Origin of the sequence: Lutibacter oceani (genome assembly GCF_003384935.1) — a bacterium.
Lineage (GTDB): Bacteria > Bacteroidota > Bacteroidia > Flavobacteriales > Flavobacteriaceae > Lutibacter > Lutibacter oceani.
Map to the genome: position 1 here is coordinate 115,344 of NZ_QTTQ01000012.1, position 57,671 is coordinate 173,014.

56 protein-coding genes and 1 pseudogene (2 of these 57 cut by a window edge) are annotated in these 57,671 nt (G+C 28.5%); 26 read left to right on the top strand and 31 right to left on the bottom strand.

Annotated features, from left to right (window positions below; translation table 11 throughout):
* The 6 genes from rpsA to BX611_RS13420 all read right to left on the bottom strand — a co-directional run.
* Positions 1-1,693, bottom strand: partial view of a 30S ribosomal protein S1 gene (gene rpsA / locus BX611_RS13395; protein ID WP_115882171.1) — the 5' portion only. It extends 227 nt beyond the left edge of the window; 1,693 of the gene's 1,920 nt are visible here — the first part of the coding sequence; it begins with the start codon at positions 1,691-1,693; its stop codon lies off the left edge, out of view.
* A 185-nt stretch (positions 1,694-1,878) separates the two neighbouring features.
* On the bottom strand, positions 1,879-2,631 hold the full coding sequence (locus BX611_RS13400) for a LytR/AlgR family response regulator transcription factor (protein WP_115882173.1): 753 nt from the start codon (positions 2,629-2,631) through the stop codon (positions 1,879-1,881).
* 68 nt (positions 2,632-2,699) lie between these two features.
* Positions 2,700-3,014 (bottom strand): 2TM domain-containing protein, encoded by a 315-nt coding sequence (locus tag BX611_RS13405; protein WP_240324990.1) that lies wholly within the window; start codon positions 3,012-3,014, stop codon positions 2,700-2,702.
* A 1-nt stretch (position 3,015) separates the two neighbouring features.
* Positions 3,016-3,315, bottom strand: a complete 300-nt coding sequence (locus tag BX611_RS13410; RefSeq protein WP_115882177.1) for a 2TM domain-containing protein — start codon at positions 3,313-3,315, stop codon at positions 3,016-3,018.
* A gap of 86 nt (positions 3,316-3,401) precedes the next feature.
* Positions 3,402-4,748, bottom strand: coding sequence for a 2TM domain-containing protein (locus BX611_RS13415; protein WP_115882179.1), 1,347 nt, complete (start codon positions 4,746-4,748; stop codon positions 3,402-3,404).
* A 30-nt stretch (positions 4,749-4,778) separates the two neighbouring features.
* Entirely contained in the window at positions 4,779-5,210 is a 432-nt protein-coding gene (locus tag BX611_RS13420; RefSeq protein WP_115882181.1) for a DUF2141 domain-containing protein, read from the bottom strand.
* A gap of 249 nt (positions 5,211-5,459) precedes the next feature.
* Between BX611_RS13420 and BX611_RS13425 the strand changes: the two genes are divergently transcribed.
* From BX611_RS13425 to lipA, 6 genes are all read left to right on the top strand, one after another.
* A complete protein-coding gene (locus tag BX611_RS13425; protein ID WP_115882183.1) occupies positions 5,460-7,568 on the top strand; it encodes an elongation factor G in 2,109 nt (702 codons plus the stop codon).
* Between the two features lie 432 nt (positions 7,569-8,000).
* Complete coding sequence (locus BX611_RS13430; RefSeq protein ID WP_115882185.1) at positions 8,001-8,186, top strand: membrane or secreted protein; 186 nt, start codon at positions 8,001-8,003, stop codon at positions 8,184-8,186.
* Between the two features lie 3 nt (positions 8,187-8,189).
* Positions 8,190-9,302 (top strand): glycosyltransferase, encoded by a 1,113-nt coding sequence (locus BX611_RS13435; RefSeq protein ID WP_115882187.1) that lies wholly within the window; start codon positions 8,190-8,192, stop codon positions 9,300-9,302.
* Positions 9,296-9,862: an RNA polymerase sigma factor gene (locus tag BX611_RS13440; protein ID WP_115882189.1), complete on the top strand. Its 567-nt coding sequence runs from the start codon at positions 9,296-9,298 to the stop codon at positions 9,860-9,862. Before BX611_RS13435 ends, BX611_RS13440 begins: the two co-directional genes overlap by 7 nt.
* On the top strand, positions 9,859-11,088 hold the full coding sequence (locus BX611_RS13445) for an NRAMP family divalent metal transporter (RefSeq protein ID WP_240324989.1): 1,230 nt from the start codon (positions 9,859-9,861) through the stop codon (positions 11,086-11,088). Before BX611_RS13440 ends, BX611_RS13445 begins: the two co-directional genes overlap by 4 nt.
* A gap of 34 nt (positions 11,089-11,122) precedes the next feature.
* A complete protein-coding gene (lipA, locus tag BX611_RS13450) occupies positions 11,123-11,995 on the top strand; it encodes a lipoyl synthase (protein ID WP_115882191.1) in 873 nt (290 codons plus the stop codon).
* A gap of 147 nt (positions 11,996-12,142) precedes the next feature.
* On the opposite strand, the gene BX611_RS13455 is transcribed toward lipA, so the two are convergent.
* Together BX611_RS13455 and BX611_RS13460 are read right to left on the bottom strand one after the other, a co-directional pair.
* Entirely contained in the window at positions 12,143-12,865 is a 723-nt protein-coding gene (locus tag BX611_RS13455) for a GW dipeptide domain-containing protein (RefSeq protein WP_115882193.1), read from the bottom strand.
* A gap of 61 nt (positions 12,866-12,926) precedes the next feature.
* A complete protein-coding gene (locus BX611_RS13460; protein WP_115882659.1) occupies positions 12,927-13,592 on the bottom strand; it encodes a uracil-DNA glycosylase in 666 nt (221 codons plus the stop codon).
* 57 nt (positions 13,593-13,649) lie between these two features.
* On the opposite strand from BX611_RS13460, the gene BX611_RS13465 reads away from it, so the two are divergent.
* The 3 genes from BX611_RS13465 (at position 13,650) to BX611_RS13475 (ending at position 17,305) form a co-directional block, all read left to right on the top strand.
* Positions 13,650-15,854, top strand: a complete 2,205-nt coding sequence (locus tag BX611_RS13465; RefSeq protein WP_115882195.1) for an endonuclease MutS2 — start codon at positions 13,650-13,652, stop codon at positions 15,852-15,854.
* 91 nt (positions 15,855-15,945) lie between these two features.
* Entirely contained in the window at positions 15,946-16,827 is an 882-nt protein-coding gene (locus tag BX611_RS13470; protein WP_115882197.1) for an OmpA family protein, read from the top strand.
* A gap of 10 nt (positions 16,828-16,837) precedes the next feature.
* Entirely contained in the window at positions 16,838-17,305 is a 468-nt protein-coding gene (locus tag BX611_RS13475; RefSeq protein WP_115882199.1) for a hypothetical protein, read from the top strand.
* Here the strand turns inward: BX611_RS13475 and BX611_RS13480 are convergent, their stop codons facing one another.
* Both BX611_RS13480 and BX611_RS13485 read right to left on the bottom strand, forming a co-directional pair.
* Positions 17,306-17,536: a hypothetical protein gene (locus tag BX611_RS13480; protein WP_115882201.1), complete on the bottom strand. Its 231-nt coding sequence runs from the start codon at positions 17,534-17,536 to the stop codon at positions 17,306-17,308.
* Entirely contained in the window at positions 17,523-18,881 is a 1,359-nt protein-coding gene (locus BX611_RS13485; RefSeq protein ID WP_115882203.1) for an MATE family efflux transporter, read from the bottom strand. The genes BX611_RS13480 and BX611_RS13485 overlap by 14 nt, the downstream gene beginning before the upstream one ends.
* 156 nt (positions 18,882-19,037) lie before the next feature.
* Here BX611_RS13485 and tpx point away from each other — a divergent pair, with 156 nt between their 5' ends.
* Genes tpx through BX611_RS13520 form a run of 7 tightly spaced genes read left to right on the top strand, consistent with a single transcriptional unit; the run spans position 19,038 to position 26,331 of the window.
* Positions 19,038-19,535 (top strand): thiol peroxidase, encoded by a 498-nt coding sequence (tpx, locus tag BX611_RS13490; RefSeq protein ID WP_115882205.1) that lies wholly within the window; start codon positions 19,038-19,040, stop codon positions 19,533-19,535.
* Positions 19,536-19,538: 3 nt separating this feature from the next.
* Positions 19,539-19,907, top strand: a complete 369-nt coding sequence (locus BX611_RS13495) for a diacylglycerol kinase (protein ID WP_115882207.1) — start codon at positions 19,539-19,541, stop codon at positions 19,905-19,907.
* Between the two features lie 52 nt (positions 19,908-19,959).
* Positions 19,960-22,338, top strand: a complete 2,379-nt coding sequence (locus BX611_RS13500; RefSeq protein WP_115882209.1) for an FtsK/SpoIIIE family DNA translocase — start codon at positions 19,960-19,962, stop codon at positions 22,336-22,338.
* A 16-nt stretch (positions 22,339-22,354) separates the two neighbouring features.
* Positions 22,355-23,008 (top strand): LolA family protein, encoded by a 654-nt coding sequence (locus BX611_RS13505; protein WP_115882661.1) that lies wholly within the window; start codon positions 22,355-22,357, stop codon positions 23,006-23,008.
* Positions 23,009-23,013: 5 nt separating this feature from the next.
* Positions 23,014-24,459 carry an LptF/LptG family permease gene (locus BX611_RS13510; RefSeq protein WP_115882212.1) on the top strand — a complete coding sequence of 482 codons (1,446 nt, stop codon included), beginning with the start codon at positions 23,014-23,016 and terminating at the stop codon, positions 24,457-24,459.
* A 2-nt stretch (positions 24,460-24,461) separates the two neighbouring features.
* Positions 24,462-25,604 carry a 3,4-dihydroxy-2-butanone-4-phosphate synthase gene (gene ribB, locus BX611_RS13515; RefSeq protein WP_115882214.1) on the top strand — a complete coding sequence of 381 codons (1,143 nt, stop codon included), beginning with the start codon at positions 24,462-24,464 and terminating at the stop codon, positions 25,602-25,604.
* A gap of 16 nt (positions 25,605-25,620) precedes the next feature.
* A complete protein-coding gene (locus BX611_RS13520; protein ID WP_115882216.1) occupies positions 25,621-26,331 on the top strand; it encodes a DUF4369 domain-containing protein in 711 nt (236 codons plus the stop codon).
* On the opposite strand, the gene pepE is transcribed toward BX611_RS13520, so the two are convergent.
* The gene (gene pepE / locus BX611_RS13525; protein ID WP_115882218.1) at positions 26,323-27,030 is read right to left on the bottom strand and encodes a dipeptidase PepE; all 708 of its coding nucleotides are present in this window, start codon (positions 27,028-27,030) and stop codon (positions 26,323-26,325) included. The two genes, BX611_RS13520 and pepE, sit on opposite strands and share 9 nt — an antisense overlap.
* Before the next feature lie 102 nt (positions 27,031-27,132).
* On the opposite strand from pepE, the gene BX611_RS13530 reads away from it, so the two are divergent.
* The 5 genes from BX611_RS13530 (at position 27,133) to BX611_RS13550 (ending at position 33,895) form a co-directional block, all read left to right on the top strand.
* On the top strand, positions 27,133-27,915 hold the full coding sequence (locus tag BX611_RS13530) for a peptidase associated/transthyretin-like domain-containing protein (protein WP_115882220.1): 783 nt from the start codon (positions 27,133-27,135) through the stop codon (positions 27,913-27,915).
* Positions 27,905-28,672: a peptidase associated/transthyretin-like domain-containing protein gene (locus tag BX611_RS13535; RefSeq protein ID WP_115882222.1), complete on the top strand. Its 768-nt coding sequence runs from the start codon at positions 27,905-27,907 to the stop codon at positions 28,670-28,672. Before BX611_RS13530 ends, BX611_RS13535 begins: the two co-directional genes overlap by 11 nt.
* A gap of 69 nt (positions 28,673-28,741) precedes the next feature.
* On the top strand, positions 28,742-29,239 hold the full coding sequence (locus BX611_RS13540; RefSeq protein WP_115882224.1) for a DUF6702 family protein: 498 nt from the start codon (positions 28,742-28,744) through the stop codon (positions 29,237-29,239).
* Between the two features lie 63 nt (positions 29,240-29,302).
* Positions 29,303-31,570: a M1 family metallopeptidase gene (locus tag BX611_RS13545; protein ID WP_115882226.1), complete on the top strand. Its 2,268-nt coding sequence runs from the start codon at positions 29,303-29,305 to the stop codon at positions 31,568-31,570.
* 54 nt (positions 31,571-31,624) lie between these two features.
* Positions 31,625-33,895 carry a M1 family metallopeptidase gene (locus BX611_RS13550; RefSeq protein ID WP_115882228.1) on the top strand — a complete coding sequence of 757 codons (2,271 nt, stop codon included), beginning with the start codon at positions 31,625-31,627 and terminating at the stop codon, positions 33,893-33,895.
* A 36-nt stretch (positions 33,896-33,931) separates the two neighbouring features.
* Here the strand turns inward: BX611_RS13550 and BX611_RS13555 are convergent, their stop codons facing one another.
* The 11 genes and pseudogenes from BX611_RS13555 to BX611_RS13605 form a co-directional block, all read right to left on the bottom strand.
* A complete protein-coding gene (locus BX611_RS13555) occupies positions 33,932-35,107 on the bottom strand; it encodes a GlmU family protein (RefSeq protein WP_115882230.1) in 1,176 nt (391 codons plus the stop codon).
* 63 nt (positions 35,108-35,170) lie between these two features.
* A complete protein-coding gene (locus BX611_RS13560) occupies positions 35,171-35,545 on the bottom strand; it encodes a HEPN domain-containing protein (RefSeq protein ID WP_115882232.1) in 375 nt (124 codons plus the stop codon).
* 75 nt (positions 35,546-35,620) lie between these two features.
* Positions 35,621-39,151: a pyruvate:ferredoxin (flavodoxin) oxidoreductase gene (gene nifJ / locus BX611_RS13565; protein ID WP_115882234.1), complete on the bottom strand. Its 3,531-nt coding sequence runs from the start codon at positions 39,149-39,151 to the stop codon at positions 35,621-35,623.
* A 361-nt stretch (positions 39,152-39,512) separates the two neighbouring features.
* Positions 39,513-40,004: a CIA30 family protein gene (locus BX611_RS13570; RefSeq protein ID WP_115882236.1), complete on the bottom strand. Its 492-nt coding sequence runs from the start codon at positions 40,002-40,004 to the stop codon at positions 39,513-39,515.
* Between the two features lie 38 nt (positions 40,005-40,042).
* Entirely contained in the window at positions 40,043-40,525 is a 483-nt protein-coding gene (locus BX611_RS13575; RefSeq protein ID WP_115882238.1) for an SRPBCC family protein, read from the bottom strand.
* A 3-nt stretch (positions 40,526-40,528) separates the two neighbouring features.
* A complete protein-coding gene (locus tag BX611_RS13580) occupies positions 40,529-40,993 on the bottom strand; it encodes a TspO/MBR family protein (RefSeq protein WP_115882240.1) in 465 nt (154 codons plus the stop codon).
* A 1-nt stretch (position 40,994) separates the two neighbouring features.
* Complete coding sequence (locus BX611_RS13585) at positions 40,995-41,483, bottom strand: glutathione peroxidase (RefSeq protein ID WP_181897254.1); 489 nt, start codon at positions 41,481-41,483, stop codon at positions 40,995-40,997.
* 89 nt (positions 41,484-41,572) lie between these two features.
* Positions 41,573-42,256, bottom strand: a complete 684-nt coding sequence (locus tag BX611_RS13590) for an SDR family NAD(P)-dependent oxidoreductase (protein WP_115882244.1) — start codon at positions 42,254-42,256, stop codon at positions 41,573-41,575.
* A 9-nt stretch (positions 42,257-42,265) separates the two neighbouring features.
* A pseudogene (locus BX611_RS15220) lies at positions 42,266-42,476 on the bottom strand (hypothetical protein).
* A gap of 2 nt (positions 42,477-42,478) precedes the next feature.
* Positions 42,479-43,180 carry a GTP cyclohydrolase I FolE gene (gene folE, locus BX611_RS13600; RefSeq protein WP_115882246.1) on the bottom strand — a complete coding sequence of 234 codons (702 nt, stop codon included), beginning with the start codon at positions 43,178-43,180 and terminating at the stop codon, positions 42,479-42,481.
* The gene (locus BX611_RS13605) at positions 43,143-43,556 is read right to left on the bottom strand and encodes a 6-pyruvoyl trahydropterin synthase family protein (protein ID WP_115882249.1); all 414 of its coding nucleotides are present in this window, start codon (positions 43,554-43,556) and stop codon (positions 43,143-43,145) included. Before BX611_RS13605 ends, folE begins: the two co-directional genes overlap by 38 nt.
* 172 nt (positions 43,557-43,728) lie before the next feature.
* Between BX611_RS13605 and BX611_RS13610 the strand changes: the two genes are divergently transcribed.
* The 4 genes from BX611_RS13610 (at position 43,729) to BX611_RS13625 (ending at position 47,901) form a co-directional block, all read left to right on the top strand.
* The gene (locus tag BX611_RS13610) at positions 43,729-44,385 is read left to right on the top strand and encodes a TetR family transcriptional regulator C-terminal domain-containing protein (protein ID WP_115882251.1); all 657 of its coding nucleotides are present in this window, start codon (positions 43,729-43,731) and stop codon (positions 44,383-44,385) included.
* A gap of 7 nt (positions 44,386-44,392) precedes the next feature.
* A complete protein-coding gene (locus tag BX611_RS13615; RefSeq protein ID WP_115882253.1) occupies positions 44,393-45,706 on the top strand; it encodes an ABC1 kinase family protein in 1,314 nt (437 codons plus the stop codon).
* Positions 45,706-46,323: a flavin reductase family protein gene (locus tag BX611_RS13620; protein WP_115882255.1), complete on the top strand. Its 618-nt coding sequence runs from the start codon at positions 45,706-45,708 to the stop codon at positions 46,321-46,323. The genes BX611_RS13615 and BX611_RS13620 overlap by 1 nt, the downstream gene beginning before the upstream one ends.
* Positions 46,324-46,476: 153 nt before the next feature.
* Positions 46,477-47,901, top strand: coding sequence for an SDR family oxidoreductase (locus BX611_RS13625; protein WP_115882257.1), 1,425 nt, complete (start codon positions 46,477-46,479; stop codon positions 47,899-47,901).
* A 2-nt stretch (positions 47,902-47,903) separates the two neighbouring features.
* On the opposite strand, the gene BX611_RS13630 is transcribed toward BX611_RS13625, so the two are convergent.
* The 9 genes from BX611_RS13630 to rpmH all read right to left on the bottom strand — a co-directional run bounded on the left by BX611_RS13630 (position 47,904) and on the right by rpmH (position 57,368).
* Positions 47,904-49,190 (bottom strand): cryptochrome/photolyase family protein, encoded by a 1,287-nt coding sequence (locus BX611_RS13630; RefSeq protein ID WP_115882259.1) that lies wholly within the window; start codon positions 49,188-49,190, stop codon positions 47,904-47,906.
* Entirely contained in the window at positions 49,180-49,878 is a 699-nt protein-coding gene (locus BX611_RS13635) for a lycopene cyclase domain-containing protein (RefSeq protein WP_115882314.1), read from the bottom strand. Before BX611_RS13635 ends, BX611_RS13630 begins: the two co-directional genes overlap by 11 nt.
* Positions 49,878-50,318, bottom strand: coding sequence for a sterol desaturase family protein (locus BX611_RS13640; RefSeq protein WP_115882318.1), 441 nt, complete (start codon positions 50,316-50,318; stop codon positions 49,878-49,880). The genes BX611_RS13635 and BX611_RS13640 overlap by 1 nt, the downstream gene beginning before the upstream one ends.
* A complete protein-coding gene (locus tag BX611_RS13645; protein ID WP_115882320.1) occupies positions 50,315-50,812 on the bottom strand; it encodes a hypothetical protein in 498 nt (165 codons plus the stop codon). The genes BX611_RS13640 and BX611_RS13645 overlap by 4 nt, the downstream gene beginning before the upstream one ends.
* Positions 50,813-50,821: 9 nt before the next feature.
* The gene (locus tag BX611_RS13650) at positions 50,822-51,661 is read right to left on the bottom strand and encodes a phytoene/squalene synthase family protein (RefSeq protein ID WP_115882322.1); all 840 of its coding nucleotides are present in this window, start codon (positions 51,659-51,661) and stop codon (positions 50,822-50,824) included.
* 35 nt (positions 51,662-51,696) lie between these two features.
* A complete protein-coding gene (locus BX611_RS13655; RefSeq protein WP_115882324.1) occupies positions 51,697-53,160 on the bottom strand; it encodes a phytoene desaturase family protein in 1,464 nt (487 codons plus the stop codon).
* A gap of 55 nt (positions 53,161-53,215) precedes the next feature.
* A complete protein-coding gene (locus tag BX611_RS13660; RefSeq protein ID WP_115882326.1) occupies positions 53,216-54,115 on the bottom strand; it encodes a MerR family transcriptional regulator in 900 nt (299 codons plus the stop codon).
* Positions 54,116-54,211: 96 nt separating this feature from the next.
* On the bottom strand, positions 54,212-57,064 hold the full coding sequence (gene carB / locus BX611_RS13665; protein ID WP_115882328.1) for a carbamoyl-phosphate synthase large subunit: 2,853 nt from the start codon (positions 57,062-57,064) through the stop codon (positions 54,212-54,214).
* A gap of 142 nt (positions 57,065-57,206) precedes the next feature.
* Complete coding sequence (rpmH, locus tag BX611_RS13670; RefSeq protein ID WP_115882330.1) at positions 57,207-57,368, bottom strand: 50S ribosomal protein L34; 162 nt, start codon at positions 57,366-57,368, stop codon at positions 57,207-57,209.
* 191 nt (positions 57,369-57,559) lie between these two features.
* Here rpmH and BX611_RS13675 point away from each other — a divergent pair, with 191 nt between their 5' ends.
* Positions 57,560-57,671, top strand: the 5' end (the start) of a protein-coding gene (locus tag BX611_RS13675; RefSeq protein WP_115882332.1) for an SDR family oxidoreductase. It continues 767 nt past the right edge of the window; the window shows 112 of its 879 coding nt (coding positions 1-112); its start codon is at positions 57,560-57,562; its stop codon lies off the right edge, out of view.

Consider the following 57,671-nt stretch of genomic DNA (forward strand, 5'->3'; position numbering starts at 1 on the left):
TAGTTGTAAAACGGCTAGGTACAAATGCCTCAACACCATCTTCTAAAGTAACAATTAAACCTTTATCACTTTTGTCTTTTACAGTTCCTTCGTGAATAGAATCTATAGCAAAAGTAGCTTCGTGTGCATCCCAAGGATTTTCTGTAGTTTGTTTATGACCTAAATTTAATTTACGTCCTTCAACATCTAATTCTAAAACTTGAACTTCTAATTTATCCCCTACAGATACAAAATCTGATGGATGTTTAATTTTCTTAGTCCAAGAAAGATCAGAAATATATACTAAACCATCAATTCCTTCTTCTAACTCAACAAAAACACCAAAATTAGTATAGTTACGTACAGTTCCTGTATGTGTTGAACCAACTGGGTATTTTTCAGCAATATTATTCCAAGGATCTGGATGTAATTGCTTAATACCTAAAGACATTTTTCTTTCTTCTCTATCTAAAGTTAAAACCTGAGCTTCAACCTCATCACCTACAGATACGAAATCCTGAGCAGAACGTAAATGTGTTGACCAAGACATTTCAGAAACGTGAATTAATCCTTCAACTCCTTGAGCTACTTCAATAAATGCACCATAATCAGCAAGTACTACTACTTTACCTTTTACTGTATCACCTACTTTAATATTCTCATCTAATGCTTCCCAAGGGTGTGCATTTAATTGTTTTAAACCTAATTGAATTCTTGTTTTCTCATCATCAAAATCAAGAATTACTACGTTTAATGTTTGATCTAATTCAACTACCTCACTTGGGTGGTTAATTCTAGACCAAGATAAATCTGTAATGTGAACTAAACCGTCAACACCACCTAAATCAACAAATACACCGTAAGAAGTAATGTTTTTAACAACACCTTCTAATACTTGTCCTTTTTCTAATTTACCTATAATTTCTTTTTTCTGAATTTCAATATCAGCTTCAATAAGTGCTTTGTGAGATACAACAACATTTTTAAATTCTTGGTTGATTTTTACAACTTTGAATTCCATTGTTTTCTCTACGTATTGATCGTAGTCTCTAATTGGTTTTACATCAATTTGAGAACCTGGTAAGAATGCTTCAATTCCGAAAACATCTACAATCATACCTCCACGAGTTCTGCACTTAACAAAACCGTTAACTACTTCACCTGTTTCGTGTGCATTATTTACACGATCCCAAGCTTTAATAACTCTTGCTTTTTTGTGTGATAATACTAATTGACCAGTACTATCTTCTCTTTTATCAACTAAAACCTCAACAATATCACCTACAGCTAGGTTAGGATTGTAACGGAATTCGTTTAAAGAAATAACTCCTTCTGATTTAGAGTTAATATCAATAATTGCCTCACGGTCAGTTTTTCTTACAACTGTACCATCAATTACTTCTCTTTCATTTACTAAACCTAAAGTTCCATCTAAAGCTGATTCAAAAGCTTTAATGTTTTCTTCATCAACTGCTTCAATACCTTCTTCGTATTTGTGCCAGTCAAAGTTTTCTAAGAATTCTTCAGGACTTACTTTTTCTACAACCTCTTTTACTTCTTCTACTGCTTCTGGAGTTTCCACTTCTTTTACAGTTTCTTCAATTTTTTCGATTGCTTTTTCAGCTTTTGCGTTTGTAGTTTCTGCTGCAGCTGTTGTTTTTTGTACTTCAGTAGCTTCAACTTGCTCTTCAGTTTTTTTTGTTTCTTCAGACATATTTGCTGATGATTATTATTTGTATCTTATTGTTATTCAGATTTTTAAACGATAATAATTCTAAGAGATTATTTATATTATTTTTTAATAAATTCCTTTTTAAATCTGTTCTCGTAAAAAGGAGTGCAAATTTAATGAATTTATTTTATTATAACAAAAAGAAAATGAAGCAATTATCTATAAAATTAATCTATCCAATTTTTAAATTCTTTAACACGTTCGCGACTTACAATAATTTCAGCTTCATTATACGATTGAAGAATTAATTTTAAACGACTATTGGTATATGAAATAATGTCTTTAATTGAATTTATATTTACAAAATATTTACGGCTTACTCTAAAAAATGTTTCTGGCTGTAATTTTTCTTCAAGCTGTTCTAAAGATTCTTCAAGTAAATAACTTCTATTATCCGTAGTATGTATATGTGTTGATTTATTTTCACTATAAAAACACTCTATTGATTCTATTGAAATCATTTTTAAATGCTGCCCTATTTTTACGGTAAATCGTTTTTTATAGCTTTTTTCTGAAGGTGCAATTAAATCTTTAATTTGTTCTAAATTTAAACGAGTATTTGAATTAGAATTTACTAAATTTTTATATTGATTTATTGCATTTTCAAGTTCATCAGAATCAATTGGTTTTAATAAATAATCTATACTATTTAACTTAAATGCTTTTAATGCATATTCGTCATAGGCAGTTGTAAAAATAATCGCACTTTTAATTTCAACTTCTTCAAAAATTTCAAAAGATAAACCATCTGAAAGCTGAATATCTAAAAATAATAAATCTGGATGTTCGTTATTATGAAACCAATTTACAGATTCTTCAACAGAATGTAACATTGTTAAAGGTTCAATGTCAAACTCATTTAACATTCTGTTTAACCTTCTGGCAGCAGGTTTTTCATCTTCAATTATTACTACTTTCATTTTTTTATTTAATTGTTTAATTAAGTATTAATTTTTAGTAATACAATTCTTCACTTTTAACTTAAAACTTACTCCCACAAATCCTTTTTATCCTTATCCATCATTTCTTTTATTTTTCGATCTTCCCAATTAGAACCTAATAAAAAGTTCATTCCGAAAACATTAAAAGCGTGAAAAGCAATTCCTATTCCCCAAAATATAGCTGTATTATAGGTTTGCCATTGCCACAACTCTTCGTATCCATTATTTGAAAATACTCTTATAATTATTAAAAATAAATTTACTAAAATATAAACCGCTAGGTGTACATAAAATCCTTTTATTGCTTTAACTTTCTTTTTTGCTCTAATATATTTTTGCTCTTCTAAATTTGAATTTTCCATCTTATTCATATTTTTGATTATTATCTTTATCCATAATTTCCTTAATCTTTCTTTCCTCCCAGTCTTTCCCTAAAATAATGCTATGTCCAAAAACTCCAAAGGCGTGCAAAACAATACCTATTCCCCAACCCATCATTGGCCACCAAAACCAGTAATACCCTGGAGATGTTAGATAATTTATAAAAAATAGAAAAGGAATTACTAAACAATACGCTAATAAATTTGCATAAAAACCTTTAATATTATCTACTTTTTTCTTAGCTCGTATATATTTGTCTTCTTCTGTATAATATTTTTTCATGTTGTTGTTTTTTAAATTTTAAAGGTTATTTAACCAATACTTATTTCAATTTTTGATTTTGACTTATAACTTTTAAACTATTTAGTTTATTCCCAATATTGTTTGTTATCCTCATTCATATATTCCTTAATTTTTCGCTCTTCCCAATCTCTTCCTAAAAACGGATTGTAAGCAAAAGCTTTAAATCCCTGAAAAATTAACCCTAGTCCCCAACCCAACATTGGAAACCAAAACCACTGTATTGTGTATGGTGTATATTTAAAATAAATAAAAATTAAAAAAGGAATTACAATACAATATGCAATTAGGTTTGAATAAAATCCTTTTATTTCTTCAACGCGCTCAACTGCACGTAAATATTTGCTGCTTTCTATATTTTCTGATGTTTTCATAATTGTAGTTTTTTGCGTTAATAACGGTAATTTTACCGTGAATTTTTCGACTTGTTTTTCAACATATACTTTTTTTAAGGTAATTAAGTTATACCTGTCAATAATATTTTTTAATCCAACTCTTGTTCCTTGTTCAATGGTTGTTTTTGGGTTGTAATTATTTGTAATTATTAAATACCCATTTTCTTCTTTAATTGTAACTTTTAAAGGATTACCCTCTGAAACCACGTTGTGTTTAATTGTGTTTTCCAACAATAATTGTAAAGACAACGGAATAATTTTAAATTCTGGATTGCTCGCTTTCTCTGGAATTTCAAATGTTACTGCATCTTCAAAACGCATTTTTAATAATTCCATATATGCTTTTGCAAATTGTAATTCTTCATCTAAATCAATTAAATCTTTACTTTTTTGTTCTAAAACATACCTATAAACCTTTGATAATTTTGTTGTAAACTTTTCGGCTTGCTTTGGATTTTCACTAATAAGAGAAGTTAAAACGTTTAAACTATTAAACAAAAAATGTGGATCTATTTGACTTTTTAAAGATTCGTATTTAGCTGTTTCAGTTTTTGCAACTATCTGCTGTTCTTTTACTTTTTTTTCGGTTAATGCTTTATAAAAAAATATTGCATGAAAAATAAGACTTACAAACAATGTTACTATTAATCCAAAGAGGTAATAATTCTTAGCATATTCATCATTTAAAAATGCCTCAATAGGTTTTCCTAAAATTACTATTAGCGTTATAAATCTTAAAAGGCTTAACCCAAGCATTGTTAAAGCAACAGAACCAAATGCCCCAATTATTAATCGTTTTTGCGAATGATCTTTCCAAGAAAATTTAGTTTCTAAAAATTTATAGAAAAACCCATTTATTGAACTTAATACAAAAGCATACATAAAATGAATTCCAAATACTTTTAACAATTCATTTACAGGTAAATTAAAACCTCCATTAAATACTAATCGTTCAAATACAAATAATATAATTGCTATTATTAAAGATATTTTTAACAGGTATTTAATGTTAGTTTTCATTTTAATATTGGTTAATTTTATAATTGCAATTTAAAACTTAATTTCTAAAGTTAAATCTTTATCAAGCACTTCAAATTTTGAATTTTCAAATTGTGGTGGACCAAAACTCAGTGCATTATTTGAAGTTCCATAATTTTCTATCGGCATCCCATTCTCTTGAAAATCCATTTGGTTGTTTTCGTTTTCATCGTGGTAGCAAACTATTGCATAGTTCCCTTCAAGTACATTTTCAAAAATTACTGTACTTTTTCCATCTTTGATAATTGCAGATTTTGCTTGTAATACTTCCTTTCTAAAGTTTTCTTTATTGTATAGCGCAAAATGTACCTTCCCTACATCACTTAATGCATTTACTACTGAAACAGTAATATTTTTTGAATTGTTTAAATTTGTTTTTTCAGGCTCTTGTGAAAATATTAGAGTTGAAAATAATAATGCTATTGCTAAAATTAAATGTTGCATACTAATTAGTTTTAATGTTAATACTATTTTTTTGACACTTCAAAAGTGTATATTTTAGCATAAATTGAAAATTTAAACTTCCTGAATTGTATTTTTTTACCGATGAGTTGTAAAATTTAGATTTGAATAGCAAAAAATAAACTACTCAATTGTAATAAAAATTACTTTATTAAAAACACTAACATTCGTCATCTTTTAAATTAAAACATTTTGTAACTTTATAAAACTTTTTACAAAAACAGGTACATTATGAAAATATATGATGATAAACACATTAAGAATGTTGCTTTTGTAGGCGCAAATAAAAGTGGTAAAACTACATTAGCAGAAACAATGCTCTTTGAAGCTGGATTAGTCAATCGCCGTGGTAGTGTAGAAAATAAAAATACTGTTTCTGACTATCACGAAATTGAGCAAGAAAGAGAAACTTCCATATTTGCCACACCGCTTCATACTGAATGGCGCAATTACAAAATAAACATTATAGATACTCCTGGATTAGATGATTTCATTGGTGAAATTGCATCAACAATGCGTGTTGCAGATTCTGTAGTTACCGTTATAAATGCACAACAAGGAGTTGAAGTTGGTACTGAAATTATTTGGAATTATGTAGATCGTTTTTCACTTCCTACAGTATTTGTAATTAATCAAATTGATAGCCCAAATGCTGATTTTGATGAAAGCTTTAAAAGTATTGTTGACCTGATTGGAAATAACGCTGTAAAAATACAATACCCTTTAGTAATTGATGATGCACAATGTATTATTGATGTACTAAAAATGAAAATGTACAAATTTGGACCGGAAGGTGGAAAACCAGAAAAATTAGAAATCCCTGAAGATCAAAAAGATATTGCAAACGAACTTCATAATGAATTGGTTGAAAAAGCAGCTGAAAATGATGAAGATTTAATGGAACTTTATTTTGATAAGGGAACTTTAAATGAAGATGAAATGCGTGAAGGAATTAAAAAAGGAATGTTAAATCACGAATTATTTCCTGTTTTCTGTGTTTCTGCTTTAAATGACATGGGAACCGGTAGATTAATGGGCTTTATTGATAACGTTGCTCCGTCTGCTGCAGATTTAAAACCAGAACAAAGTGTTGAAGGTGAAACTATTGAATGTAAAACTGATGCACCTACTTCATTATTTATTTTTAAAACATTGTACGAACCTAATTTAGGTCAAATTAGTTTCTTTAAAGTAAAATCGGGTGAAATAAAACAAAACGATAAATTAGAGAATTCAAGAAACGAAGAAATTGAAATATTAAACCAGCTTTACATTATGGACGGTAAAAACCGTGAACCTGTAGAAAAATTAAGCGCTGGTGATATTGGTGCAACTTTAAAATTAAAATATACTGAAACAAATGATACTTTAAGAACTAAAGGATCAAATATAACAATTAAACCTATTAAATTTCCAGAACCTAGAATAACTAAATCTGTAAGCGCTGTTGATAAAAATGATGAAGAAAAATTAAATGACGCTCTTAGGAAAATTCACAGTCAGGATCCAACTGTTACCATTAAATATTCAAAAGAATTAAAACAACAGATTCTTTCTTGTCAAGGTGAATTACATTTAGCAACTATAGATTGGACTTTACAAAAAGTATATGGTATAAAAGCAGTTTTTGAACAACCTAAAATTGCTTATCGTGAAACAATTCAACGTTCTGCAACCACAAGTTATAAACACAAAAAGCAATCTGGTGGTTCTGGGCAGTTTGGTGAAGTTCATATTAAAATAGAACCTTGGTATGAAGGAATGCCAGAGCCAGAAGGGTTTAATATAAGAGGAAAAGAAGAAATAGATTTAGATTGGGGTGGAAAACTTGTATTTTATAACTGTATTGTTGGTGGTGTAATTGATGCTCGTTATTTACCATCTGTTTTAAAAGGGTGTTTAGAAGTTATGGAAGAAGGTCCTTTAACCGGATCCTATGCAAGAGATATTAGAGTTATGTTGTTTGATGGAAAAATGCATGCTGTAGATTCTAATGATATTTCATTTAAAATTGCAGGTGCTCACGCTTTTAAATCTGCCTTTTTAAATGCAAAACCAAAACTGTTAGAGCCAATTCAAGAACTTACAGTTAAAGTTCCTGAAGAACTTATGGGAAATGTTATGACTGATTTACAATCTAGAAGATCTATTATTTTAGGTATGGATAGTGATGGAAAATACCAAACCATTAAAGCCAAAACTCCTTTAGCTGAAATGTATAAGTATTCAACTACCTTACGATCAATTACGCAAGGTAGAGGAAGTTTTAGTACTAAATTTTCAAATTTTGAATTAGTACCAAACAACGTTCAAGAATCTTTAGTAAAAATAGAATCTTAATTAAATAAATTTTTATTAAAATAAAGACCCGTTACTTAAAAGTAGCGGGTCTTTTTCGTTAGTAGTAAACCGATTAATATCTTATTAATTCAATCAATTCTTATAATCTAATTGTTTAGTTGGTTTAGCTCCTATTCCAATAGTAAAGATTTTTAAATATTAATCGATTGCTAATTTAGCATTTATTTGTTAATTTTTAAAAGAAACTTATTAACAATTAACACATTATATCATTTTTAAATATTTTTTACCTCTATTTATTGCATTTAATGCAATATTAAATATAGAGTTCATTACAATTTAACTTCAAAGAGAATTACTTATATTTGCACCATAAAATTTTAACTAAAAGATTTACATTAAATATTATTTTTTTTAATTAAAAAATCTGTTAAATTTTATGAGTCTATTAGAAATGTAAATTATTAAAAAATGAAATTATTATTTATTACGCTAGCTCTATTAGGATTAGGTGTTGCTGGAATCGCAATAAAATTATGGGCGAAAAAAGACGGGAAATTTGCTGGAACCTGTGCAAGCCAAAACCCACATTTAAATAAAAATGGTGAGCCTTGTGGCTATTGCGGTAAAACTGCCGAACAATGTGAAAATAGATAAAATATGCTTGCATATTTATTTATTGCTTTTATAGTAATTATTAGTATTCAATGTATTTACTACCTTTTAATTTTTGGGAATTTTGCATTTTCAAAAAGTAGTACCAAACAAACCAAATTTAACCTTCCTGTTTCAGTTATTATTTGTGCTAAAAATGAGGCAAAAAATTTAACTGTAAATATTCCTTTTTTCATCAATCAAAATTATCCAAATTTTGAATTGGTTTTAATAAACGACAACTCTTACGATAACACTTTAGAAGTAATTGAGGAGTTTAAAAAAAAGCATCCTACAATTATTAAAATTGTTGATGTAGCTCCAAATGAACAATTTTGGGGAAGTAAAAAATATGCTCTTACATTAGGAATAAAAGCTGCTTCAAACGAATATTTACTTTTTTCAGATGCAGATTGCAAACCAATTTCTGAGAATTGGATTCAAAAAATGTCTAATAATTTTAACCAAAAAAATCAAATTGTTTTAGGGTATGGAGCCTATAAAAAAGTAAAAAAATCTTTTTTAAATAAACTCATCCGTTTTGAGACTCTTTTAACAGCTATTCAATATTTTTCATTTGCCAAAATTGGCTTTCCATATATGGGTGTTGGAAGAAATTTAGCGTACACAAAAACTACTTTTTTTGAAGCAAATGGTTTTGTTAACCACATGCATCGCATCAAATCCGGTGATGATGATTTATTTATAAACCAAGTTGCAACAAAAAATAATACTGCTTATTCCATTTTAGAAGATAGTTTTACAGAATCTTTACCAAAAAAATCTTTTAAAGAATGGATACTTCAAAAAAGAAGACATGTTGCAACAGCTCATTATTACAAAAGAAAACATCAATTTTTACTTGGATTATTTTATAGTTCACAAATTCTATTTTGGTTAGTTGGAATTATTCTTTTAAGTTTTCAATTTAATTGGATAACTGTTGTTAGTTTAATAGTATTTAGACAATTAGTGGTTTATCTTTCAATTGGATTAGCTGCGAAAAAATTTAACGAAATTGACTTAATATTTTTATTACCTTTTTATGAACTATTTTTGATATGCATACAAATGCTTATCTTTATAAAAAATCTTAAGTCAAAACCCAACCATTGGTAAAAAAAAATAATGATATTGCCGATTTAATTGAAAAAGCTCGTAACAAAGATCAAAAAGCTTTTAATACCTTATTAAATACGTATTGGAGTGATGTTTTCAGATTTCAATTATCTAAAACTGATAATGAAGATGAAGCAGAAGATATTACAATTAAAACATTTTCAAAAGCATTTGATAAAATACACTTATACAACGAAAGGTATAATTTTAAAACTTGGTTAATTTCAATTTCTAAAAATATATTTTTAGATCATTTACGCAAACAACGTACTGATACTGTTTCAATTAATAAAAAAGAATCTGAAGCATATAAAATTTTTGATGAAACTCCATCAGCAGAAGATCAATTAATAATTGAACAGAATTTAGCACAATTATTAAACTATTTAAAACAATTAAAACCACATTATCAGGAAATTATAAACCTTCGCTATTTTAGAGAAATGAGTTATAAAGAAATGGCTGATAAGCTTAACGAACCTATAAGTAATATAAAAGTTAAATTGTTAAGAGCTAAAAAATTATTAGCCGAAATAATTGAAAAATCTTCAAAAAATTGATTGTTAAAAGATTTATTTGGCTTAAAAAATTAGGACCTGGATTACTTTTTGCAGGTGCAGCAATTGGCGTTTCTCATTTAGTTCAGTCCACAAGAGCTGGAGCAGATTTTGGTTTTGGATTAATTTGGGCGTTGGTTTTAATTCACATAGTAAAATACCCTTTTTTTCAATTCGGACCACGATATGCAACTGCAACTGGTGAAAGCCTGTTAGATGGATATAAAAAACTAGGTAAAGGAGTTCTTATTGCTTATTTTATATTAAACTTAGCAACAATGTTTACCATACAAGCGGCTGTAACAATTGTAACTGCTGGTTTGGCAGCAAATTTATTTGGCATTACCACTAATCCAGTTATTTGGAGTATCATAATTACTGTAATTTGCTTAATCCTTTTAATTATCGGGAAATATAAATTGCTGGATAATTTAATGAAATTTATAGTTTTAACACTTACAATAAGTACAATAATTGCTTTAGCAATTGCGTATTTAAATACTGACACTTCACTTAATTTTGTTCAAATTTTACCAAAAGGAAGTATAGAAGTTGGTTTTTTAATAGCTTTTTTAGGTTGGATGCCAGCACCGCTTGATGTCTCTATTTGGCAATCACTTTGGGCAATTGAAAAACAAAAAAATACAACTTTAGAATTCAACACAAAACAATCTATTTTCGACTTTAATATTGGTTTTGCTGGTACACTAATACTTGGAATTTGTTTTGTTTCATTAGGTGCTTTAATTATGTTTAATTCTGGTGAAACATTTAGCGGAAGTGCTGTACAGTTTTCACAACAACTTATTAACCTTTACACCGAGAATCTTGGTAAAGAAATGTATATTTTTATTGCTGCTGCAGCATTTACAACAATGTTTAGCACAACAATTACAACTTTAGATGCATCACCAAGAGCAATGACAAAAACATTTGATTTGTTAACCAATAAATCTTACAAAAACATGTATTGGTTTTGGATTGGTTTTTTGGCTATTGGTACTATTTCAATCTTGCTATTTTTTATGTCAGAAATGGGTATTCTTATAAAAATTGCAACAATTTTATCTTTTTTAACAGCACCCTTTTTTGCTATTATAAATTACATTTTAGTTTCAGGTAAAAATATGCCAGAAGAATGGCGACCTTCATTACAAATGAAAATTTTAAGTTGGTTTGGAATGCTGTTTTTAATAGGCTTTAGTATTTGGTATCTTTTTAGTTTATAAATTCTTTGTATTTTTGCAATCAATTTTGAATAAAATGAGCGAAGAAACCAAAACACTAAGCGATAAAATCCAAAAACCAAAATGGCTGAGAGTAAAACTTCCAGTTGGTAAAAAATATACTGAATTAAGAAATGTAGTTGATAAGTACAAATTAAACACTATTTGTACCAGCGGAAGTTGTCCAAATATGGGTGAATGCTGGACAGAAGGTACAGCAACATTTATGATTTTAGGAAATATTTGTACAAGATCTTGTGGTTTTTGTGGTGTAAAAACTGGAAGACCAGAAACTGTTGATTGGGAAGAACCTGAAAAAGTTGCACGTTCAATTAAATTAATGAATATTAAACATGCCGTAATTACTTCTGTTGACAGAGATGACATTAAAGATGGTGGTTCTATAATTTGGGCAGAAACTGTAAATGCCATTAGAAGAGCAAACCCAAATACTACTTTAGAAACTTTAATTCCAGATTTTCAAGGAAATAAAACAAATATAGATAGAGTTTTAGCAGTTGCTCCAGAAGTTATTTCACATAATTTAGAAACAGTTAGACGCTTAACTCGTGAAGTCCGTATACAAGCAAAATACGACAGAAGTTTAGAAGTTTTAAAATATATGAAAGACCAAGGTCAGCGCAGAACCAAATCTGGTATAATGCTTGGCTTAGGTGAAACTGAAGCCGAAGTTATTGAAACCATGCAAGATTTAGCAAATGCAAAAGTTGATATTTTAACTATTGGCCAATATTTACAACCTAGTAAAAAGCACTTACCTGTTAAGGAATTTATTACACCTGAGCAATTTGATAAGTACAAAGAAATTGGCTTAAAAATGGGCTTCAGACATGTTGAAAGTAGCGCTTTGGTAAGATCTTCATACAAAGCTCAAAAACATTTAGAATAATTTCTATTTAACTAATATTTAACAATATAGAGCTATTTTTTGGCACGAGAATTGCAAATATTAAAATGAAGCAAAGAGTTTGTATGCTTTGTTTTCATTATATAAATTTGAGTTAGTTAATAAAAAAAGCGCTTTTAGCGCTTTTTTTTATTTTATTAATTCACCTTCTTCAAGTAGAATATCATAAACATAACCATATCCAAAATCTTTATCCAAGGTTATGTTACCTTTAAATGTAACAGTATCTCCAACTTTAATCAATTCATTTGTAGTAACCGTTAAACTTTTTTTGGTTTCAAATTGAGTTCCATCAACAATATGAACCCAGTTTTTTTCTAAAATACCATTATTTACTTTTACCACTTTTCCTTTAACGGTAACATTTTTACCGCTAAAAGATTTTTTATTTGAAAAAATAGATGCTAACGCTGTACCTCCTTTTGGTTGTTCAATTTTCACTTCTGTTATTGTTGAACCAACATTATTTGAATGTTCATGTGAATTTTTAATTTCTTTTTTAACAGGTTCTTCTGTTTGTCTAATTTCCTCGCTAAAAATTATTTTTTCAAAGGTTTTATTTAAGTGCTCACTTTCAAAATTCTTCATTAACAGTCCTCCATCATAATAATAAGTTTCACCAATTTTTACATCAGAATTAGGGATTGCCATCCAATACTCCTTACCATCTTCGTTTACATTTATATAGGTGTAATTTCCACCATCACTCATTTCGTTAACAACTATTTTGTGTACTTGTTTTTTTGAAGTTGTTTGATGTGAATCAATTTTAGAATAGTTGTTTTTTTCTTTACAACTAAACAACACTAGTACACTAAAAATTACAGTAAAATATTTTATTCTATTTTTCATTTTATTAAGATTAATTTCAAGTAAATGTAACTATTATTACATGTATTAAATATGATATAAATCACCAATTAATTTTTGACAAACCCTTGCTTTTTAAATAAGTATTTGTTTTACTAAAATGCTTATTACCAAACCAATACCCCCTATTAGCACTCAATGGAGAAGGATGACCAGTTGTTAAAACACAATGTTTATTTTTATCAATTTTTAAACCTTTCTTTTTTGCATAGCCTCCCCAAAGCAAAAACACAACATTTTTTTGTTTTTTAGAAATTTCTTCAATAACAGCATCAGTAAATTGTTCCCAACCTTTTTTTTGGTGCGAGCCTGCATTGTGAGCTCTAACGGTAAGTGTTGCATTTAACAACAGAACCCCTTGCTTTGCCCAACGCTCTAAATTTCCACTTTTTGGGTATGGAATATTTAAATCAGTTTCAATTTCTTTAAAAATATTTATTAAGGAAGGTGGATGTTTTATTTTATCATTTACAGAAAAACATAAACCGTGTGCTTGCCCAACATCATGATATGGATCCTGACCAATTATCACCACTTTTAAATCACTGAAAGCGCATAAATTAAAGGCTTCAAAAATTTTATTTCCAGGTGGAAAACAAGAATTACTACTATATTCTTCTTTTACAAAATTAGTAAGTTGCTCAAAATAAGGCTTTTCAAACTCAGGTTGCAATATGTTTTTCCAACTATCAGCAATTTTAACTTTCATTACTTTATTCACGTTAAATTTATACTTTTGTCTAACTTTTCAAAAGTAGCACTTTTTATGAGTAACATTTCAGAAAAAACGTTAATAGATTTAGAATTTTTTACCATTTTACAATCGGTAAGTCATCTTTGTATTTCTGAATTAGGCAAAAATAGCGCCTTACAAATAAGACCTTTTAATTCAAAAAATAAGTTAATACCAGAGTTAAACTTAGTTAATGAATACCTGTCTTCATTTCAAAACGATAACCGGTTACCAAATCATTATTTTGATGAAATTCAAAAAGAAATTCATTTATTAAATATTGAAAACAGTTATTTAGAACCTGCATCATTTTTAAAGATTTTAAACAATTCTAATACTGTTTTTGAATTATTGAAGTTTTTAAAAAAGTTTAAAGATATTTATCCTACACTATTTAATTTTTCAGAAGAAATTGAATATCAAAAATTAATAGTTTCAAATATTAATGAAATAATAACTCCTTTTGCCGAAGTTAATGAGAATGCTTCACCTTTATTAAAACAGATTAGAAGTGAAATTAATTCAGTGCGCGCTAAAATTGGTTCAAGTTTTACGAAGGCGTTAAGCCAATATAGCAGCTCAGGATATTTAGATGAAATTAGAGAATCTGTTATAGATAATCAGCGTGTATTAGCTGTACAGGCAATGCACAGAAGAAAAGTAAAAGGTAGTTTACTTGGCAGTTCTAAAACCGGCAGTATTGTTTATATTGCTCCGGAAGCAACACTACAATTCAGTAGAGAATTGCAAAATTTATCATACGAAGAACATCAGGAAATTGTTAGAATTTTAAAAGAATTAACAAATGTAATAAGGCAATTTGTTCCAAATTTAATTGAATATCAAAACTTTTTAATTAAACTGGATGTTATTGGTGCAAAGGCAAAATATTCGAGAAATATTAATGGGCGTTTACCTAAAATTACTTCTGAAAAAAAGGTTTATTTACGTGATGCTTTTCATCCAATTCTATTGTTAAAAAATAAAGAGAAAAATCTTAAAACCATACCGCAAACTTTAGAACTTAACAATAAACAGCAAATTATAGTAATTTCTGGACCAAATGCAGGTGGTAAAAGTATTACACTAAAAACAATTGGTTTACTACAGATAATGTTACAAGCAGGTATATTAATTCCTGTTCACGAAAGATCTTCAACATATTTTTTTGATAAAATATTGACAGATATTGGAGATAACCAATCTATTGAAAACCAATTAAGTACTTATAGTTATCGTTTAAAAAATATGCGTAGTTTTTTAAGAAGATGTAATGAAAGTACGTTGTTTTTAATTGATGAATTTGGGACAGGAAGTGATCCTGAATTAGGAGGTGCATTGGCTGAAATTTTTTTAGAAGAGTTTTATACAAAAGGAGCTTACGGAATTATAACTACACATTATGCAAACTTAAAAGTATTAGCAAACGAATTAGAAAATGTAGCAAATGCCAATATGCAATTTGATGAAAAAACCTTAGAGCCTAAATTTAGGTTATTTATTGGTCAGGCAGGTAGTTCTTTTACTTTTGAAGTTGCTCAAAAAAACGGTATTCCTTTTAGCTTAATTAATAAAGCAAAAAAACGTGTTGAAGGAGAAAAAGTAAGGTTAGATAAAACAATTTCAAAACTTCAAAAAGAGCGAAACAAGCTTCAAAAAACTTCGGAGAACTTAGAAAAGGAAAAAAATATTGCTGCTGAGAAATCTTATTTCTTAACAGAAAAACAAGAAAAAATTCAAGAAAAATTGGAGAGTTTTCAAACGCTTTATGATAGCAATCAAAAAATGTTAGCTTATGGTAGAAAAATTAATGAATTAGTAAACAAATACTTACAAACCAATAACAAAAAAGAACTTAATTTAGAATTTAACAATTGGGTTGCAACTGAAAAAACAAAATACCTTAAAAAAAATCCTCCTAAACCAAAAACCAAGGCTCAAAAAAAACAAGTAAAAGTTGAAAATAAAAAGGTTGAAGAAAAATTAATTACTACTGAAAAAGAAGTACTAGTTGAAGTAATAAAAGTAAGGGAACAAAAGAAAACTGAAGCTAAAAAAGTAGCAAAACAGAAAGCCGATTATGTTTTTAAAATTAATGACAAAGTAAGAATAATTGATAGTAACGCCTGTGGAACAATTGATAAAATTGAAAAAAACAATGCATTTATTAATTATGGGGTTTTTACTACAAAAACTACTTTAAATAAACTAGAACTTGTTGAGTCTGCTAAAAAATAGCAAACCACTATATTAATCAACTCTTATTTAGAGTTATACATTTGTAACACCCAAAAAAATATCTTAAATTTAGCCTGCAAAAAATAAATTCATGCTAAATTATTTAAAAGCGTTTTTCGTTTTTATGATATGGGTAGCTATCGCATTAACTTCCCATCATTACATTACACATCAATATTTTGGCAATTTCAACGCTACTTCTGCTGAAAATTCTTCAAATAAAATTGAAAAAGAAACTGTTTTAACACAACATATTTTAGAAATTAAAAATGGTAAAGAGGTTGTTTATAAATTTGCAAATGGAATTAAAATTACCAAAAATAAGGAAATTGTTTCAGCTATAAATAGTGTTCCATTTTTAATGGATTCACTCTCGCTTTTTTTAAAAAATAACTACAATAAACAACTAGAAATTATTGGAAAGTACACTACTTTAGAAAACAATGCTAACTTAGGAAACCTACGTGCAAATTCTTTAAAAAATGAATTGATTAGTAGTGGTATTAAGCCAACAAAAATAAAAACTTCTGGAAAAAATGAAACCTTTAATTTTAATGAAAATGATGTCTATTATAATGGAATTGAATTACATTTTACACCGTTAAATAAAAGAGTTTTAGATAGTTTAGAAAACAATATTACTAACAAAACGCTCTATTCAAACTACACAAATAACAAATTGATAATTAATAATGAGTTAGTTGATTACACCAATTTAGTAAAGCAATACTTAAAAAATAATCCAACAAAAATTATTGAAATTACAGGACATACAAATAACAAAGGTTATTATAAAAATAACCTAATAATTGGTCAAAATAAAGCTAATAGTATTAAAGCATATTTAATTAAAAACGGAATTTCTGAAAATGTTATAACCGCACTTTCACGAGGAGAAGCCGAGCCAATTGCAAATAAATATACCGATGAAGGTAAAGCACTAAACAATAGAATTGAAATAAGAATTAAATAATTTTACTAAAATGACATTATCTATTTTTTCAAATGAAACTTTTATACATTCATTAGAAATATTTTTTTGGATGTTGGGTGCTTTTATAATCGGACTCGTTTTTGGAAGAATAATTTTTAATAAGAAACCTCAAAACAACCTTGATTTTAAAAATAACGAATACGACGACTTAAGTTTACATGAAAATAATTCTCAAATTAGAGCTACCAAAACTTTTGAACGAGGCGGCATAGAAATGATTAAAACAGTTCCAGAAATTAAGGAAATAAAAAAAGACGATTTAAAACAAATTAATGGAATTGGTGCAACATTAGAAAAAAAATTAAATGAGATTGGTATTTATAATTTTTCTCAAATAAGTAATCTTAATAAAGAAGACATTGAAGCCATTTCAGAAAAAATAAAAACTTTCCCAGGTAGAATTAAAAGAGACAATTGGGTTGAGCAAGCTCAAGATTTTTTAAAAGAAATCACTTAATTATTCATTTCCATAACGTTCCATTTCTCTATCATAAAATTCACTTGCTTCTTCAATAAGCGTAGCAACTTGTGTTTCTAACTCTTGTTGGTCTTCACCTTGAAAATCTTCAAGCCATTCTATTTCATCGTCAAGTAAATTGATAATAAATCGTGGAAAGTCTGTATGAATTACAAAAATATCCTTTGCACAATCCGTATTATCTCCAAGTAAAAATTTAGGTAATTCCATTTTTTTCTTTTATTAATTTATTAGTTAAAAAATTAAACCTTAAAAACAACATTAAAGCAGAAGATGTTAATGCTGTTAAAAGTCCTATCCATATACCAAATGTACCAAAACCAGCTGTTCTTCCCAAATAATAACAAACAGGAAAACCAATAATCCAATAAGCAATAAAAGTTAAACCTGAAGGCACATTTACATCCTGTAACCCTCTTAAACCACCTAAAATAACAGCTTGTAATCCATCTGACAATTGGAATAAACCTGCAATAATAAGTAAACTGGATGCCATTTTTATTACTTCTAAATTATCCGTAAACATTAAAGGCAAAACATCTTTAAAAACCATAAATCCAATTGAAAATGTGAACATTATAATTAATATAAGTAAGAAATTTGAAAAAGCAATGCGCCTTAATTCAACATAATTTTTTAATCCTTTTTGGTTACCTACCCTAATTGTAGCTGCTACTCCTACTCCAACAGCAACCATAAATGTTGTTGATGCCAATTTTAAAGCAACTTGATTTGCAGCTTGTGGAAATGCTCCTAAAGTTCCTGCTAATAAAACTGACGCTGTAAAAAGTCCCACTTCAAAAAGCATTTGCAAAGATGTAGGAAAACCTAATTTCATTATTTTTTTGAATATTTTATTTTTAAACTCAGAAAGTTTTAATCGTTTCAGGTAAATAGCAAATTTTTTCCTTTTCATTAAAACAAAATAAATGAAAAATACCATTACAATTCTTGAAATTAAAGTACCTAAAGCAGCACCAACTAATTCTAAACGAGGAAATATCCAAAACCCGTAAATTAATACAAAGTTTAAAGTTATGTTAACAATATTAGTTAAAATAGTTGCCCACATAGCATATTTTGTTTCAGATAAACCATCGGTAAACTGTTTAAACCCTTGAAAAATCATTAAAGGAATCATTGAAATTGCTACAATTTCATAATAAGGAATTGCTAAAACTACCACTTCTTCAGGCTGATCCAGATGATATAGAATTGGCTTTAAAAACAATAATAATACAAACATTGATATACCTATTATTGCCGTTAAAATTAAACCATGTTGAAAAATACTTCGTCCTTTTTCTGTATCCTTTTCTCCATCAGCTTCGGCAACTAAAGGTGTAATTGCAAATGAAAAACCAAGCCCAATTGATACTGCAATAAAAAACATACTATTTCCTAAAGAAGTAGCGGCTAACTCAATTGCTCCTAACCTGCCTACCATTATATCATCAATTAAACCAACCAATAAGTGTCCCAAAGAACCCATCATTATTGGAGTTGCTAATTTTAAATTATTCTTAAATTCTGATGTGTATTTACTAAGGTTCAATTAAAAATATTTTGAAATGCGAAGATACAAGTTTTAATTTCAAAAAACTTTCAAAAATTTAACACCCAATAAATTTTAAAAAATTAAAAACTGATAAATTAGTTCGGATATTTTAGTTTTTAAACTAACTTTGATTTTTAAACTAAAAATAACATTATGGCAAAAATAACATTAAAAGGAAATCCAATTCACACCTCAGGTAAATTACCTAAAGTTGGTAAAAAAGCTCCTAAATTTTCATTAATTAAATCTGATTTATCAAAAGCAAAATTAAAAGATTTTAAAGGTTCTAAGTTAATCTTAAACATTTTTCCAAGTTTAGATACGGGTACTTGTGCTGCTTCAGTAAGAAAATTTAATGAAGAAGCCAGTAAATTAGAAAACACAAAAGTATTATGTATTTCAAGAGATTTACCTTTTGCTCAAGCTCGTTTTTGTGGAGCTGAAGGATTAGAAAATGTAATTACTTTATCTGATTTTGTAAGTGGGAAATTTGGGAAAAAATATGGTCTGCTTGTAAAAGATGGTCCATTGGCTAATTTACTTTCAAGAGTAATAATTATAATTGATGAAGAAGGAATAGTAACTTATACACAACAAGTTCAAGAAATTTCTGAAGAACCAAATTACGAAGATGCCTTAAAAGCACTATAATTAATGAATACAGAAAGTAATTTTATTTTAAACAGAATTAAAGCTGTAAAATATGCAGCTAAAGGATTTTGGATTTTAATTACTTCTGAAAAAAGCATTATTGCACAAGTTATAATAGCATTAATAATGACCGTTATTGGCTTTGTAATGAAAATTTCTGCTACCGAATGGCTATTCCAAATTTTTGCAATTGGACTCGTTTTGGTAGCAGAATCTTTAAATACAGCTATTGAAAAAATGGCTGACTTTATTCATCCTGAATATCATAAAAAAATAGGTTTTATAAAAGATATTTCTGCTGGCGCAGCTTTTTTTGCTGCAATATTTGCCGTTATTATCGGTTTAATCATCTACATACCTAAATTTATTTAGTAATTTAATGGCAATCACAATAATTTTATATTTTTGTGACATATTGATTTAAATGGCAAAAAAGAAAAAAACAGTTACGAAAACAGAACGCAAGCCCCTTTTTAAAGGAGTAAAAGCCTTTTTTGGAAACAGGCAAACTCAAACTATAATAGGTGCTTTTATTATACTTTTCGCTGTATTTTTAATAATTTCTTTTTTTTCATACTTTTTTAGCTGGCAAGAAGACCAAAGTCAACTCGCTGATTTTTCAAATAAAAATATTACCGTAAAAAATTTATTGGGAAAAATTGGAGCAAGTATTAGTCACTTTTTTATTTATAACGGTTTTGGAGTTGCCTCATTATACATACCGGTTTTATCATTTTTCACAGGAGTTGCAATATTTTTAAAAGGGAGTTTAAAACACCTTAAAAAATATTGGGGATGGGGAATTTTAGGAATGATCTGGATTTCTATTACACTTGGATTTTTTAGTGCTAAAAACTCATTATTAGCTGGAATTATTGGATACGAAATAAATAATTATTTACTTCAATTCTTAGGAAAAACAGGTCTTTTATTAGCGCTGCTTTTTCTACTGATTTCTTACTTAGTTATCCGGTTTAAATTTACTCCGGAAAAAATAAAAGGCATTTTTCCTGCCAAAAAAATTGTTGAGAAAAGTGAAAATGTTGATGAAACAATTATTAATCATCAGGAAATAAATCCTTCGATAAAAACAGTTCCTACAGAAAAAGAAGTAGATGAATCAACTGATTTTGAATTATCTGTTAAAGATTTAAAACCAACAATAGAAAAACATTCAACAGTAGTTACTTCTGGTGAAGAAACAAACCATAAAGTAGAAATTGATGTTGAAAAAATTGTAGAAGAACAACATGTTGAAGAGAACTTATCAAGTAAATTAGTTAAAGATTTTGGTGAATTTGATCCCACTTTAGAGTTGGGCAATTATAAATTCCCTACGCTTAATTTATTAAGAGATTACAATGAAAGTATCTCGGTAGATCAAGAAGAATTGGAAGCACATAAAAATAGAATTGTTGAAACTTTAAATAATTATAACATAGGAATTGCACGTATAAAAGCAACAGTTGGACCAACTGTTACTTTATATGAAATTGTTCCAGATGCCGGTATTAGAATTTCAAAAATTAAAAATTTAGAAGACGATATTGCCTTATCTCTTTCTGCAATGGGAATTAGAATTATTGCTCCAATTCCAGGAAAAGGAACTATTGGTATTGAAGTGCCAAACAAAAAGGCAACCATGGTTTCAATGAAATCTGTTATTTCTTCAGCGAAATTTCAAAATTCAGAAATGGAATTGCCAATTGCATTAGGTAAAACTATCTCAAACGAAACTTTTGTTGTTGATTTAGCTAAAATGCCACATTTACTTATGGCGGGTGCAACGGGACAAGGAAAATCGGTTGGTTTAAATGCCGTTTTAACATCTTTGTTATACAAAAAACATCCTGCTGAAGTTAAATTTGTATTGGTTGATCCTAAAAAAGTAGAGCTTACTTTATTTAACCATATTGAAAGGCATTACTTAGCTAAATTACCAGATACAGAAGAAGCAATTATAACAGATACCACTAAGGTAATTAATACACTTAATTCCTTATGTATTGAAATGGATGCAAGATACGATTTGCTTAAAACAGCAATGGTTAGAAACATAAAAGAATACAATGCTAAATTTAAAGCACGGAAATTAAATCCTGAAAATGGACATAAATATTTACCATATATAGTTTTGGTTATAGATGAATTTGCAGACTTAATTATGACCGCTGGTAAAGAAGTTGAAACACCTATTGCACGTTTAGCGCAATTGGCACGTGCCATTGGAATTCATTTAATAGTAGCTACACAGCGACCTTCAGTAAATGTAATTACTGGTATTATTAAAGCAAACTTCCCTGCAAGGGCTGCTTTTAGGGTTACATCAAAAATAGATTCAAGAACAATTTTGGATGGTTCTGGTGCAGATCAATTAATTGGAAAAGGTGATATGTTATTTTCAAATGGAAATGATATTATTCGTTTACAATGTGCATTTGTTGACACTCCTGAAGTTGAAAAAATTACAGACTTTATTGGCTCGCAAAGAGCCTATCCAAATGCTTATTTATTACCTGAATATACAGGAGAAGAAGTTGGCACAAGTCTTGATATAGATATCAGCGAAAGAGATGTTTTGTTTAGAGATGCCGCCTTAGTTATTGTGCTTGCACAACAAGGCTCAGCTTCTTTATTACAACGTAAATTAAAGTTAGGTTATAATAGAGCTGGTAGGTTAATTGATCAGTTAGAAGCGGCTGGTATTGTTGGTCAGTTTGAAGGTAGCAAAGCAAGGCAGGTATTAATACCTGATGAAATGTCTCTAAATCAATTATTAGATGGAGAAAAAAATAATAGTTAAATTTTTTAAGTACAACATGAAAAAAATAATAATAGTATTAAGTATTTTCTTTTTTAACATTACGGCTTTTGGTCAAGGTTCAAATGAAGCCAAATCCTTATTGGATGAAGTTGCAAAAAAAGTTGAAGAATACAACAATATATATCTTGAATTTGACCATAAACTAGATAACAATGATGCAGATGTACACCAAGAAACAATGGGTAAAGTAACTTTAAAAGGAGATTTGTATCATCTAAATTATATGGGTACAGAGCAAATTTTTGATGGAAAAAAAACATACTTAATAATTCACGAAGATGAAGAAGTAATTATTCAGAATTCTGTTGATAATGAAGCTGAAACCTTAACACCATCTAAAATGTTTTCGTTTTATAAAACCGGTTTTACTTATGAAATGGACGCATTAAAATCCATTAAAGGAATAAAAATTCAGTATGTAAAGCTAATTCCAATTGATTCTAATTCTGAAATAACAAATATCCTTATTGGTATTGATATTAAAACAAAACATATTTATAACATTATTGAAACTGGAGAAAACAACACAATAACTACTTTAGAAATAAGAACTTTTAAAACAAATCAACCTATTTCGGAAAAGCTTTTTATCTTTGACAAAGCAAAATTCAGAGATCAAATGAATTACACTATCTCTGAGCCAAATTAATAGCGTTGAAAATATTTGATAAATACATTTTAAAAAGCTTTCTACAGCCTTTATTAGCCACATTTTTTGTGGTTCTTTTTGTGTTGGTAATGCAAGCATTGTGGCTTGCTTTTGATGAAATTGCAGGTAAAGGAATTGATATTTTCTTTATTTTAAAATTTTTAGGATATTTATCACTCATACTAACACCTACTGCGCTACCAATTGGAATTTTACTTTCATCCATAATGGCATTAGGTAATTTATCTGAAAATTATGAGTTTGCCGCAATCAAATCTGCAGGAATTTCTTTAAAAAGAGTTATTAGACCTTTAATAATTTTAACCTTATTTTTAAGTGCATTAAATTTTGTTTTTTTAAACAATGTATATCCTTGGGCTACTTTAAAACAAAAGAATTTGTATTTAAACATGAAAAAGAAAAAACCAGCTTTAGCATTGGTTCCTGGTGCTTTTAATACAGAAATTCCTGGTTTCAATATAAAATTTGATGAAAAATATGGCGAAGAAGAAAACTTATTGAAAAAAGTGCAAATTGCCGATTTAACTTTATCACAAGGCAAAGTTAAAATTATTACTGCTGAAAAGGGTAAGATTTCAACAGAAGAAGGGAGTAAATATATGACCTTAACCCTCGAAAATGGTAATTATTACGAGGAACACTCAAAAAGATCTATGTCTTTAAACGACAGGAAAAAAATGCCTGCTTCTGCTGCTACCTTTGATACTTACACCATAAATATTGATATTTCTTCATTTAATGATGAAAGCGATTTAGATAAAGAAGATATTAAACAGCACCATGGTATGCTAAGTGTTAATCAATTAGATTCAATTTCAAAAGTTGAAAAAATTGCATATGATAAGTATATTGAAGAACGTTCAGATAATTTGTTTGATATAGTAAAGGCAAAAAACTTATATAAGCACCCCGATTCTTTAATTGATGCTAATTTAAATGCTGATATTTTAGAAAATTTTGATGTTGATAATAAAACAATTATTTTAAATGATGCTGTACAAAATGTTAGACGAGCCATTGATAGAGTTAAAAATCAAAAACTTCCATTTAAAAATAAGCGAAAACTATTAAATTTATACGATTTTGAATTTAGTTATCGTATTTCATTTGCATTGGCCTGTTTAGTGTTGTTTTTTATTGGAGCACCACTTGGGTCTATAATCAGAAAAGGTGGATTTGGATTACCAATGATTATGGCAATTACAATTTTTGTGATTTATTTTTTCATTTCACAATTCGGTAAAAATTTATCTGAAGAAAGTGCAATTTCGGCACTGTTAGGTAGTTGGCTATCTACACTTATACTATTACCTTTTGGTATATTGTTAACACGTAGGGCAACACAAGGAATGGGAATATTTAATATAGATAATGTATTAGATAATTTTAAAAAGTTTTTTAATAGATTTAATAAAAAATCAATTAGTTAAAAATGAAAATTTCAACAAGTAACATAAAATTAAACACAATTAAAGAAGCCATTAAAGACATAAAAGATGGTAAAGTTGTAATAGTTGTAGATGATGAAAACAGAGAAAATGAGGGCGATTTTGTTGCTGCTGCTGATAAAGTTACTCCTGAAATGATCAATTTTATGGCTACCAAAGGTCGTGGACTAATTTGTGCTCCTATTACCGAAAAAAGATGTAAAGAACTTAATTTAGATTTAATGGTTGGTTTAAATACCGATCCGTTAGGTACTGCTTTTACAGTTTCCATAGATTACCATGGAAAAGGAGTTACTACTGGTATTTCGGCTAATGATAGAGCTATTACAGTAAAATCTTTAACAGACAATGCAACTAGACCACATGATTTAAGCAGACCTGGACATATTTTTCCATTAAAAGCACGTGAAGGTGGCGTATTAAGAAGAACTGGACATACGGAAGCAATTATAGATTTGGCACGTTTAGCAGGCTTAAATCCTGCTGGAGTTATTGTTGAAATTATGAATGAAGATGGTACTATGGCGCGTCTTCCACAATTAAGTGAAATTGCAAAAGAATATGATTTAAAGATTATTTCAATTGAAAAATTGGTGGAATACAGAATGCAACACGATTCTTTAATTGAATTAACTGAAGATTTTACAATAAATACCCGTTTTGGAGATTACAGATTAAGAGCCTATAAACAAACTACAAATAACCAAGTACATTTGGCCTTAACCAAAGGAAGTTGGGAATTAGGTGAAGAAATTTTGGTTAAAGTAAATTCAACGCTGGTAAATAACGATATTTTAGGCACTTTAACTAAAAATCCTGATGACAAACTTAAAGGTGTTTTTGATGCCATAAACCAAGCTGGCAAAGGTGCCATTGTTTTTATAAATCAGGAAAATCAATCATTCAATTTACTTGCACGATTGGCTATTTTAAAAGAAAGTCAGGAAAAAAACGAGCCTTATATTCCAAGCCTAAAAATGGATGAAAAAGATTTTGGGATAGGAGCTCAAATTTTACACGATCTTGGAATTACAAAATTAAGAGTACTTTCTAATGCAGAAACTTTTAGAAAAAGAGTTGGTATGACAGGTTATGGTATTGAAATTATTGAATATGTAAACTATTAAATTTAAACACAATGCAATGAAAAAGTTAATTATTTTTTGCATTTGTACACTATTTATATTCGGTTGTAAAAAAGAAATTTCACAAAAAAAAGAAACTTATTTAACTCAAGGCAAGAGTTTTACATTAACAGGAAATTTAGAAAATTTTTACCCACAAAAAGTATATCTAAACAAAATTATTGAAAATTCAATTTTTGCTATAGACTCTGCTACCGTTTTAAATAACAAATTTAATTTTAATGGATTTGTAGAATACCCAGAGCGTTTTGCCTTAAGTTTTGAAGAATACTCTGCAACGGTTATTTTAATTATTGAAAACAGTTCAATTGAAATTAAAATTGACGCGAATAATATTGACACACCAGTAATTAAAGGTTCTGAATTAAATTCAAAGTGGAATGAATATCAACTAAAATCAAAAAAAATATTTAAAAAAATTGATTATTTATTTCCTCAATTTCAAAAATACAGGTTAGAAAATAATGCTGAAAAACTAAATGAAATTGGAAATCAGATGAAAAGTATTGAGCAAGAATATATAGAATACAGTTATAATTTTATTAATAAAAACAACAATTCTTATTTAGCTGCTATGATTTTGAGAGATCAATTAAAAAACACAGAAATTGATACTTTAAAAATTATAAATACATTTAAAGCATTATCAGAAAATGTAAAAAAATCTCCTGATGCAGAAATAATTGCGCTAATTTTAAACCTACATTAAAAAACTTAAATCAGATTCTGGAGCTAATTCTACTGGTTGCTTTCCTTGCTGAAATAGTCTTGCAAATAAAGGACCTTTTAATGTTAACTTACTTCCTTTAACCTGCAACCAACTCCCCTCTCTTAAGCCTAAAACCGGAATTTTATTTAACGTATGAAATTCATTAATACGTGTTTCTCTAGTTTCACCCATATGTTTTGATGTTGGATCAGGATCTAAATAATGAGGGTTAATATTAAAATTAATAAATCCGAAAGAATTAAAACTTGGCGGATAAATAATTGGCATATCATTGGTATTTTGAATTGTTAAGCCCGTAATATTACTACCAGCACTTGTTCCAAAATAAGGCACCCCGTTTTCAACAACATTTTTTATACTTGATATTACTTTATTATCGTACAATTGTTTTATCAATAAAAAAGTATTTCCACCACCAGTAAAAATTCCCTTCGCATTATTAACTGCATCAATTGGATTTTTAAATTCGTGAATGCCTTTTACTCTAATATTAATTTTTTCAAAAGCATTTTTTACAATTTCAGTATATTCATCGTGAGATTTTCCACCAGGTCTTGCATAAGGGATAAACAATATTTCATGAACACCTTTAAATAATTCAGATAATTCAGGTAAAATATATTCTAAATAACCTTTACCATGAACTGTTGATGTGCTTGCAATTAATAATTTCTTCATAAAAAATCAAGTTTTATCAAATGTACTATTTTTCATTGTTTTAACATAAGTTTACAATAGCATTAATACTTTTTTAAGAACTCAATAACGTACTTTGTTTTAATGAAATTAAAACTAACTAACTTAACTCTTATTGTTTTTATAGCTGTGAAATCTTTTTCTCAGGAAAATTCAATTGCAATAACGGGTATTGTTAGTAGTGAAAACAAAACTATTGGAGATGTTCATGTAATAAATTTAAATAATAGATATGGCACCATTAGTAATATAAATGGTGAGTTTGAAATTTTAGTAAAAGAAAATGATGTACTGTTTTTTTCTTCAATTCAATATCAAAATTTAAAAATTACAATCTCAAAAGACCATTTAAAAAATAAATTTTTAAATATAATTTTAGTTTTACTTGTTAATGATTTGGATGAAGTTTTTCTTCATGGTTTAACCGGAAGTCTAGATTTAGATAGTAAAAATACCCCAGAAGATACCATTCCAAAAGCTAATTTTGTTTTTAAATTAAGTGATTTAAAGAAAAAATTACCCGGAGATGAATTTGGGTATTTAAGTAATGTAAATGCCGAAACCTTTACAAACCCATTATACCTTAGAGGAGGCGGACAAGGTAGCGCATATAATAAACAATTAGAAAAAGAAAGGGCTTTAAAAAAAGAGCTTAAAAAAAAGAAAAATTTCCCTTATCAACTGAAAAAAGAATTAGGATTAGATTTTTTTACAAACGATTTAAAAATTCTAGAAGAAAAAATTTATAACTTTATTAGTTACTGCGAATACAGAGATATTTTAGAAAAATATTACGCAAATAATGTACTAGAAGTAATTGAAATTTTAAAAGAAGAAAGTACAAAATATAATAAAATTGAAAAATAAATATCTAATACTGTCTTCATTTCTACTCCTTTTTTTAAGTATAAATAATTATGCTCAAGAAACAACTATAAAGCTTAATGGAATTGTAAGAAACGATTCAATTTTTCTGGAAAATATAAATATTATTAATAAAACTCAAAACTTAGGTGCTTCAAGTAATTCAAAAGGAGCATTTACTATTTATACAGCACTTGGAGATTCAATTCTCTTTTCTTCAATAAATTATAAAAACAGAATAATTAAAATTACAGATACACATATTATTAATAAAACGCTGATTGTTTATTTAGAGGAGCGTAATAATGAATTAGATGAAATAACTTTATCATCCAAAATAAGGTTAAATTTTGGCAAAATTGATATGCAAAAGGGAATTGTTTTAGATAACTCACAAAATACGTATAAAAAAGCGCCAAATAGCAGACGTTTAACAGATCCAACTTATGGGAATTCAGGTGTAAATTTCATTTCAATTTTTAAATTGATAACAAAAAACTTAAGAAAAAAAAGAAGAGATAAAAAAACACAAAAAGATAATACTAGAAGACTTATAAATGAATTTCCTGAAAAATTAATAACAAAATATAAATATGATTTTTTTATTGAAGATTTAAAAATTCCTCAAAATCAAGTTTATTTATTTTTAGATTATTGTCAGGATAATGGATTAAAAACATACATTTTAAGTGATGAAATTACTATCAAAAATTTTTTAGTTAAACAAAGCATTAATTATAATAAACTAAAAAACAATTGAGTTTTCTAAAATTTATTTATACTATTTTGGAATGCTTTTTGTTTCTTAGCCTTTTAATATTTTTAACCAATGAAATCAAAAAAATACGTATTCTTATTCCTACTAATTCCCTTAGTAGCATTTACTATTCATAAATATTATATTAGTTTATGTGAAATAGATTTTATTGAAGAAAAAAAATCTATTCAAATTACTTTGGGGATGTTTATTGATGATATAGAATTTACTCTAAATAAAGACAATAACACAACACTTAATATTGCTACAAAAAATGAAGCACAAAAAATAGATGAATATTTTAAAACTTATTTAAATAACCATTTTAAGCTAACAATTAACAACAAACTTATACCATATAAGTATATTGGGAAAGAGTATGATGACGATATTGTACGTTTTTATTTAGAAATTGTAGATATAGCTAAGCTTCATTCAATAGAAGTAATAAATACTTGTTTAATTAGAGATTTTGAAGACCAGCAAAATATAATTAAGATAAGTGCAAACAAAAAAAACAAAACATTCTATTTAGACAAAAAAACTTATAAAGCTTTGTTAAAGTTTTAATAAAATTAAAACTTTAATGTTAAATTTATTTATTTTCGTTACCTAAATTCAATCCTAACTTATATGAAAAAAATATTTCTAACATTACTAACTTTAGTAATGATTTCCTCTACATTTTTTGCACAGGAAGTTGAGCAAGAAAAAGAAAGCCAAAAGGCACATTACAACATAAGTAAATTTAAACAACTACAAGAAGAATTACCAACTCCAAATAAACAACATACAGCTTCTGGTGCTCCGGGATATGAATATACGCAGCAGAAAGTTGACTATAAAATGAACATTGTTTTAGATGATGAGAATCATAGAATAAGCGGTGATGAAATAATAACATATCATAACAATTCTAAAGATCATTTAGAATATTTATGGATACAATTAGACCAAAATATGCGCGCTGCGGACGCTCAAACAAAAGACATAAATGGCGGTGGTCCAAGGGCACTTTATTCCCCTTCTTTATTTACAAAAAATTTCATGGGAAAACCTTTTGATGGCGGTTTTAAAATTGAGCATTTAAAAGATGTGAATGGAAAAGATATTGATTATATGATAAATAACACAATGATGCGTGTTGATTTACCAAAAGCAATAGCACCTGGAGAAACATTTGTTTTTAACATAAAATGGTGGTATAACATAAATAATTACATTGAAGACAGGGGAAGATCAGGTTTTGAAATATTTGAAGATGGAAACACAGCATATGCAATTGCACAGTTTTACCCTCGTTTAGCAGTTTATAACAATGTTGAAGGTTGGCAAAATATGCAATTTTGGGGTTCTAGTGAGTTTGCTTTAGAATTTGGAGATTTTGAAGTCTCAATAACCACCCCAAAAGATTTTATTCTTAACGGTACAGGTGTTATACAAAATCCGAAAGATGTACTTACAAAAAACCAATATAAAAGATATCAGGAAGCACAAAGTTCTTATGAAAATCCTATTTTTATAGTTACACCTGAAGAAGCAGCAGAAGCAGGTAAAGGAAAAGAAAAAGGAACAAAAACCTGGAAATTACATGCAGAAAACGTACGTGATTTTGCCTTTGCTACTTCACGCAGATATATGTGGGATGCTATGGCTGTAAAACTTAATAACAAAACTGTAATGGCTTACTCTTTATATCCAGAAGAAGGTAAAGAGCTTTGGGAAGAACATTCTACAAGAGTTGTAGCCAACACTTTAAAAGTATACTCTAAACATACATTTGATTATCCATACCCTCAAGCTTCATCAATTAATGTACAAATGGGAATGGAATATCCTATGATCTGTTTTAACTTTGGTAGAGCCGATAGAAATGGGAAATTTAGTGAAAGAACTAAAAAAGGAATGATTGGTGTTATTACGCATGAAGTAGGACACAACTTTTTCCCGATGATTGTGAATTCTGATGAAAGGCAATGGACTTGGATGGATGAAGGAATTAATTCATTTGTTGAAATTTTAGCTGAATATGAATATGATCCCGAACTTTTTCCTACCTCTAAATACCCAAAAAACATGGTTGGTTACATGAAAGGAGATCAAAACAGATTAGCTCCTATTATGTCTCAAGGAGACAATGTGTTTAATTTTGGATCAAATGCCTACGGAAAACCTGCTGCAGGATTATTTATTTTGAGACAAACTATTATGGGTCCTGAATTATTTGACCATGCTTTTAGAACTTATTCTAAACGCTGGGCATTTAAACACCCTACTCCTGCTGATTTTTTCCGCTCTATGGAAGATGCATCTGCAATGGATTTAGACTGGTTTTGGAGAGGTTGGTTTTACACAACTGGAAATAATGATATTGGCATAAAAGAAGTTAAAAAATATCATATAACTGATAAACCAACAGAACAAGCAATAAAGGTTTATAAACGTTATGGAATTGAAAAAGATCAAATTCCTCCATCATTATTTTTAGTATCAGAAGATAGTGAAGAATTTACTGAAGATTTAAAAGGAAAAAAAGCTGAAGATTACAGCCTGTTAACAGAGTATATTGATCAAAATTTTTCACCAGAAGAAAAATCTGGAATGGAAGCTCCTAAATATTTTTACGAGTTAAAATTTGAAAAGCCTGGAGATCTAGTAATGCCTATAATTGTAGAGTTTGAATATGAAGACGGTACTAAAGAACGCAAACAATATCCAGCTCAAATTTGGAGAAAAAATGATGCAGAAGTAACCAAAGTTTTCCCTTCAACAAAAGCCATTAATAAAATTACAATTGATCCTGATCAAGAAACAGCTGATGTTGATTTAAGTAATAACAGCTGGCCTAAAACTACTGAAACTAAATTCGATAATTTTAAGAAAAACCAAATTAAAGGTTAATATATTAGCCACTCTTAATGAGTGGCTTTTTTTATAATATTATACATCTCAATAATGAAAAAAATATTTTTACTAATTCTATCATCAGTAATAGTATCCACTTCCTTTTTTGCTCAAGAAGTTGAACAAAAAACAGTAAAACAAAAAGGGCATTATAATGTAAGTAAATTCAAACAACTTCATGAAGAATTACCTACACCTGACAGTCAGCATACAGCATCCGGAGCACCAGGTTACGAGTATACGCAGCAGAAAGTTGACTATAAAATGGATATTATTTTAGATGATGAAAATGAACGAATCTATGGTGAAGAAACAATTACATATCACAATAATTCTACAGATAAATTAGAATATTTATGGCTTCAATTAGATCAAAATAAAAGAGCTGCAAATTCTAAATCTCCAGAAGTTGAATCAAGCGGTTTAAATACATTGTATTCTCCTTCACAATTTTCAAAAACATTTATTGAAGATAAATTTGATGGAGGATTTAAAATTGAATATGTAAAAAATATGGATGGAAGTGACGCCTCATATCTAATCAATCAAACAATGATGCGTTTAAATTTAGATAAACCATTAGCTACTGGAGAGTCACATTCATTTAAAATAAAATGGTGGTACAATATTAATAATCATATAACACAAGGAGGAAGATCTGGTTTTGAGCATTTTCCTGCAGATGATAATAACAGCTATGTAATTGCTCAGTTTTTTCCAAGGTTATGTGTATACGATAATGTTGAAGGTTGGCAAAATGACCAATTTTGGGGACGAAGTGAATTTGCTTTAGAATTTGGTGATTATGAAGTTAATATAACAACACCTGATGATCATATTTTAGGAGCTACAGGAGTTCTTAAAAATGAACAAGAAGTATTAACCAAAATGCAACAAAAAAGATTAGCAGAAGCTAGAAAAACTTTTGACAATCCGGTACTAATTGTTACTCAAGATGAAGCTATAAACGCTGAACAAGACAAGTCTAAAAAAACAAAAACTTGGAAGTTTTTTGCTGAAAATGTTAGAGATTATGCGTTTGCAACTTCAAGAAAATTTATTTGGGATGCAATGGCTGTTGATATAAATGGTAGAACTGTAATGGCCTATTCTTATTATTCAAAAGAAGCAAATCCTTTATATGGAGACCATTCTACAAGGGCAGTTGCACAAACTTTAATAACTTATTCCAGGCATACAATTGACTACCCTTACCATAAAGCAATTTCGGTTGATGGACAAATGGGTATGGAATATCCACAAATTTGTTTTAATCCTGGAAGACCAAATCCTGATGGCACCTATAATGACCGCACAAAATACCGTATGATTGGTGTTACAATTCATGAAGTTGGACACAACTTTTTTCCAATGATTATAAATTCAGATGAGCGCCAGTGGACTTGGATGGATGAAGGATTAAATTCTTTTGTACAAATGTTGGCAATGATGGATTATGAAGAAGGCTATCCATTAAATAGAGGTTTACCAAAAAATATTGTTGGTTATATGAAAGGAGATCAATCAAAATTAGCTCCAATTATGGCTAAAGGCGATGATTTGTATGAATTTGGAAATAACGCATACGCTAAACCAGCTACCGGTCTATGGATATTGCGAAATACAATTATGGGTCCTGAATTATTTGACCATGCTTTTAGAACTTACTCTAAACGATGGGCATTTAAACACCCTACTCCTGCCGACTTTTTTAGAACTATGGAAGATGCATCTGCAATGGATTTAGACTGGTTTTGGAGAGGTTGGTTTTACACAACTGGAAATAATGATATTGGCATAAAAGAAGTTAAAAAATATCATATAACTGATAAACCAACAGAACAAGCAATAAAGGTTTATAAACGCTATGGAATTGAAAAAGATCAAATTCCTCCATCATTATTTTTAGTGTCAGAAGATAGTGAAGAATTTACTGAAGATTTAAAAGGAAAAAAAGCTGAAGATTACAGCCTATTAACAGAGTATATTGATCAAAATTTTTCACCAGAAGAAAAATCTGGAATGGAAGCTCCTAAATATTTTTACGAGTTAAAATTTGAAAAGCCCGGAGATTTAGTAATGCCTATAATTGTAGAGTTTGAATATGAAGACGGTACTAAAGAACGCAAACAATATCCAGCTCAAATTTGGAGAAAAAATGATGCAGAAGTAACCAAAGTTTTCCCTTCAACAAAAGCCATTAATAAAATTACAATTGATCCTGATCAAGAAACGGCTGATGTTGATTTAAGTAATAACAGCTGGCCTAAAACTACTGAAACTAAATTCGATAATTTTAAGAAAAACCAAATTAAAGGTTAATAAAAAAATCCCATTATTAATAATGGGATTTTTTTATTAAAAATTTCTATACTTTTCAGTCATTTCAAATACATGCTGTAAAATTCTTTTTTCTTGCTCATTAAACTCTAAACCCTTACGTTCTAACACTAAAGAAGCGGTTTCAATAGCCTTATTTATTTGATAAATAGAAAATCCTGCTGCACCTCCCCAGCTAAATGAAGGAATAAAATTTCGTGGAAAATTACTTCCATAAATATTAGCGCTCACTCCAACAACGGTACCTGTATTAAACATTGTATTTATTGCACACTTAGAATGATCTCCCATTATTAAACCACAAAATTGTAATCCTGTTTTAGCAAAACCTTCAGTTTCATAACTCCATAACCTTACTTGTGCATAATTATTTTTAAGGTTTGAATTGTTTGAATCTGCTCCAATATTACACCATTCACCTAGAACTGAATTTCCTAAATAACCTTCATGACCTTTATTAGAAAAGCTCATTAAAATACTATTTTTAACCTCACCTCCTACTGTGCAATTTGGGCCAATAGTTGTTGCTCCATATATTTTTGACCCCATTTTTACTGCGGAATCACTTCCCAAACTAAATGGACCTCTTATTAAACTACCTTCCATAATTATGGCATCTTTTCCAACATAAATAGGCCCTGTACTTGCATTTAATGTTGAAAAAAGGATTTCGGCTCCTTCTTCAATAAAAATATCATCTTTATTTAAATAGTTAACTCCTTTTGGTATTGGTTGCGATTTTCTTCCTTCTGTTATAAAATCGAAATCAGCTTTTATAGCTTTTTCGTTTAATGAAAATAAATCCCAAGTATTTTTTATTTGTAGCAATTCAGTATCAAATTCAATTTGATCATATTCTTCAAAATTAACTTCATCTTGAGCTTCTGTTGTAAAAAAAGCAATTACTTCATCATTTTTAAAAACTGCCTGATTTTCTTTTAAATTTGTTATAATTTCAATCAATTTAGGAGTTGGTAAAAAAGAAGCATTTATCATTATATTTCGCTCCATTTCAACCATAGGATATTTTTCTTCTAAATATTCTTCGGTAAGGGTAGTTGTTGTAAAACCAAGATGTTTTTCCCATTTTTCACGAATTGTAAGAATTCCAACTCGTAAATCTGCCACGGGTTTTGTGTAGGTAAAAGGCAATAATGCATTACGTACTGAACCGTCAAATAAAATATAATTCATTTTTATATAGTTTAGACAAATGTACAGTAAGTTTTATTTTTTCTCAAATGAAAAAAAATAATTCTATAAAACCTTAATTTTTCTTAAGTATGTATCAACATTATCAGCTGTATCAAAACAGGCACTAACTGAATTAATTTCAGAACAGTAACGTGAATCTATGGCGTGATTTTTACAGCCAATAGCATTCATTTCAATGTTTTTAAAATTTTCATCAATAGCTAAACATTTGTTATATAATGTTGAAATTGTTTCATTTTTTTCTATTATCGCTCCATTTTTAGTTAAAAACCCTTTAAGAAAGTTTTCAATTGCAAATTGTGAATTTTTACAAATTGAATACGTTACAATATCTTCAGAAGGCTTAAACAATTCTTTTTTTGCTAATTGTAAATTTTTTGTAGCTTCCATAAAAAAAGCTTCTGATCTTGATTTCATTTTAATAATTTTTAAAAGATTTATAAAAAAAGTGCCAGGTATTCTAAATACCCAGCACTTTAAAATTAGTTTGGTTTATAAATTTTTATAAAGCTCTAATCGTTCCCATTGAATATCTACTTGTTCTTGGGCTCTATCTAGCAAGTCTTTTGCCATCTCTGCATTTTCTTTAACAACTCTTGTAAAACGTGTTTCTGAATACATGAACTCTTCTAAAGGCGCAGAAGGAGCTTTTGAATCTAATTTAAATCTTTTTCCTTTAGGTGCTAAAGGATTAAATCTAAATAATGGCCAGTAGCCTGTTTCAATTGCTTTTTCTTGATGAGCAGCACCGTCTTTTAAATTATAACCGTGATCTCCACAATGTGAGTATGCAATAATTATAGATGGTCCTGGATATGCAGCAGCTTCTTCAATTGCTTTTAAAGTTTGCATATCTTTTGCACCAATTGCAATTTGAGCTACATAAACATTTCCATAAGATACAGCTTGTAATGCTAAGCTTTTCTTGTTACTTTGTTTACCATTCATTGCAAATTTAGCACTTGCTCCAAGTGGTGTTGCTTTTGACGCCTGACCTCCGGTATTTGAATAAATTTCAGTATCCATTACTAAAATATTAATATTTTCACCAGAAGCTAAAACGTGATCTACACCACCATAACCTATATCATAAGCCCAACCATCTCCACCAAAAATCCAAACGTCTTTTTTACGTAAGTATTCAGAAAGGTTTCTAAGTTTTTTAGCATCATAGGTATCTATAGTATCTAAAATTCCATTTAATTCGGCAATATCATTTAACTTTTGTTCTTTTAAAGTTTCTGTATTTTCAGCATTGTCTAAAATTTGATTAACTAAAATACTACCTATTTTATCCTCTAACCCTTTTAATAAGTTAACTGATATTTCTTGTTTTTTAGTTAATGCTAATTTCATACCTAAACCAAATTCAGCATTGTCTTCAAATAATGAATTTGCCCAAGCTGGTCCTCTACCATCCTTATTAGTTGTATAAGGAGTTGTTGGTAAATTACCACCATAAATTGATGAACAACCTGTTGCATTGGCAATCATTATACTATCTCCATACAATTGAGTTACTAATTTAATATAAGGTGTTTCACCACAACCAGAACAAGCTCCTGAGAACTCAAATAATGGTTCTAAGAATTGAGATCCTTTTACTGTTGAAGTAGCTAGTTGCTTTCTGTCATAATCAGGTAAATTAATAAAGAAGTCCCAGTTTTCATCTTCAACTTTTTCTACTTCTAATTTTTTAGCTAAATTAATTGCAAATACACCTTCAACTTCTTTGCTCTCTGCTGGACAAACGGCAACACAAAGATCACATCCTGTACAATCTTGTGGAGAAACTTGTAACACATAGCTTTCAGTTTCTTTATTGAAAGGTCTACCTTTTGCAGGAACATGTTTCATACCTGCAGGAGCATTTTCTAATAGTTCATTAGAAACTACTTTTGCTCTAATTGCAGCGTGAGGACAAATATTAACACACTTATTACATTGTGTACAAAGATCTGCATCATCCCAAGTTGGAACAGCATCTGCAATTCCACGTTTTTCATACTGGGTAGTTCCTGTTGGGAACGTACCATCTGCTGTAAATGCACTTACAGGAAGTGAATCTCCTTTACCAGCTAATATTGTTCCTAAAATTTCTTTTACAAATTCATCTGCATCTTCAGTCATCATTGGCATTAAGCCTTTATCATTTGTTGTATGACGAGGATATTCAACTTTTTCTAAATTTTCTAAAGATTTATCAACAGCATTAAAGTTCATTTGTACAACTTTATCACCTTTTTTAGAGTAAGATTTTACAATTGCTTCTTTAATTTTCTTAATGGCTTCATCTTTTGGAAGTACACCAGAAATTGCAAAGAAACACGTTTGTAAAACGGTATTTGTACGCTTACCTAAATTAGCTTCTTGAGCAACTTTAGTAGCATCAATCACATAAAAATCAATATTGTTATCAATAATCTTTTTTTGCATTACACTTGGTAACTCTGTCCAAACTTTATATTTAGAATAAGGTGAGTTTAATAAAAATGTTCCTCCTTCTTTAATATGACCTAAAACATCGTATTTATGAATAAAATTAAATTGATGACACGCAATAAAGTTTGCGGTATTAATTAGATATGTAGAATATATTGGGTCTGGTCCAAAACGTAAATGTGAAACCGTTTGTGCTCCAGCTTTTTTAGAATCATACACGAAATAACCTTGAACATGATTATCTGTTGTTTCACCAATAATTTTAATAGAGTTTTTATTAGCACCAACTGTACCATCTGAACCTAATCCGTAGAACATACAATTAAATGTAGATTTTCTAGTTTGGAATGTTGGTTTATAAGGTATGCTTGTATGTGTAACATCATCATTAATACCTATTGTAAAATGATTTTTAGGTGAATTATTTTCTAACTCATCAAAAATACCTTTAACCATTGCAGGTGTAAATTCTTTAGAAGAAAGTCCATAACGACCTCCAGTAATAGTTGGCATTGTTTCTCCCATTTCAACATAAGAAGTAACTACATCTAAATACAATGGTTCACCAACACTTCCTGATTCTTTTGTTCTATCTAAAACAGCTACTTTTTTAACTGATTTTGGCATTTGCTCAATAAAGTCAGATACTGAGAATGGACGATATAAACGTACAAATAATGCTCCAACTTTTTCACCTTGATCTACTAATGTATCAATAGTTTCCATTACTGGACCTTGACCAGAACCCATAACAACCACTACTTTTTCAGCTTCAGGATGACCTACATAGTAAAATAAACTATATTTTCTTCCTGTATGCTCATAAAATTCATCCATTGTATCTTGAACAATTTCAGGAACTTTTTCATAATATGAATTCGCCGCTTCACGTGCTTGGAAAAACACATCAGGATTTTGAGCAGTACCTCTAATTACCGGATTATCAGGATCTAATGAATTTTTCTTATGCTTCATTATTGCCTCTTCAGGCATCATTGCTTTAATTACATCATCAGAAATAGCATCAATTTTAGAAATTTCATGAGAAGTTCTAAAACCATCAAAAATATTCATCATTGGAACTTTACTTTTTAAAGCTGCAACTTGAGATATTAAAGCAAAATCGTGTGCTTCTTGTACAGAACCTCCAAACAACATTGAAAAACCAGTTTGACGCGCTGCCATAACATCTGAATGATCACCAAAAATTGATAATGCGTGTGTTGCAATTGTTCTTGCAGCAACATGTATTACTGTTGGTAATAATTCCCCTGCCATTTTGTACATATTAGGAAGCATCAACAGTAACCCTTGTGATGCCGTAAATGTTGTAGTAAGTGCTCCACCTTGAAGAGATCCGTGAACTGTACCTGCTGCACCACCTTCACTTTGCATCTCAATAATTCTTGGAACGTCTCCCCAAATATTTTTTTGCCCTTTAGCACTATATACATCTACATGTTCTCCCATAGGAGAAGCTGGCGTAATTGGATAGATTGCACATACTTCATTTGTTTTGTGAGCTATTTTAGCTACCGCTTCGTTAGCATCACAAATTAATTTCTTGTTTTCTAGTTTCATTTTACTTTATATTTACACTTAATAATTTGCGAAACCCATATCTAAAATGGGAATAAATTGCAAACTATATAATTCTACAATTCATTTTTACATTGTAAAATTAGAATTATAAAGTAAGAGTTATAATGATATATATCAGCAAATTAGCCTCGAAAATTATTTAGAATCACTTAAAATAAAAAATACAAAATTCTCATTTTAAGATAGTTAAAATTAACAAAAAGCATTTTTAATAATCTTTTGTAACATTATTAACAGTGTATTAACACCTTAATTTCTTCTAATTTAAAAGACTAAATTGTATTAAATGATAAATTATAAGGTATTATACAATTGTAAATAAAAATTAAATTCTATTATACTAAACTAAAACTATTGAATCAATTTTAAGTTTGAAGTCTTCATTTTTATTATTACCCAATAAAACACCTATTTCATCTAATTCTTTACAAGGAAAATAAGGTAGATTTAATTTTTTACCTCTATAATAAGGTATTAAATCTGCAAGTTCAATGGTAACTGTTTGCCAGTTTGTTGTGGTATTAAAAAAACTTATATATGAGTGTTGATTATTTTGATTTGATTTGACCCTAAATTGATATCTTTTTCCATCTCCTTTTATCCGAAGCTTTATTTGTTTGTAGTTTAAAACAGCTATTTTTTTAAATTGATACTTCAATAATGAAAAACCGCCATTATTTTCTAATGAAATATTTCCTTCAAAAACTCCATTACCATCAATATCTAATTTAAATGTACCATTTGATTTACCACCCATAACCACATCATCTACAATCACCCATTTTGATATATTGCTTAGTGTATTAAAATCAAAAATAATAATAGGATTCATTATAAATAAAGTACTAAAATATTGTTTACCAGAAATTTTTATTTGAATGATCCAAACAATTCTTCTAGTTTTTTTGTTCTATAATTAAAAATTTCGGTCAATTTTGGCTTCACTATAATTGGATGAAATAATCTTCCTAAAAAGCCAAAAGGAATTTTATAGTCAATTACATCTTCCATTTCTACACCACCTGGTATTTCTTTAATAAAATGCTTATGATGCCAAAGTGCATAAGGACCAAACCGCTGCTCGTCTACAAAATACTGTTTATCAAGCACATGTGTAATTTCCGTAACCCAATTGGTTTTTATCCCTAAAATGGGTGTTACAATATATTGTATTATTTGTCCGGCAAACATAGGTTTGTTTGCACCAGATAATATATCAAAACTCATATAATCTGGTGTAATTATTTTTAAATTTTTAGGACTCGACAAAAATTCCCAAGCCTCATCCACAGATATTGGTAATTTTTGTTTTGATGATAATGTGTATACAGTTCCCTTTGTACTAAACTTCATTTTTTAATTTTTAAAATAAACATAGGCATTTAAACTTATTGCAATTAACAACCAAGTAAAATAAGGTACAATTAACCAAGATTTTAAACCCAAACCACTTCCAAATTGAAATAAATAATAGCCAACTACTGCTGTTAACAACATAATTTCAATTAAGCCAAAACCAAACTGCTGTTGATTAAAAAAAATGTAATTCCAGGCTATATTCAATATAAATTGAATAAAAAATACCATCCAAAAAGTACTTCCCGGTTTTAGAGCCAATAAATGCGCTAAATAAATTGAAAAACAAATCATAATGGTAGTCCAGGCAACTCCAAAAAACCAACCTGGAGGTGTCCAAGGTGCCCTGTTTAAATTTAAATACCAATTAGCTTGCGGACCGTTATTCATTAAATAACTTCCAATTGCCAAAGCACCAAAATTTAGTATTAAAAATAATAATATGTATTGTATGTGTGTACTCAAATTATTTTAAATGATTTATTATTTTTGAACTCATTGGTTTTGTTATTGAGTAATAAAAATCGATATAATTTCCGTTTTCATCAATCAAATACTTTTGAAAATTCCATTTTACTGAAGAGCTTTTCACACCGTTTAAATCCTTATTTGTTAACCAAGCATATAATGGATGTTGGTTTTCACCTTTTACATCAACCTTTTCTGTCATTAAAAATGTAACTCCATAATTAACTTCACAAAAAGTCTTAATCTCACTTAAAGTTCCCGGCTCTTGACCTCCAAATTGATTACACGGAACTCCAATTACAACCAATTTATCTTTGTATGTTTTGTACAATTTTTCTAAATCTTCATATTGACCAGTAAAACCACATTCTGATGCAGTATTCACAAATAATATTTTTTTTCCTTTAAAATTTTTTAAATTAATGGGCTCTCCTGTGATACTATTAATTGAAATATCATATAAAGATGATTGCTGTATTTTATCCATTTTTTTTGAATTTGTTTCTTTTATAAAAAATACTGAAAGTATTATACTTGTTATTAAACCTGCTATTTTCATTTATTTTATTTTTAAAATTAATTTTTAAATGTAGTGATTCCACAATCCATTTCAAATATTTGACCTGACATTGATGCTGATTTTTCTGAAATTAAAAACTCAGCCATAGCAGCTACCTCATTTGGACTTAAATATTTTTTTAACGGATGCCTTTCAATCATTTGCTCTTTTTGCCTATCATTTCTCAATAATTTTGCAGCCAAAGTTGTATCTGTTACTGTGGGTGCAATTGCATTTACTCTAACTTTTGGAGCATACTCTGCTGCCAAAGATTTTACAAGACCTTCAATTGCAGATTTTACACTAGCAACACTTGTGTGAAAAGGCATACCTAATTTAGAAGCAACTGTACTAAATAAGAGGATACTTGAGTTTTCAGCTTCTTTTAAATTTGGCATATATTTTTGAATAGCTTTTACCGCACCAATAAAATTAATTTCGTAATCACTTTTAAAATCTTCAATCTTTAAACGCTCAAAAGGTTTTAAATTTATGCTACCTGGACAATAAATTAATGTGTCAACCTTCTCTAAATTTGGCAATTCATCCGTCAAAATATTACAATTATAATGTGTTAAATTTTGATGTGTAAATTCTGGCTGAGACCGGCTAATATTAATTATATTACAAGTATCCAACAATAAATTAGAAATTGCTTTCCCTATTCCTTTACTTCCTCCAATTATTAAAACTGTTTTCATATTAATAAACTAATATTTTAATCGTTTTTCAACTCTTTGCTTTATTAATGTTAAACGCTTCATAATAGCCATTAATTCAGGATTTTTTGTTTTTTTTATAAATTTCATTTACACCTAAAATTAGTGACTTAACTTCTCTTGATGCCAAAATTCTTTCGTTTGTGCTTCTTAATATAAGTTTGCGTTGTTCAAATTTAAATGCTTTTTCAACCCATTCCATAATTACAATTTCAAATAGTTTTGAAGTTCAACAATTTTTTCAGGTGTATTGAATACGCCACCATAATAACTTGTTACTGTTGCCGAAGAATCGTCTTTAATACCTCTCGAAGCTACACATAAATGCTTCGCATCTACAATAACAGCAATATCTTTGGTGTCTAAAATTTCAGCTAGTTCTAATGCAATTTGATTAGTTAATCGCTCTTGTACTTGTGGTCTGTTTGCAAAGTATTGTACAATTCTATTAATTTTTGAAAGCCCAATTACTTTTCCTGAAGAAACATAAGCAACGTGAACTTTACCAAAAATTGGCACAAAATGATGTTCACAATTAGAATAAAACTGAATATTTTTTTCAACCAACATTTGGTTATACTTATATTTATTTTCGAACAATGCTATTTTAGGTTTGTTTGCTGGATTTAATCCAGAAAATATTTCTTCAATATACATTTTAGCAACCCTTTTTGGAGTTCCTTTTAAAGAATCGTCGGTTAAATCCAATCCCATTACCTCCATTATTTGTGAAAATAAATTAGCAATTTTATCTTTCTTTTCTTCATCAGAAATGTCAAAAGCATCAGCTGTTAAAGGAGTTTCAATACCGGTATATAAATGGTCGTCTCCAATTTCATCAAAAGTAAAACCGTTTAGTTTTGTTCCATTAATAGGGAACTTCAACAAAGTTTCTTGGTGTTTCATAAAGCTTAATTTTTAGTTCGTAGTTTTCCTCGATAAAAGGCCTTAAAATTTTAAAAATAACAATAGCAATATTTTCTGCTGTCGGGTTTAAGTTTTTAAATTCCTCAACATCCAAATTCAAATTTTTATGATCAAATTTATCTAATACATGCTTTTTTATTAAACCTGATAACTGCTTCGTATCTATAACATAACCTGTGTCTTTATTTACAAAACCTATTACTTTTACTTCTAATTCGTAATTATGTCCGTGATAATTTGGATTGTTACATTTACCAAATACATCCAAATTCTTTGCTTCAGACCAATTTTTATTATGCAATCTGTGAGCAGAATTAAAATGCTCTGATCTAGATACTGCTACTTTAAAATTCATTTTGTTTATTATTATTTGTACAAACTTAAACATTTTATTTTTAGATTATAAGAATTACTATCAATATAATTTATCATTTAATAAAGATTTAACATTGTTAAAATTTAAATTATACATAATTTTTTGTTTAATTTGTATATATTTACATTAAACAAAACTAAAATTCAGTAACATGTCAAAAAATAAGAAAATAAATGCCTTAGAAATTATAACATTATATATGAGTTATATTTTAGACCACAACGCTAAACCTAGCTCTGTTTATGCCTTTGCAAAAGAAAATAAATTTGAAGAAGCTGTTTTCTACCAGTATTTTGGATCATTTGAAGCTGTTGAGAAATCAATTTTTAATGCTTTTTATGAAAACACAATTAGTGTCTTAGAAAAAAGTAATGACTATAAAACATTTGATGCTCGCAATAAATTATTGAGTTTTTATTATACCTTTTTTGAAAATTTAACTGCAAACAGAAGTTATATTGTTGCAACATTAGACTCCAAAAAGTTAGATTTAAAAAAATTGAATGCATTATCTAGTCTCAAAACCAGTTTTGCAGATTACATTAATACACTTGAAATTGAAACTATTGATTTAAAACAAAAGAACTTGGCTCAAATTCAACAAAAAAGTATTAAAGAAACTGCTTGGCTTCAACTACTGATAACTATAAAATTTTGGTTAGAAGATAGTTCTGTATCCTTCGAAAAGACTGATATTTTTATTGAAAAATCAGTAAACACAAGCTTTGATTTAATAAACTCAACTCCTTTAAAAAGCATTATTGATTTGGGGAAGTTTTTATACAAAGAAAAAATGAACATAAACTAATAAAACAATGCTAAAAACTATTGATACAATTCCTGTTTCAAAAATACATAGAGCTTCTAAACTAGTACAAACTGGCGCAAAAGTTGGTATGAATTACTTAAAATACTACGGTGATAAATTAGTAAGTACTGAAGATGAGGCTAAAGAAAAACTTAACAAAAATAATGCTGAAGATATTTATGATGGACTAAAAAAATTAAAAGGAAGTGCCTTAAAAGTTGCACAAATGTTGAGTATGGAAAAAAGCGTTTTGCCGCAAGCGTATGTAGAAAAATTTTCTTTAGCTCAATTTTCTGTTCCACCACTCTCTGCTCCTTTGGTTCTAAAAACATTCAAAAAATATTTTGGAAAAACTCCTTATGAAATTTTTGACACTTTTAACGCTAATTCAGTAAATGCTGCAAGTATTGGACAAGTGCATAAAGCTGAAAAAAATGGAAAAAGTTTAGCAGTAAAAATTCAATATCCAGGTATTGCAAATAGTATTTCAAGTGATCTTACATTGGTAAAACCTATAGCCATTAGTATGTTTAATATTAAAGGAAAAGATTCTGATAAATATTTTAAAGAAGTTGAAGATAAATTAATTGAAGAAACCAACTACTTAATTGAAATTAAGCAAAGTAAAGAAATTTCTGAAGCTTGTAAGCATATTCCTAACTTAAAATTCCCTGCATATTATACAGAATTTTCTTCGGAAAGAATTATTACTATGGATTGGATGCACGGCGAACATTTATCTGAATTCACCGCTCACAATACCGATGTACATAAATCTAACAAACTAGGACAAGCATTATGGGATTTTTATATGTATCAAATTCATTCACTAAAAAAAGTTCATGCTGATCCACATCCAGGTAATTTTTTAATCTCTAAAGAAGCAGATTTAATTGCGTTGGATTTTGGCTGTATGAAAACAATTCCTGATGATTTTTACATTCCGTATTTTGAACTTGCAAAAAAGAAAAACATACAGAATCCAGAAATATTTCAACAAAAATTGTTTGAATTAGAAATTTTAAGAGATGATGATTCAGAAGAAGAATTAGCATTTTTCACTGCAATGTTTCACGATATGTTAAGCTTATTTACACAACCTTTTCATCAAGAAATATTTGATTTTTCTAATCCAAATTTCTTTAAACAAATAGCAGAATTAGGTGAACGCTATTCAAAAAACACAGAACTTAAAAAAATGAATGGCAATAGAGGCTCTAAACATTTTATTTACATTAACAGAACGTTTTTTGGGCTCTATAATTTAATGTTCGATTTAAAGGCTACGAAAGTGCACATCAATAATTTTAAAAATTTATAATGGCTCATTTTAATATTGATGAAATCCATCAATTAGAACATTTATATAAAATAAACCTTATTAATAGTTGCGCCGGTTATAAATCAGCCAACTTAATTGCAACTAAATCTACTGAAAACAACACAAATGTTGCCATATTTAGTTCTGTGATACACTTGGGTTCTACACCTCCGTTATTAGGTTTTATTTTAAGACCAACATCAGTACCTAGAAACACTTATGAAAATATTATAAAAACTGGTTTTTACACCATAAATCATATCCACAAAAATATTCTAAAAGATGCACATCATACATCGGCTAAATATAAAAGCACTATTTCAGAATTTGATGTTACCAATTTAGAAACCGATTATAAAAAAAACTTTTTTGCGCCATTTGTTAAAGATTGTCCTATTCAAATTGGTATGAAATATATTGAAGAATATGATATAAAATTGAATAATACAAAACTTGTAATTGGTGAAATTCAAGAATTGCATATTAAAGATGAATTGATACAAAAAGATGGATTTATTAATTTATCAGAAGGAAATATTGCAACAATTAATGGTCTAAATGGTTATGCAATTCCAAAATTAAAAGAACGGTTTGAATACCAAAGACCCATAAAATAGCTATCTTTATATAGTTAAATAAGTGATAGGCACTCAATAGTTGGCATTTTTTATAAACAATAGCCCATTTAACTGTTATTCCTCCCTGCGCAGAAATAACAAAAATGATTAAGAGGAACTATAATAAGATTTTAATCTTTAACTTAATAATACATGAAAATTCTAGTTACAGGAGCAACTGGCTATATTGGAAAACGTTTAATACCGCTGTTATTAAACGATGGGCATAGCATTGTTTGTACTGTACGAGATAAAAACAGAGTTCCAAAAAATTTTATAAACGACAAAAAAATAAGTATTGTAGAAATCGATTTTTTAAAGCCAGAAACTTTTAAAAATATCCCAAAAGATATTGATACCGCTTATTATTTAATTCACTCTATGTCAAATTCTACAACTGAATTTCATACGCTGGAAGAAAAATGTGCTCAAAATTTCAAAAAATATGTAGAAACAACTACTGTTGAACAAGTAATTTATTTAAGCGGAATTACAAACGACACTAAACTATCTAAACATTTATTATCACGTAAAAATGTTGAAAAAAGATTAACATCTGATAATTACGCATTAACCACTTTTAAAGCAGGAATTATTGTTGGTTCTGGAAGCTCTTCTTTTGAAATAATTAGAGATTTAGTTGAAAAATTACCATTTATGGTAACACCAAAATGGCTTGATACCAAAACACAACCAATTGCTATTAGAGATGTATTAACATTCTTGCAAAGAGCAATTGGTAAAAAACAACTTTACAATAAATCGTTTGATATTTTTGGCCCAGAAATACTTACTTACAAGCAAATGTTATTGGAATTTGCCGAGATTAGAGGTTTAAAAAGGTATATTATAACCATTCCATTAATGACTCCAAAACTATCATCATATTGGTTGTATTTTGTTACTTCAACATCTTATAAACTTGCAGCCTCATTGGTTAATAGTATGGGCATAGAAATTATTGGGAAACCGAGCAATATTTATAAACAACTAAAAGTACAACCTATTTCTTATAGAGAGGCTGTAGAAAATGCATTTGTAAAAATTAAACAAAATAGTATAGTTTCAAGTTGGAAAGATTCATTTATTAGCAGTGCTTTGGAAAGTGATTTGCACAAACATATTAATGTACCAACTTATGGGTGTTATACCGATAAAGAACAACGTACTATAAAAGATATAAATTATAGCTTAGAAAAAATATGGTCGATAGGAGGAGAAAATGGCTGGTATTACGCTACTTTTTTATGGAAATTACGTGGTTATTTAGATAAATTTTTTGGCGGAATTGGTTTAAGGCGCGGACGTACGCATCCTACAGAATTAAACAATGGAGATTCTTTAGATTTTTGGCGTGTTATTTATGTAAATAAAGAAGCTAAAAAACTATTATTATATGCTGAAATGAAACTTCCCGGTGAAGCTTGGTTAGAATTTAAAATTGAAAATAATATTTTGTATCAAACTGCTACATTTAGACCCCAGGGTATTGCTGGAAGATTGTATTGGTATACTGTTACACCTTTTCATTGGTTTGTTTTTAATGGTATGATTTCAAAATTAGCAAAATCACCTTAAAATTATTGTACTAAAGATTTTTTCACAACCTCTAAATAGCGTAAACGTGCAAATTTGTGCTCAACAATTTCTGGAATATTTTTATAATTAGGATTCCATTTTTTAATGTATTTAAAATCTGAGTCAAATTTTTGTTGCTGTGTTGTTGGATTAAAAACTCTAAAATAAGGAGCAGAATCGCAACCTGTACCAGCAACCCATTGCCAGTTCCCGTTATTTGCTGCTAAATCGTAATCCAATAATTTTTCTGCAAAATAAGCTTCGCCCCAGCGCCAATCTATTAATAAATGTTTGTTTAAAAAACTTGCAACTATCATTCTAACTCGGTTGTGCATATATCCAGTTTCATTTAACTCACGCATACCAGCATCAACAATCGGATAGCCTGTATTACCTTCACACCACAATTTAAATTCTTCTTCATTATTTCTCCAAGGAATAAAATTGTATTTCGATTTAAAATTTTCATTAACAACTTTAGGAAAATGATACAATATCTGCATAAAAAATTCCCTCCAGATAAGCTCATTACAATACGTTATATTTTTAGTTTGTGCATATTTAAAAAGTTTACGTGTACTTATTAACCCAAACCTTAAATACACAGAATTATTAGAAGTATTTATAATTGGTAGATCTCTAAAATTTTGATAATCTAAAATTGCATTTTTATTTATTTGTCTAACTTTTATAGCACTTTCCGTAAAACCAATATTTTTTAACGAAGGAAAATTATGAATTAATTTTATAAAATTTTCTTTATAATTTTCCGAAAGAAAAAATTCTTGTTTTTGGCTATTAAATAAATTCCACCATTTATTTTTATATGGCGTATAAACTGTGTATGGTTTTCCATCATCTTTTAAAACTTCACCTGCTTCAAAAATAACCTGATCTTTGTATGAATTTACTTCTATATTATTTTCAACACATAATTGAGTAATTTCAGCATCTCTTTTAATTGCGTAAGGCTCGTAATCTTTATTAAAAAAAACTTTTTTAATATTGCATGTATTTAAAAGTGTTTTCCAAACAGTGATTACATTCCCCTTTTTTACATATAACGAAGAATTACTTTCAACCAAATCCGTATTTAGTTTGCTTAAAGTTTCATAAATAAAATTTACCCTGGCATCATCTTTAGGTAATTCATCTAAAATGGATTCGTCAAAAATAAAAATTGGAAGTACAGGATATTTAGAATTTAAAGCATAATACAGGGCGGTATTATCATGCAATCTTAAATCTCTTCGAAACCAAAAAATTGAAATTTCTTTTTTATTTGTCATGCTGTTTAGAAAACTTTAGTTTAAATTCCTTAATCAAAATAATTGCTGCATACAACATATTAAATGCATAAAAAATATCTTCTAATGGAATAGTTCCTATACGTATTCTTAAATTTTCTGCATTATTATACCAAACAACTTGCTCTTCAATAAAACTTCCTGTTAATAAACCATTTACTATAAAAAATGGAATGAGTATAACCAAAAAAGTTATAAAGAAAGCGTTTAAAATACTGCTTTTACATAATAAAGAATAAATTAAAAGCATCGCAAAAAATGAAAAATTTATTAAAGTGTACAACCTATTATAATTAAAAAATAAAACTATAATTGATCCTGAAATTAACAAAATAGTCAACCGTTTTACTACCTTTTTTGGCAATCCTAAATTTGGAAAAAAATGCAGCAACGCAAAGTGAGTAAAAATGCTTGCGTACGGAATACAAAAAAAGAAAAGTACCTCTTCAAAAGGTAAATTAAAAACAGTAAAGCCAAGTAAATATTTTTCATTAAACCCCCAAACACCAATACTTGTAAACCATACGTCCCAAATTAAAAAAGGAATTGCAACAATTAAAATAGCTAGAAATACTGATTTCCAATATTGTATAAAATTCATTTTTTTTTGAAAACTATACAAAAACGGTACTGAAAAAGATGCAATATTTATTAAGAAATATAAATACATTAAATTCTAAAATATTTTTTAGGCACATTTAACATTCCAAAGCATTCACCTTCTTCCTTACCCAAGTGCTTATGATGTACTTTATGGGCTTTACGTAAACCAATTAAATATTTATTTTTTGTATTTTTAAACCACTTAAAACGCTGGTGAATTAACACATCATGAATTAAAAAATATGCTATACCATAAAATAAGATCCCTAATCCTATAAAAAATTTATAATTTAAACCACCTTGTAAACCAAAATAAAATAATAAAATACTTGGTACTGCAAAAATAATAAAGAATACATCATTTCGCTCAAAATCGTTTTGATACCTTGGCTGATGATGGTCTTCGTGAAAATACCACATAAAACCATGCATTACATATTTATGTGTTAACCAGGTAACGCATTCCATTAAAATAAATGTTATTAGTGTTATTAATACAAACATCATATCTCGTTTAATAATTGTTTAAGTTTTAGTTCTTTTTGATACGTGATTTTTTTTGATATTAACATATTCTGTAACATTTTAACTTTAAAAGAGCCTTTTAAGGCACTCAACTTAACTTGTTTTGTTATCAACAAAAAATCTTCTTCAATGTTATTATTGTAACTTAAAAAATCGGGCATTTCACTTTGAAGCAAAAAACGTATATATCTAATTTCAATATTGTTTTGGTTATTACTTATCAGCTCATCCAATAATAATTTACCTTTTTTAAAGTATTTTAATTTTGTTAAAGGAAACTTTACATATTTCGATTTCATAAAAAACATTGCTGCAAAATAGCCTTGCAATGTTTCGTCTTCTTCATTTTTAAGTTCCTCTAAATATTTTTCAGTTTGTTCTAAAGATTGAATTTCGGGAAATTGTTTTCTTAAATCTTCAAGTTTGGAATTTGAAAACAATAAACTAAATATCAAAATAAAACCGAATACTTTCATTTAATTATTTTACATTAAATTTAATTTAAAGACTAGAAAAGACCTCGCTAACAAACTTATCTTCATTGGGTTAGAAACTCTAATTCTTGTGTGCATTATTTTTTCTGATGGAGTTTTTTTCAATTTTTTAAGCAATCTTCTATAATAAATAAATGCTGTATACACACCAAATTTAGCTTCAATTGGTAACAATTTTATTCCTTTATAAGCCTCGTGAAAGTCGTACTCAATTTCTTCTATTATTTTATATTTTGAATCATAATTTAACGTTTTAAAATCCACACCTGGAAAATAAGAACGATTTAGCACTTCATAATCATCTTTTAAATCACGTAAAAAATTCACTTTTTGAAATGCGGACCCCAAACTCATTGCATAATTTTTAAGGCTTTCGTATTTTTCGTCATCTCCATTTACAAAAACTTTTAAACACATTAATCCAACCACATCAGCTGACCCATAAATATAATTATTAAATTCTTCAACCGTATTATAATCCGTTTTATTTAAATCTAACTTCATACTCTTTAAAAAAGCCTGAACTAAATCATCTGTAATTTTATATTTTTTTACTGTAAGTTGAAAACAGTTTAAAATTGGGTTTAAACTAATTCCGGAATTATAGGCCTTATAATAATCAGCTTCAAATTCATTTATTAATTGGTTTTTATCAAATCCATGAAAAGAATCAACAATTTCATCAGCAAATCTAACAAAAGCATAAATACTAAATATATCTTCCCTAATTTTTGGGGATAACATTTTTACTGCCAAAGAAAATGATGTGCTGTATTTTTTTGTAACTATTTTGCTACATAAAAAAGAGGTATCATCAAAAAGTTGTTTCATAAAATTAAATTTTAATTAGTAGTAATTTCTTTTACTTAAACTGATTTTTTCATAACTAATTCCGAAACAATTTTTCCAGAAATAATAGCTGGAGGAACACCTGGTCCCGGAACTGTTAACTGACCTGTAAAAAATAAATTTTTCACTTTTTTACTTCTAATTTTAGGTCTTAAAACCGCTGTTTGCATTAAAGTATTTGCTAAACCATAAGCATTCCCTTTGTACGAATTATAATCTTTCTTAAAGTCATTTACACAAAATGATTCTTTAAAAATTACAGCATCACTCAATTTTTGGTTGGTTAATTTTTCCAATCTTGAAATTATTTTTAAAAAATACTCTTCTCTAACTTCAGGAATATCAACCAATCCCGGAGCTAGTGGAATTAAAAAAGTAGCAGCTTCCGCTTCAATTGGGGCAAAACTATTATCTGTTACACTAGGGAAACTTGCGTAAAAAAGTGGTTCTTTTGGCCATTTTGGCGTATCATATATATCTATAGCATGTTTATCAAAATCGGTGTCAAAAAATAAGGTATGATGACAAACATTTTTAATTTTTTTATTAAATCCAACATAGAAAAGCAACGATGAAGGAGCAAATGTTTTCTTGCTCCAATAGTTTTCAGAATACATTCTAAACTTTTTATCTAATAAGGATTCAGTATGATGATAATCTGCTCCGCTTATAACAATATCTGCTTCTAAAATTTCATTATTAACTTTTACACCCGTAACTTTTCCATTTTCAACAATTATTTTTTCAACATTTTGATTTGCCCTAATTTTAACATTTAAAGAATGAGCCAACTCAACAAATCCTTTAACAACCTCAAACATCCCACCTTTTGGATGCCAAGTTCCTAAACCAAAATCGGCATAGTTCATGAAATTATAAAAACTTGGAGTATTAGATGGTTTAGCACCCAAAAACAATACAGGAAATTCTAAAATTTGAATTAGCTTTTTACTTTTTATATTTTTACGGATATCGCTACTTATACTTTTAAAAAACTGATTGACTTTTGCTAATGTTGAAAAAGTAATAAGTTCTGTAATGGATTCACCAGGCTTGTAAACCAAGTCGTTTATGGCTACTTCATAATTAAATTTAGCAGCTTTTAAAAACTTTTTTAAGAAAACAGAGCTCCCTTTTTCTTCTTCTTCAAATATTTTGTAGATATCATCTAAGTTATCAGGTATAGTAATTGAGTTTAGTCTATCAAAATAAACTTGGTATGCAGGAGCTAATTTTTCTAATTGATAAAAATCTGAAGGTTTCTTTTCAAAATCCGAGAAAAATTTCTCAAAAACATCTGGCATCCAGTACCAAGTAGGCCCCATATCAAATTTAAAACCATCCTTAGACAAGACCCGTGCTCTACCTCCCAAGTCTTTGTTTTTTTCAAGTACTGTTACATCATTACCGTGTTTTGCTAGATAGCTAGCAGCAGATAAAGATGAAAACCCTGAACCTATTATTATAATATTTTTTTTCATATTGTTTAACAAATGTAGTTATAAGTTAAACAAAAAACAAATTTATTTTTAAGATTTATAAATTGTCAATCAATTCTATTATAGATTCATATGTTTTTATATTGGAAAATTCTAAACACTCTGTTGATTCTTTAATTTTTGCTCCCAACAACCACAACTCATTATTTGAACTTGACAAAACCTCTTCTCTTACCTTTTCAATATATTCCTTAACAGTTAATTGAGTTGGCTCTACAGTTAAATAACTAATAAAACAAATAGAATTAAATACTTTTTGAACGTCGTTTAAATTGCTTACCGGAACACTCTGTCCCAAATAAATAGACTGATAGCCGTGTAATAGAATTTCGAAATGCAAATACAGTAAACCTAAATCATGTATTTCATTCATTGGAAGGTATAATACAAAAACCTTCTCTAAATTAGTTGGTTTAGACAACTGTAATCTTTCAATATTAATCTGTATTTTTTGCTGAATAAGATTTGAAATAAAATGTTCATGTGCAGGTGTTATGGAATTAACTTGCCAAAGAATCCCTATTTCATTTAAAAAAGGGATGAAAACATTTTTAAAAATTTCTCTGAAAGAAGAATTAACAACTAAATTATTATATGTTTCATTAAACATATTTTCATCAAAATTTAACATTGCTAATTTTAAAGAATTAGATGCCTGTTCATTAACACCGGTTTTAGCTACCAATTCTCTAACTTTTATAGCAATATTTGACTCAGACAATTCTGCTATCTTAGAAATTTTTAAACCATTATTATTTAATAATGCAACGTTTAACAACTTTTGAAGATTTTGAAGATTGTAATATCTAATATTAGATTCCGTTCTATTTGGTTCTAATAAGTTATACCGTTTTTCCCATATTCTAATTGTATGAGCTTTAATTCCAGAAAAATTCTCTAGATCTTTAATTGTGAATTCGGACTTAATATTGTTCAAAATTATTTGTATTTAATTAAACAAATATATAAACAAAATCCTTATAAACAAAAAGAGCTCCAAAAAAGGAGCTCTTAACTTATTATGTAAAAATTTCTATTTACTTAAATACATTTTTCTACGAGAGTACAATTCATAAAACTGGTCATCTTTTAAACTATCAATAAATAAAATACTCTCCCCTGTTGATTTCATTTCTGGTCCTAATTTTTTATCAACATTAGGAAATTTATTAAATGAAAAAACTGGTTGTTTTATAGCAAAACCTTCAAGTTTAGGATTAAAATTAAAGTCTTTTACCTTATTTTCACCTAACATAACTTTAGTAGCATAATTTACGTAAGGCTCTTGATAGGCTTTTGCTATAAACGGCACTGTACGTGATGCTCTTGGATTGGCTTCAATAATGTAAACAATATCGTCTTTAATTGCAAATTGAATATTAATTAAACCAACTGTTTTTAAGGCTAATGCAATTTTTTTAGTATGATCTTTAATTTGTTGCATTACAAATTCACCTAAATTAAAAGGTGGTAATGTTGCATTTGAATCTCCAGAATGCACTCCACAAGGCTCAATATGCTCCATAATACCAATTATATATACATCCTCACCATCACAAATTGCATCTGCCTCTGCCTCAATGGCTCCATCCAAATAATGATCTAGTAATAACATATTATTTGGAATTTTGCGCAGCAAATCTACTACGTGTTTTTCCAGCTCTTCTTTATTTATTACAATTTTCATTCCTTGACCACCTAAAACATAAGATGGACGTACTAAAATTGGAAAATCTAAATTATCGGCAATTTCAGAAGCTTCATCTGCTGTTGTTGCTGTACCATATTTAGGGAATGGAATATCTAATTCAACCAATAGTTCAGAAAAACGCTTTCTATCTTCAGCTAAATCTAACGCTTCAAAACTAGTTCCAATAATTTTTACACCCCATTTATCTAACTTTTCTGCAAGCTTTAAAGCTGTTTGCCCCCCTAATTGAACAATAACACCTTCAGGTTTTTCGTGCTCAATAATATCATAAATATGTTCCCAAAAAACAGGTTCAAAATATAATTTATCAGCTGTATCAAAATCTGTAGAAACTGTTTCAGGATTACAGTTAATCATAATAGTTTCATAACCTGCTTCTCGAGCAGCCAAAACACCATGAACACAACAGTAATCAAACTCAATTCCTTGACCAATTCTATTTGGCCCAGAACCAAGAACAACTATTTTCTTTCTGTCAGTTACAACACTTTCATTATCAGCTGAACTTTTACCATCAGCAGTAATCATTTTATTTTCAAACGTAGAGTAGTAATATGGAGTTTGTGCACTAAATTCTGCAGCACAAGTATCCACCAACTTATAAACTCTATTTATGTTTAATTCAGTTCTTTTAGTTTTCACTTCACTTTCTAAACAACCTAACATATGTGCTATTTGCCTGTCAGCAAAACCTTTTTGTTTTGCTTCTAACAATAACTCATATGATAAATTTAAAAGATTTTTTGATGAAATTTCATTTTCTAAAGCTAATAACTCTTCGTATTGCTTTAAATACCACATATCAATTTTAGTAATTTCATGTATTCTACTTAATGGTATTCCCATTTGAATAGCATCATAAATTACAAAAACTCGATCCCAACTTGCATAGGTTAACTTATGAATAATTTTGTCATAATCTTTTTCACCTTTTCCATCCGCACCTAAACCATTTCTTTTAATTTCTAAAGATTGTGTTGCTTTATGTAACGCTTCTTGAAACGAACGCCCAATTCCCATAACTTCACCTACAGATTTCATTTGCAATCCAAGTGTACGATCGCTACCTTCAAATTTATCAAAATTCCAACGAGGAATTTTAACAATAACATAATCTAACGTTGGTTCAAATAATGCTGAAGTAGTTTTAGTAATTTGATTATTTAATTCATCTAAATGATAACCTATTGCTAATTTTGCAGCAATTTTGGCGATTGGGTAACCTGTAGCTTTTGATGCTAATGCTGATGAACGTGATACACGTGGATTAATTTCAATTGCAATAATATCTTCTTTTTCATCTGGACTTACAGCAAACTGAACATTACAACCTCCTGCAAAATCGCCAATAGAACGCATCATATGGATTGCCATATCACGCATTTTTTGAAAAGTTGTATCGCTTAAAGTCATTGCAGGAGCTACTGTAATAGAATCTCCTGTATGAATTCCCATTGGATCCATATTTTCAATGGTACAAATAATAACTACATTATCATTACTATCACGCAACAACTCTAATTCATATTCTTTCCATCCTAATAAAGCTTTATCAATAATAACTTCGTGAATTGGAGACGCTTCTAATCCTCTACTTAATAATTCATCAAAATCTTTTTTATCATAAACAATAGATGCTCCATAACCTCCTAAAGTAAATGAAGGACGAATTACCAATGGAAATCCATATTCCTGTGCAATTTCTTTCCCTTTTAAAAATGACGTTGCAGTTGTTGAAGGCGCTTGACCAACACCAATTTCAATCATTAATTTTCTAAACTGCTCTCTATCTTCAGTAATATTAATTGCATCAATATCAACACCTATTAATTCTACATTAAAATCTTTCCAAATACCTTTATCATCAGCTTCAATACATAAATTTAAGGCTGTTTGACCTCCCATTGTAGGTAACACCGCATCAATATTTGGGTGCATTTGTAAAATTTCAATAATTGATTTTGTGGTTAATGGTTTTAAATATACATTATTAGCCAATGACGGATCCGTCATAATTGTTGCAGGATTTGAATTAATAAGGGTTACCTCAATTCCTTCTTCTTTTAAAGATCTAATTGCTTGAGATCCTGAGTAATCAAATTCACATGCTTGGCCAATAATAATTGGTCCAGACCCAATTATTAAAATCGATTTAATGTTAGTGTTTTTTGGCATTTTTTTAAAATAAAATTTTAATTTTCAAATATCTATAAAAATTGAATATGTTATTTAAATAGTTTTCAATACTTATCAAAAGGTCATAAAAAAAGGTGTTACTAAAAAAAAGTAACACCTTATGTATAAAACTATTGTTTCATTATTTCTTTGGTCTTGCGTCTGAAGAAACACTTAATCTCTTTCTTCCTTTAGCCCTTCTTCTTGCTAAAACTTTTCTTCCTGTTGCACTAGCCATACGCTCTCTAAATCCATGTTTATTTCTTCTCTTTCTTTTTGACGGCTGATAAGTTCTTTTACTCATTACAAATATCTTTAAAAATCGTGTTTCTTTAGTTGTTGCTTTTTAGGTAAAATTCATCTCCTTAAAAGCGTTGGCAAATATACAATTACTTTTGTGTTTGACAAATAGATTTTAAAAAAAAATAAAAAATTTATTTTAAAGTCTAAAACAGGAAAAAATCCTATTTTTATAAAAATCAAATTTAGTGAATTATGTATCAAAAACCAATGCTTAAAGAAGGAAGTTTAAAGAATCAAGTTATTGTAGTTACTGGTGGCGGTAGTGGTTTAGGAAAAGCAATGTCAACTTATTTTTTAGAACTTG

Excerpts from the sequence above, each read along its gene's own strand:
- BX611_RS13400 (WP_115882173.1), bottom strand. The coding sequence starts at position 2,631 with ATGAAAGTAGTAATAATTGAAGATGAAAAACCTGCTGCCAGAAGGTTA.
- BX611_RS13405 (WP_240324990.1), bottom strand. The coding sequence starts at position 3,014 with ATGGAAAATTCAAATTTAGAAGAGCAAAAATATATTAGAGCAAAAAAG.
- BX611_RS13410 (WP_115882177.1), bottom strand. The coding sequence starts at position 3,315 with ATGAAAAAATATTATACAGAAGAAGACAAATATATACGAGCTAAGAAA.
- BX611_RS13415 (WP_115882179.1), bottom strand. The coding sequence starts at position 4,748 with ATGAAAACTAACATTAAATACCTGTTAAAAATATCTTTAATAATAGCA.
- BX611_RS13420 (WP_115882181.1), bottom strand. The coding sequence starts at position 5,210 with ATGCAACATTTAATTTTAGCAATAGCATTATTATTTTCAACTCTAATA.
- BX611_RS13425 (WP_115882183.1), top strand. The coding sequence starts at position 5,460 with ATGAAAATATATGATGATAAACACATTAAGAATGTTGCTTTTGTAGGC.
- BX611_RS13430 (WP_115882185.1), top strand. The coding sequence starts at position 8,001 with ATGAAATTATTATTTATTACGCTAGCTCTATTAGGATTAGGTGTTGCT.
- BX611_RS13435 (WP_115882187.1), top strand. The coding sequence starts at position 8,190 with ATGCTTGCATATTTATTTATTGCTTTTATAGTAATTATTAGTATTCAA.
- lipA (WP_115882191.1), top strand. The coding sequence starts at position 11,123 with ATGAGCGAAGAAACCAAAACACTAAGCGATAAAATCCAAAAACCAAAA.
- BX611_RS13455 (WP_115882193.1), bottom strand. The coding sequence starts at position 12,865 with ATGAAAAATAGAATAAAATATTTTACTGTAATTTTTAGTGTACTAGTG.
- BX611_RS13460 (WP_115882659.1), bottom strand. The coding sequence starts at position 13,592 with ATGAAAGTTAAAATTGCTGATAGTTGGAAAAACATATTGCAACCTGAG.
- BX611_RS13465 (WP_115882195.1), top strand. The coding sequence starts at position 13,650 with ATGAGTAACATTTCAGAAAAAACGTTAATAGATTTAGAATTTTTTACC.
- BX611_RS13470 (WP_115882197.1), top strand. The coding sequence starts at position 15,946 with ATGCTAAATTATTTAAAAGCGTTTTTCGTTTTTATGATATGGGTAGCT.
- BX611_RS13475 (WP_115882199.1), top strand. The coding sequence starts at position 16,838 with ATGACATTATCTATTTTTTCAAATGAAACTTTTATACATTCATTAGAA.
- BX611_RS13480 (WP_115882201.1), bottom strand. The coding sequence starts at position 17,536 with ATGGAATTACCTAAATTTTTACTTGGAGATAATACGGATTGTGCAAAG.
- tpx (WP_115882205.1), top strand. The coding sequence starts at position 19,038 with ATGGCAAAAATAACATTAAAAGGAAATCCAATTCACACCTCAGGTAAA.
- BX611_RS13495 (WP_115882207.1), top strand. The coding sequence starts at position 19,539 with ATGAATACAGAAAGTAATTTTATTTTAAACAGAATTAAAGCTGTAAAA.
- BX611_RS13500 (WP_115882209.1), top strand. The coding sequence starts at position 19,960 with ATGGCAAAAAAGAAAAAAACAGTTACGAAAACAGAACGCAAGCCCCTT.
- BX611_RS13505 (WP_115882661.1), top strand. The coding sequence starts at position 22,355 with ATGAAAAAAATAATAATAGTATTAAGTATTTTCTTTTTTAACATTACG.
- ribB (WP_115882214.1), top strand. The coding sequence starts at position 24,462 with ATGAAAATTTCAACAAGTAACATAAAATTAAACACAATTAAAGAAGCC.
- BX611_RS13520 (WP_115882216.1), top strand. The coding sequence starts at position 25,621 with ATGAAAAAGTTAATTATTTTTTGCATTTGTACACTATTTATATTCGGT.
- pepE (WP_115882218.1), bottom strand. The coding sequence starts at position 27,030 with ATGAAGAAATTATTAATTGCAAGCACATCAACAGTTCATGGTAAAGGT.
- BX611_RS13530 (WP_115882220.1), top strand. The coding sequence starts at position 27,133 with ATGAAATTAAAACTAACTAACTTAACTCTTATTGTTTTTATAGCTGTG.
- BX611_RS13540 (WP_115882224.1), top strand. The coding sequence starts at position 28,742 with ATGAAATCAAAAAAATACGTATTCTTATTCCTACTAATTCCCTTAGTA.
- BX611_RS13545 (WP_115882226.1), top strand. The coding sequence starts at position 29,303 with ATGAAAAAAATATTTCTAACATTACTAACTTTAGTAATGATTTCCTCT.
- BX611_RS13550 (WP_115882228.1), top strand. The coding sequence starts at position 31,625 with ATGAAAAAAATATTTTTACTAATTCTATCATCAGTAATAGTATCCACT.
- BX611_RS13555 (WP_115882230.1), bottom strand. The coding sequence starts at position 35,107 with ATGAATTATATTTTATTTGACGGTTCAGTACGTAATGCATTATTGCCT.
- BX611_RS13560 (WP_115882232.1), bottom strand. The coding sequence starts at position 35,545 with ATGAAATCAAGATCAGAAGCTTTTTTTATGGAAGCTACAAAAAATTTA.
- nifJ (WP_115882234.1), bottom strand. The coding sequence starts at position 39,151 with ATGAAACTAGAAAACAAGAAATTAATTTGTGATGCTAACGAAGCGGTA.
- BX611_RS13570 (WP_115882236.1), bottom strand. The coding sequence starts at position 40,004 with ATGAATCCTATTATTATTTTTGATTTTAATACACTAAGCAATATATCA.
- BX611_RS13575 (WP_115882238.1), bottom strand. The coding sequence starts at position 40,525 with ATGAAGTTTAGTACAAAGGGAACTGTATACACATTATCATCAAAACAA.
- BX611_RS13585 (WP_181897254.1), bottom strand. The coding sequence starts at position 41,483 with ATGGATAAAATACAGCAATCATCTTTATATGATATTTCAATTAATAGT.
- BX611_RS13590 (WP_115882244.1), bottom strand. The coding sequence starts at position 42,256 with ATGAAAACAGTTTTAATAATTGGAGGAAGTAAAGGAATAGGGAAAGCA.
- folE (WP_115882246.1), bottom strand. The coding sequence starts at position 43,180 with ATGAAACACCAAGAAACTTTGTTGAAGTTCCCTATTAATGGAACAAAA.
- BX611_RS13605 (WP_115882249.1), bottom strand. The coding sequence starts at position 43,556 with ATGAATTTTAAAGTAGCAGTATCTAGATCAGAGCATTTTAATTCTGCT.
- BX611_RS13610 (WP_115882251.1), top strand. The coding sequence starts at position 43,729 with ATGTCAAAAAATAAGAAAATAAATGCCTTAGAAATTATAACATTATAT.
- BX611_RS13615 (WP_115882253.1), top strand. The coding sequence starts at position 44,393 with ATGCTAAAAACTATTGATACAATTCCTGTTTCAAAAATACATAGAGCT.
- BX611_RS13620 (WP_115882255.1), top strand. The coding sequence starts at position 45,706 with ATGGCTCATTTTAATATTGATGAAATCCATCAATTAGAACATTTATAT.
- BX611_RS13625 (WP_115882257.1), top strand. The coding sequence starts at position 46,477 with ATGAAAATTCTAGTTACAGGAGCAACTGGCTATATTGGAAAACGTTTA.
- BX611_RS13630 (WP_115882259.1), bottom strand. The coding sequence starts at position 49,190 with ATGACAAATAAAAAAGAAATTTCAATTTTTTGGTTTCGAAGAGATTTA.
- BX611_RS13635 (WP_115882314.1), bottom strand. The coding sequence starts at position 49,878 with ATGTATTTATATTTCTTAATAAATATTGCATCTTTTTCAGTACCGTTT.
- BX611_RS13640 (WP_115882318.1), bottom strand. The coding sequence starts at position 50,318 with ATGATGTTTGTATTAATAACACTAATAACATTTATTTTAATGGAATGC.
- BX611_RS13645 (WP_115882320.1), bottom strand. The coding sequence starts at position 50,812 with ATGAAAGTATTCGGTTTTATTTTGATATTTAGTTTATTGTTTTCAAAT.
- BX611_RS13650 (WP_115882322.1), bottom strand. The coding sequence starts at position 51,661 with ATGAAACAACTTTTTGATGATACCTCTTTTTTATGTAGCAAAATAGTT.
- BX611_RS13655 (WP_115882324.1), bottom strand. The coding sequence starts at position 53,160 with ATGAAAAAAAATATTATAATAATAGGTTCAGGGTTTTCATCTTTATCT.
- carB (WP_115882328.1), bottom strand. The coding sequence starts at position 57,064 with ATGCCAAAAAACACTAACATTAAATCGATTTTAATAATTGGGTCTGGA.
- rpmH (WP_115882330.1), bottom strand. The coding sequence starts at position 57,368 with ATGAGTAAAAGAACTTATCAGCCGTCAAAAAGAAAGAGAAGAAATAAA.